At 51.7% G+C, this 57,671-nt stretch carries 52 protein-coding genes, 1 pseudogene and 1 riboswitch; of the genes and pseudogenes, 27 read left to right on the top strand and 26 right to left on the bottom strand.

Annotation, left to right across the window (positions count from 1 at the left end; genetic code table 11):
* Positions 1-163 precede the first annotated feature (163 nt).
* On the top strand, positions 164-904 hold the full coding sequence (nfsA, locus tag PLA01S_RS20070; protein WP_127593730.1) for an oxygen-insensitive NADPH nitroreductase: 741 nt from the start codon (positions 164-166) through the stop codon (positions 902-904).
* A gap of 683 nt (positions 905-1,587) precedes the next feature.
* On the opposite strand, the gene PLA01S_RS20065 is transcribed toward nfsA, so the two are convergent.
* Positions 1,588-3,903 carry a helix-turn-helix domain-containing protein gene (locus tag PLA01S_RS20065; RefSeq protein ID WP_127593729.1) on the bottom strand — a complete coding sequence of 772 codons (2,316 nt, stop codon included), beginning with the start codon at positions 3,901-3,903 and terminating at the stop codon, positions 1,588-1,590.
* A 378-nt stretch (positions 3,904-4,281) separates the two neighbouring features.
* Between PLA01S_RS20065 and PLA01S_RS20060 the strand changes: the two genes are divergently transcribed.
* The 4 genes from PLA01S_RS20060 to PLA01S_RS20045 all read left to right on the top strand — a co-directional run bounded on the left by PLA01S_RS20060 (position 4,282) and on the right by PLA01S_RS20045 (position 8,157).
* Entirely contained in the window at positions 4,282-5,262 is a 981-nt protein-coding gene (locus PLA01S_RS20060) for an ABC transporter permease (protein ID WP_100539970.1), read from the top strand.
* A 30-nt stretch (positions 5,263-5,292) separates the two neighbouring features.
* Positions 5,293-6,177 carry a carbohydrate ABC transporter permease gene (locus PLA01S_RS20055; protein WP_127593728.1) on the top strand — a complete coding sequence of 295 codons (885 nt, stop codon included), beginning with the start codon at positions 5,293-5,295 and terminating at the stop codon, positions 6,175-6,177.
* Positions 6,178-6,246: 69 nt separating this feature from the next.
* Positions 6,247-7,797, top strand: a complete 1,551-nt coding sequence (locus tag PLA01S_RS20050; RefSeq protein WP_127593727.1) for an extracellular solute-binding protein — start codon at positions 6,247-6,249, stop codon at positions 7,795-7,797.
* 183 nt (positions 7,798-7,980) lie between these two features.
* Positions 7,981-8,157, top strand: coding sequence for an aspartyl-phosphate phosphatase Spo0E family protein (locus tag PLA01S_RS20045; protein WP_100539973.1), 177 nt, complete (start codon positions 7,981-7,983; stop codon positions 8,155-8,157).
* A gap of 31 nt (positions 8,158-8,188) precedes the next feature.
* Here the strand turns inward: PLA01S_RS20045 and PLA01S_RS20040 are convergent, their stop codons facing one another.
* The 6 genes from PLA01S_RS20040 to PLA01S_RS20015 form a co-directional block, all read right to left on the bottom strand.
* Positions 8,189-9,004, bottom strand: coding sequence for a TatD family hydrolase (locus PLA01S_RS20040; protein ID WP_127593726.1), 816 nt, complete (start codon positions 9,002-9,004; stop codon positions 8,189-8,191).
* Positions 9,005-9,083: 79 nt separating this feature from the next.
* The gene (locus tag PLA01S_RS20035) at positions 9,084-9,917 is read right to left on the bottom strand and encodes an ABC transporter ATP-binding protein (protein ID WP_127593725.1); all 834 of its coding nucleotides are present in this window, start codon (positions 9,915-9,917) and stop codon (positions 9,084-9,086) included.
* 54 nt (positions 9,918-9,971) lie between these two features.
* Entirely contained in the window at positions 9,972-10,727 is a 756-nt protein-coding gene (locus tag PLA01S_RS20030) for an ABC transporter permease (protein WP_127593724.1), read from the bottom strand.
* A complete protein-coding gene (locus PLA01S_RS20025; RefSeq protein WP_127593723.1) occupies positions 10,724-11,017 on the bottom strand; it encodes an MTH1187 family thiamine-binding protein in 294 nt (97 codons plus the stop codon). The genes PLA01S_RS20030 and PLA01S_RS20025 overlap by 4 nt, the downstream gene beginning before the upstream one ends.
* Positions 11,018-11,106: 89 nt before the next feature.
* Entirely contained in the window at positions 11,107-12,138 is a 1,032-nt protein-coding gene (locus PLA01S_RS20020; protein WP_127593722.1) for an ABC transporter substrate-binding protein, read from the bottom strand.
* Positions 12,139-12,253: 115 nt separating this feature from the next.
* A riboswitch (TPP riboswitch) is annotated at positions 12,254-12,365 on the bottom strand.
* 174 nt (positions 12,366-12,539) lie between these two features.
* Positions 12,540-12,923: a VOC family protein gene (locus PLA01S_RS20015; RefSeq protein ID WP_127593721.1), complete on the bottom strand. Its 384-nt coding sequence runs from the start codon at positions 12,921-12,923 to the stop codon at positions 12,540-12,542.
* Positions 12,924-13,182: 259 nt separating this feature from the next.
* Between PLA01S_RS20015 and PLA01S_RS20010 the strand changes: the two genes are divergently transcribed.
* Entirely contained in the window at positions 13,183-14,718 is a 1,536-nt protein-coding gene (locus PLA01S_RS20010) for a GGDEF domain-containing protein (protein WP_127593720.1), read from the top strand.
* Between the two features lie 209 nt (positions 14,719-14,927).
* Positions 14,928-15,974 (top strand): EAL domain-containing protein, encoded by a 1,047-nt coding sequence (locus PLA01S_RS20005; protein ID WP_127593719.1) that lies wholly within the window; start codon positions 14,928-14,930, stop codon positions 15,972-15,974.
* A gap of 229 nt (positions 15,975-16,203) precedes the next feature.
* Here PLA01S_RS20005 and PLA01S_RS20000 read toward each other — a convergent pair whose 3' ends face one another.
* From PLA01S_RS20000 to PLA01S_RS19990, 3 genes are all read right to left on the bottom strand, one after another.
* The gene (locus PLA01S_RS20000; protein ID WP_127593718.1) at positions 16,204-18,507 is read right to left on the bottom strand and encodes a glycoside hydrolase family 65 protein; all 2,304 of its coding nucleotides are present in this window, start codon (positions 18,505-18,507) and stop codon (positions 16,204-16,206) included.
* 90 nt (positions 18,508-18,597) lie between these two features.
* Entirely contained in the window at positions 18,598-19,248 is a 651-nt protein-coding gene (pgmB, locus tag PLA01S_RS19995; protein ID WP_127593717.1) for a beta-phosphoglucomutase, read from the bottom strand.
* Between the two features lie 121 nt (positions 19,249-19,369).
* Positions 19,370-20,404, bottom strand: a complete 1,035-nt coding sequence (locus tag PLA01S_RS19990; protein ID WP_100539983.1) for a LacI family DNA-binding transcriptional regulator — start codon at positions 20,402-20,404, stop codon at positions 19,370-19,372.
* Between the two features lie 607 nt (positions 20,405-21,011).
* Between PLA01S_RS19990 and PLA01S_RS19985 the strand changes: the two genes are divergently transcribed.
* Entirely contained in the window at positions 21,012-22,709 is a 1,698-nt protein-coding gene (locus tag PLA01S_RS19985; RefSeq protein ID WP_127593716.1) for an alpha-amylase family glycosyl hydrolase, read from the top strand.
* Between the two features lie 114 nt (positions 22,710-22,823).
* Here the strand turns inward: PLA01S_RS19985 and PLA01S_RS19980 are convergent, their stop codons facing one another.
* Positions 22,824-25,088, bottom strand: a complete 2,265-nt coding sequence (locus tag PLA01S_RS19980) for an ATP-binding cassette domain-containing protein (protein ID WP_371860438.1) — start codon at positions 25,086-25,088, stop codon at positions 22,824-22,826.
* A 102-nt stretch (positions 25,089-25,190) separates the two neighbouring features.
* Here PLA01S_RS19980 and PLA01S_RS19975 point away from each other — a divergent pair, with 102 nt between their 5' ends.
* From PLA01S_RS19975 to PLA01S_RS19965, 3 genes are all read left to right on the top strand, one after another.
* A complete protein-coding gene (locus PLA01S_RS19975; protein WP_127593715.1) occupies positions 25,191-26,135 on the top strand; it encodes a helix-turn-helix transcriptional regulator in 945 nt (314 codons plus the stop codon).
* A 249-nt stretch (positions 26,136-26,384) separates the two neighbouring features.
* The gene (locus PLA01S_RS19970; protein WP_127593714.1) at positions 26,385-27,059 is read left to right on the top strand and encodes a response regulator transcription factor; all 675 of its coding nucleotides are present in this window, start codon (positions 26,385-26,387) and stop codon (positions 27,057-27,059) included.
* Positions 27,056-28,444 carry a sensor histidine kinase gene (locus tag PLA01S_RS19965; protein WP_127593713.1) on the top strand — a complete coding sequence of 463 codons (1,389 nt, stop codon included), beginning with the start codon at positions 27,056-27,058 and terminating at the stop codon, positions 28,442-28,444. Before PLA01S_RS19970 ends, PLA01S_RS19965 begins: the two co-directional genes overlap by 4 nt.
* 535 nt (positions 28,445-28,979) lie before the next feature.
* Here PLA01S_RS19965 and PLA01S_RS32055 read toward each other — a convergent pair.
* Positions 28,980-29,135, bottom strand: coding sequence for a hypothetical protein (locus tag PLA01S_RS32055; protein ID WP_164817475.1), 156 nt, complete (start codon positions 29,133-29,135; stop codon positions 28,980-28,982).
* A 191-nt stretch (positions 29,136-29,326) separates the two neighbouring features.
* On the opposite strand from PLA01S_RS32055, the gene PLA01S_RS19960 reads away from it, so the two are divergent.
* The 3 genes from PLA01S_RS19960 to PLA01S_RS19950 are packed head-to-tail and all read left to right on the top strand — an operon-like array spanning position 29,327 to position 31,696.
* Positions 29,327-30,247, top strand: coding sequence for an ABC transporter ATP-binding protein (locus PLA01S_RS19960; RefSeq protein ID WP_371860443.1), 921 nt, complete (start codon positions 29,327-29,329; stop codon positions 30,245-30,247).
* Positions 30,244-30,960: an ABC transporter permease gene (locus tag PLA01S_RS19955; RefSeq protein ID WP_127593712.1), complete on the top strand. Its 717-nt coding sequence runs from the start codon at positions 30,244-30,246 to the stop codon at positions 30,958-30,960. Before PLA01S_RS19960 ends, PLA01S_RS19955 begins: the two co-directional genes overlap by 4 nt.
* A gap of 1 nt (position 30,961) precedes the next feature.
* On the top strand, positions 30,962-31,696 hold the full coding sequence (locus PLA01S_RS19950) for an ABC transporter permease (RefSeq protein ID WP_127593711.1): 735 nt from the start codon (positions 30,962-30,964) through the stop codon (positions 31,694-31,696).
* Positions 31,697-31,814: 118 nt separating this feature from the next.
* Here PLA01S_RS19950 and PLA01S_RS19945 read toward each other — a convergent pair whose 3' ends face one another.
* From PLA01S_RS19945 to PLA01S_RS19920, 6 genes and pseudogenes are all read right to left on the bottom strand, one after another.
* Positions 31,815-32,654, bottom strand: coding sequence for a Gfo/Idh/MocA family protein (locus PLA01S_RS19945; protein ID WP_127593710.1), 840 nt, complete (start codon positions 32,652-32,654; stop codon positions 31,815-31,817).
* A 34-nt stretch (positions 32,655-32,688) separates the two neighbouring features.
* Entirely contained in the window at positions 32,689-33,768 is a 1,080-nt protein-coding gene (locus PLA01S_RS19940) for a Gfo/Idh/MocA family protein (protein WP_127593709.1), read from the bottom strand.
* Positions 33,769-33,918: 150 nt separating this feature from the next.
* Entirely contained in the window at positions 33,919-34,872 is a 954-nt protein-coding gene (locus tag PLA01S_RS19935; protein ID WP_127593708.1) for a helix-turn-helix domain-containing protein, read from the bottom strand.
* Between the two features lie 214 nt (positions 34,873-35,086).
* Positions 35,087-35,671 carry a TetR/AcrR family transcriptional regulator gene (locus PLA01S_RS19930; protein ID WP_127593707.1) on the bottom strand — a complete coding sequence of 195 codons (585 nt, stop codon included), beginning with the start codon at positions 35,669-35,671 and terminating at the stop codon, positions 35,087-35,089.
* Positions 35,672-35,678: 7 nt separating this feature from the next.
* Entirely contained in the window at positions 35,679-36,077 is a 399-nt protein-coding gene (locus PLA01S_RS19925; protein WP_246059700.1) for an alpha/beta fold hydrolase, read from the bottom strand.
* A gap of 247 nt (positions 36,078-36,324) precedes the next feature.
* A pseudogene (locus PLA01S_RS19920) lies at positions 36,325-36,612 on the bottom strand (alpha/beta fold hydrolase); the annotation flags it as partial.
* A 227-nt stretch (positions 36,613-36,839) separates the two neighbouring features.
* Here PLA01S_RS19920 and PLA01S_RS19915 point away from each other — a divergent pair.
* The 3 genes from PLA01S_RS19915 (at position 36,840) to PLA01S_RS19905 (ending at position 41,130) form a co-directional block, all read left to right on the top strand.
* Positions 36,840-38,819, top strand: coding sequence for a peptidase U32 family protein (locus PLA01S_RS19915; protein WP_127593706.1), 1,980 nt, complete (start codon positions 36,840-36,842; stop codon positions 38,817-38,819).
* Positions 38,820-38,937: 118 nt separating this feature from the next.
* A complete protein-coding gene (locus tag PLA01S_RS19910) occupies positions 38,938-40,236 on the top strand; it encodes an aspartate aminotransferase family protein (RefSeq protein WP_127593705.1) in 1,299 nt (432 codons plus the stop codon).
* 18 nt (positions 40,237-40,254) lie between these two features.
* Positions 40,255-41,130 carry a UbiA-like polyprenyltransferase gene (locus PLA01S_RS19905; RefSeq protein WP_127593704.1) on the top strand — a complete coding sequence of 292 codons (876 nt, stop codon included), beginning with the start codon at positions 40,255-40,257 and terminating at the stop codon, positions 41,128-41,130.
* A 65-nt stretch (positions 41,131-41,195) separates the two neighbouring features.
* Here the strand turns inward: PLA01S_RS19905 and PLA01S_RS19900 are convergent, their stop codons facing one another.
* A complete protein-coding gene (locus PLA01S_RS19900) occupies positions 41,196-42,944 on the bottom strand; it encodes an alpha-glycosidase (protein WP_127593703.1) in 1,749 nt (582 codons plus the stop codon).
* 345 nt (positions 42,945-43,289) lie between these two features.
* Here PLA01S_RS19900 and PLA01S_RS19895 point away from each other — a divergent pair, with 345 nt between their 5' ends.
* Both PLA01S_RS19895 and curA read left to right on the top strand, forming a co-directional pair.
* Complete coding sequence (locus PLA01S_RS19895) at positions 43,290-43,550, top strand: metal-sensitive transcriptional regulator (protein WP_012818820.1); 261 nt, start codon at positions 43,290-43,292, stop codon at positions 43,548-43,550.
* Positions 43,551-43,778: 228 nt separating this feature from the next.
* On the top strand, positions 43,779-44,792 hold the full coding sequence (gene curA / locus PLA01S_RS19890; RefSeq protein ID WP_127593702.1) for an NADPH-dependent curcumin/dihydrocurcumin reductase: 1,014 nt from the start codon (positions 43,779-43,781) through the stop codon (positions 44,790-44,792).
* 168 nt (positions 44,793-44,960) lie between these two features.
* Here the strand turns inward: curA and PLA01S_RS19885 are convergent, their stop codons facing one another.
* From PLA01S_RS19885 to PLA01S_RS19875, 3 genes are all read right to left on the bottom strand, one after another.
* The gene (locus PLA01S_RS19885) at positions 44,961-45,452 is read right to left on the bottom strand and encodes a cytochrome c biogenesis protein CcdC (RefSeq protein ID WP_127593701.1); all 492 of its coding nucleotides are present in this window, start codon (positions 45,450-45,452) and stop codon (positions 44,961-44,963) included.
* A gap of 110 nt (positions 45,453-45,562) precedes the next feature.
* Positions 45,563-46,138, bottom strand: coding sequence for a TetR/AcrR family transcriptional regulator (locus tag PLA01S_RS19880; RefSeq protein ID WP_127593700.1), 576 nt, complete (start codon positions 46,136-46,138; stop codon positions 45,563-45,565).
* A complete protein-coding gene (locus PLA01S_RS19875) occupies positions 46,135-46,854 on the bottom strand; it encodes an MBL fold metallo-hydrolase (protein ID WP_127593836.1) in 720 nt (239 codons plus the stop codon). Before PLA01S_RS19875 ends, PLA01S_RS19880 begins: the two co-directional genes overlap by 4 nt.
* Positions 46,855-47,083: 229 nt before the next feature.
* Between PLA01S_RS19875 and PLA01S_RS19870 the strand changes: the two genes are divergently transcribed.
* The 3 genes from PLA01S_RS19870 to PLA01S_RS19860 all read left to right on the top strand — a co-directional run bounded on the left by PLA01S_RS19870 (position 47,084) and on the right by PLA01S_RS19860 (position 49,343).
* Positions 47,084-47,275, top strand: a complete 192-nt coding sequence (locus tag PLA01S_RS19870) for a hypothetical protein (protein WP_071222164.1) — start codon at positions 47,084-47,086, stop codon at positions 47,273-47,275.
* Between the two features lie 144 nt (positions 47,276-47,419).
* A complete protein-coding gene (locus PLA01S_RS19865) occupies positions 47,420-47,947 on the top strand; it encodes a sigma-70 family RNA polymerase sigma factor (protein ID WP_174819231.1) in 528 nt (175 codons plus the stop codon).
* Positions 47,940-49,343 (top strand): DUF4179 domain-containing protein, encoded by a 1,404-nt coding sequence (locus PLA01S_RS19860; protein WP_127593699.1) that lies wholly within the window; start codon positions 47,940-47,942, stop codon positions 49,341-49,343. The genes PLA01S_RS19865 and PLA01S_RS19860 overlap by 8 nt, the downstream gene beginning before the upstream one ends.
* Before the next feature lie 152 nt (positions 49,344-49,495).
* Here PLA01S_RS19860 and PLA01S_RS19855 read toward each other — a convergent pair whose 3' ends face one another.
* The 3 genes from PLA01S_RS19855 to PLA01S_RS19845 all read right to left on the bottom strand — a co-directional run bounded on the left by PLA01S_RS19855 (position 49,496) and on the right by PLA01S_RS19845 (position 51,760).
* The gene (locus PLA01S_RS19855; protein ID WP_127593698.1) at positions 49,496-49,906 is read right to left on the bottom strand and encodes a hypothetical protein; all 411 of its coding nucleotides are present in this window, start codon (positions 49,904-49,906) and stop codon (positions 49,496-49,498) included.
* Between the two features lie 160 nt (positions 49,907-50,066).
* Entirely contained in the window at positions 50,067-50,438 is a 372-nt protein-coding gene (locus PLA01S_RS19850) for a cytochrome-c oxidase (protein WP_127593697.1), read from the bottom strand.
* Between the two features lie 161 nt (positions 50,439-50,599).
* A complete protein-coding gene (locus tag PLA01S_RS19845; protein ID WP_127593696.1) occupies positions 50,600-51,760 on the bottom strand; it encodes a copper amine oxidase N-terminal domain-containing protein in 1,161 nt (386 codons plus the stop codon).
* A 235-nt stretch (positions 51,761-51,995) separates the two neighbouring features.
* Between PLA01S_RS19845 and PLA01S_RS19840 the strand changes: the two genes are divergently transcribed.
* Positions 51,996-53,069, top strand: a complete 1,074-nt coding sequence (locus PLA01S_RS19840) for a lactonase family protein (RefSeq protein WP_127593695.1) — start codon at positions 51,996-51,998, stop codon at positions 53,067-53,069.
* A gap of 178 nt (positions 53,070-53,247) precedes the next feature.
* On the opposite strand, the gene sleB is transcribed toward PLA01S_RS19840, so the two are convergent.
* The gene (gene sleB / locus PLA01S_RS19835) at positions 53,248-53,907 is read right to left on the bottom strand and encodes a spore cortex-lytic enzyme (protein WP_127593694.1); all 660 of its coding nucleotides are present in this window, start codon (positions 53,905-53,907) and stop codon (positions 53,248-53,250) included.
* A 360-nt stretch (positions 53,908-54,267) separates the two neighbouring features.
* Here sleB and PLA01S_RS19830 point away from each other — a divergent pair, with 360 nt between their 5' ends.
* From PLA01S_RS19830 to PLA01S_RS19815, 4 genes are all read left to right on the top strand, one after another.
* Positions 54,268-55,344 carry a sulfate ABC transporter substrate-binding protein gene (locus tag PLA01S_RS19830; RefSeq protein ID WP_127593693.1) on the top strand — a complete coding sequence of 359 codons (1,077 nt, stop codon included), beginning with the start codon at positions 54,268-54,270 and terminating at the stop codon, positions 55,342-55,344.
* Positions 55,345-55,382: 38 nt separating this feature from the next.
* Positions 55,383-56,231: a sulfate ABC transporter permease subunit CysT gene (cysT, locus tag PLA01S_RS19825; protein WP_127593692.1), complete on the top strand. Its 849-nt coding sequence runs from the start codon at positions 55,383-55,385 to the stop codon at positions 56,229-56,231.
* Between the two features lie 12 nt (positions 56,232-56,243).
* Positions 56,244-57,110, top strand: coding sequence for a sulfate ABC transporter permease subunit CysW (cysW, locus tag PLA01S_RS19820; protein ID WP_127593691.1), 867 nt, complete (start codon positions 56,244-56,246; stop codon positions 57,108-57,110).
* A gap of 145 nt (positions 57,111-57,255) precedes the next feature.
* Positions 57,256-57,477, top strand: a complete 222-nt coding sequence (locus PLA01S_RS19815) for a YezD family protein (protein WP_076322260.1) — start codon at positions 57,256-57,258, stop codon at positions 57,475-57,477.
* The last annotated feature ends 194 nt before the right edge of the window (positions 57,478-57,671 follow it).

Genomic DNA, 57,671 nt, shown 5'->3' with positions numbered 1-57,671 from the left:
AGCCGCGAGCTTTGGCTAAAATAGGAGCCGGCTGCTGAAGGCGATCGACAGCAAGCCGGTTTTTTTGCGTTTCGGTCGCTGGCCGCCTTAAACTTGCACTGCCCAAGCCGAAGTTTCATAATAGATGGAACAATTCTTTAAGAGCCTAAGGAGTGGATACCCGATGAATGATACCATATCACTTCTGATGAACCATCGATCGATTCGTAAATATTCGGATCAGCCCGTGTCCGAGGAGCAGCTAAGGACAGTTGTGGCAGCAGGTCAGATGGCATCAACCTCAAGCAACGTCCAGGCATACAGCGTGATTGCCGTTACCAATCCGGAGAAGAAGCAGCGGTTGGCCGCTTTAGCGGGAAATCAGGCGTATATTGTGGAATGCCCGGTATTCCTGGTCTGGTGCGCGGATCTGTATCGTTTGAAAAAAAGCGCAGAGGCGCACGCGGTTGATCAAGAGACGTATGAAGATTCGACCGAGAATTTCATCGTGGCCACGGTGGATGCCGCTTTGGCTGCGCAGAATGCCGCGATCGCCGCGGAATCGCTTGGTCTTGGGATCGTGTATATAGGCGGGGTCCGAAACTCCATTGCCGAGTTCTCCGAGGCTTTGGAACTGCCGGAGCTGGTCTATCCGGTATTTGGCATGTGCCTGGGCTACCCGGATCAGGAACCGGGGCTTCGTCCCCGGCTTCCGGTGGAGGCTGTTTTGCACCGCGACAGCTACGATCCGGCGGCCCTGGAAGAAGTGAAGAGTTACGATCGAATCTCTTCCGATTATTTGTCCAAACGCACCCATGGCAAGAACAGCGCGCCGTGGTCGGCGCTTATGGCTAAACGCCTGGCAGAGCCGGTAAGGCTGCACATGAAGGACTTCTTGAAGGGGAAGGGGTTTATGGGGCGTTAGACATGAATAGAGAAGCGGGTATACGGCTGCTCTCGTAAATCAATAGAGAGAGCGGGTACGGCTGCTCTATGGGGAATACTCCGGAGGGCACGGCTTAGGAACTAAGCCCGGCCGCGTAACCAAGCCCGGCTGGCGTGGGATTGGTGGCGTGGGAGACGCAGTGTTCCGAGAGTTTGACGTAGCTTCCAAGCCGTCAGCCGGAACGAGTTACGGCCCGGCCGCGTAACCAAGCCTGGCTGGCGTGGGATTGGTTACGCGGGAGACGCAGCGCTCCGAAAGTTTGCCGTAGCTTCCAAGCCGCAAGCCGGAACGAGTTCCGGCCCGGCAGCAGCAGTATCGGACCTCAGATCCGTTATTTTCGCTCGAGGCTCGTTTTTCCGGATCTATCGGACACGCGTTCCGTTAATTAGCGTATAATCCGAAAAATAAGGGCCTTATTCGGTAAATAACGGACCTCATGTCCGCCAGCATTCGAGAAATGGTGCTTTTGATCAAAATAAGGTCCGCTGAGTCCGCTAAAATGTGCAACTCGCTAAGTGTGCAGCAAAGTACGACGCTTAAACGTAAGTCATAACACAGAAACGGGGCTGTCCCAAAAGGTCATGAAATACGGACCAAGGGACAGCCCTTTTTTCAGCGGTCCCCTATTATACGGAGATTGCTGATCAGGATGACATGCCGAGTCATTTGCCGATGCCCTGCTGACGGTATTGCCCGGGCGTGATCCCTTCCAGCTTCTTGAACATTCGATTGAAGTAGGGAGGCTGATATCCTGCGGCTTCCGCAATCTCGTGAATACGAAGATCTGTGGTCAGCAGGAGTTCTTTGCAGCGGTTCATGCGCACGGTTGTCAAGTAGTCTATATAATTCGTACCCGTCATCTGCTTAAACGCTTTGCTCAGCTGGGATACACTGACACCGGCTTCCATGGCCATGGTATCCAGGGAAAGGTCTTGCATCCCGTTTTGCTCGATTTGCTCCAGTACGTTTTCGACCAGCGATTTCATGGAGCTGTTGAAGTTCTTGGTTAACTGATCGAGGTAGGGTTCGATGATTTCTTTCTGGAACCAGGTCACGCAGGCCTTCGGATCCCGAAGCAGGGACAGCTGTTCCTGCAGATTGGAGAAATCGTACACCTGGTATGGATTTAAGCCAGCCTGCAGCATAGACCGGTGAACGCTGGTAATTAACCGCATGAGGCCGTGGTGGACATGCCACTCCGAGCCTCCTCCGGCTTGAAGCGCTGTTACGAAGCGGCTTAGGGAGCGCAGCGCATCCCCTTGAAGCCCAAGATTCAAGGTGTGAATGAAATCCTGCTCCAATTCCAGCGGAAAGTCGATCCAGTCGTTTTTCTGGGAAAGCACGGTATCTGCTTCCAGCAGCTGACTGCCCGCGTCAAAGGAGCGGTAATGCAGCGCCCGCTTGGCCTGTTCGAGAATATGGGGAACATCGGTCCAGGTTGAGCTTGGTCCTCCCAATACGATGGTTGCCGACATGCGGAGTGTATCGCGCAAAGCCCGCATGACCTGATCGCACAGCTGCCTCATCATACGCGTCTGTTCATCGGTTTTATGGGAAGCCGGAACGATCAAGATGACGCCGAAGGAGCCGTCGAAGAAATTGATGGGATGCATATATGCGCTTATGTCCTCTGCCAGCTCCTGGATCACGTTCAGAGCGGCATAGGTGAGAAGATGCTGGTCATTTTCCGTCAGCGGCGTCCGATCCTCCCCGTGGGTATGCTGCTGAAGCACGATGGCCGAGAACTGTTTATTGGTAATGTCAAGGTCCATCTCCTGCAGCTTGAGCACGTATTCGGGCTCCGTCAGGTGGGCGGCTTGTCCACTCAAAAATTGATTGATATAAGCCTCCCTGATCGCGGGCAAGGATCGCTTCCACTGGCTTTGCAGCGTATCATGCGAGAACCGATACTGCTTCCACTCGTGTTCAATATAATCCAGCTCATTGTATCGCGAGCTCGGTTTGGCCTGATCGCCGCCAATCATATTCAGCATTTTGCGAATAGGGCGATACATGCTCTTAGAGGCAAACCAGCTCACAGCCAGTGATGCCGCGAGCGCAAAAGCAAAGCAAATCAGAATGATATGGGTATACGGCTTCGTTGGAGCAATGATCTTGGATTGCGGCGTGCCTGAAACATAGGTCCAACTTTGTTGCATTTTTTCGAATTGAACGGTATTCACCAGCAATACATCCTGGTCGACCGGAACCTTCAACCGCAAATTCGCGCTCCGGGCATTCTCGGGAAGCTTCAGCTGTTCCTGAATCGCACTCATCGCCTTCGGCATGCTGCGGCTCATCCCCGACTCCCCGATGACGTGACCATGGTCGTCCAGCAGGAACGAGAGATTCTCGCTATTGCGAATGACGTGCAGCTTCGATGGATCAATATAGATGACGATCGCGCCGTAGGGTGTATGACCGTTGAAGGGAAGTCGCATGACAAGCGCGTGGGAAGATTTGTCCTTGTTAAAAGGCCGCTCCAGGTCATGGACCCAGAACATGTCCGTATCTCCTTCCATGAGCTTGTTGAAGTTTAACGCATCCTGTTCCTGATTCAGTGTCCGCAGCCCGAGATCAGGCTCCATGATTTTATTTTGCTTTTTGATATAGAGATAGACCTGATCCACCAGGGGATCGGCATTCTCTACCAGGTTCAGCGTACTGAACAGCTCGTTTGTCTCCTCGATATTCGATACAAAGTCCATATCGGACAAGGAAGGCTTGAAATGGGGTTTTACCACCATATTGAGGGCGTAGTGGACCAACTGGGTGAATTGCTCGTCTACTTGTCTCGCAGCGTCAACCAAAGCTTCCTCGTTCCGCTGCTGATATTGGTTAATCATATGCTGGTTGCCCACATAAAGGTAAACGGCCGTTATGGCCGAGATGGGGAGGCATGTTAACAACACGGCAAGCGCGATGCTTCTCCAATACATAATACCTTTGAAAACGGATTCAGGATTCTGCTGCCTCATTACTTTAACCCCCTGTTGGCATAAACAAATCAAAGGCTTGATCGAAACGAGCCGGTAAATGATTACATACTATCATAGCGAAAGAGTGGATGAGTTGAAAAGATCATATCTTCCCAATTGAGGTTGGGTCAACGTTATCGATTAACCGAATCCGACGTTCATTCGCCGTGGAAAAAAAGTGCAATGCAAGGAAACGAAAGGTTCCTCAATACCTTAGAGACCCAAGCATTTCCCTGTGTTGTGCAGCGAACGGACAGGGGATTGAGTCGGCGGAAAAAAAGTGGAATTGCAGGGAATGTTGCAACCGTTTACATTAGGACTACATTCCGTGAACGGTATGTTGAACGAGATGACAAGGCTGAAAGTGAGGGAGTATCGATGAAAGCACAAGAAACCGTTCAGTCGGCAAAAGGAAACGGGAGCCCCCCCATAAGCGTGAAGTCCAAAACGAAGTGGGGGCGGATATGGTCGGATGTTGTGCGCGACAAGTATTTGTACGTGCTGGCCTTGCCGGGACTGATCTTTTTTATCATTTTCAAATATATTCCGATTACAAATCTCGTGATTGCCTTCCAGGAGTATTCTCCATACTTTGGGGTGTTCGGAAGCCCCTGGGTTGGGTTCGAGCATTTCACCAGGTTTTTCTCCAACGATGATTTCTGGATGCTGCTGCGCAATACGCTGGCGATCAGCTTTCTAAGCTTGATTTTCTTTTTCCCTGCACCGATCATTTTATCTTTGATGCTGAATGAAGTGCGAAGCTCCTTCTATAAGCGGACCATTCAATCCCTGGTGTATATCCCCCACTTTTTATCCTGGGTATTGATCTACGGCCTGACCTACCTTATGTTTTCGCAATCGGAGGGCTTGTTTAATAAGTGGCTTATCTCCATGGATTGGGAGACGATCGATATTCTCTCCAACCCGAACTACTTCTGGGGTATGCTGACGGGACAATCCATCTGGAAGGAAGTCGGCTGGGGAACCATCATCTTTCTCGCGGCCATCGCCGGAGTGGACCCGCAATTATATGAAGCAGCCGTCATGGACGGTGCGGGCCGTATGAGACGGATGTGGCATATTACCCTGCCCGCGATGCGCAACGTGATCCTGATTCTGTTGATCCTCCGTCTGGGAACGATTCTGGATACGGGATTCGAACAGATTTATCTGATGATGAATGCACCTGTTACCAATGTAGCCGAAGTGTTCGATACCTATGTATACCGGGTAGGGATTCGGCAGGGAGAGTTCAGCTACAGTACGGCCATCGGATTATTCAAATCGATTGTCGGCGTCATTCTGGTGGTCACGGCCAACCGGTTGGCGAGGCGGTACGGTCAAGAAAGCTTGTACTAATGGATGGGCGAAGACAAGGAGGAGTAAAACATGCATGAGAAAGGATGGAAAACCAGGCTGTTCGGGCTTGTGAATAACGGACTGCTGCTGATCATTGGTTTGGCAACGATATTTCCGATTTATTATACCGTTATTTTGTCGTTTACCGATCCGGTGGAGTATTATCAACGAAGCTTGATATTATGGCCGCGGGTTTGGACGCTGGATGCTTATAAGCATTTGCTCTCCAACGGATTGTTTGTCACCTCGATTTCCGTGAGCGTGTTCCTGGCCACGGTCGGCACGCTGCTCAGTCTGCTCGTTACCGGGGGCATGGCTTACGCGGTGTCCCGCAAACGCCTTCGGTTTCGCAAGGGGATCATGATTATGGTGTTAATCACCTTTCTCTTCACACCGGGGCTGGTTCCGCTGTATCTGGTCGTCCGAAATGTGGGACTCATTGACAGCGTCTGGTCGCTGATCCTGCCCAGCTTGACCAGCGCGTGGTATGTGCTGCTCATGAAGGGATTCTTCGACAGCATTCCGGACAGTCTGGAGGAAGCCGCGATGATCGACGGCTCCAATGATATCGGCGTATTCTGGCGAATCATTCTGCCGTTGTCGCTGCCGGCGCTGGTGGCTTTCGGATTGTTCTTTGCGGTCGGCTATTGGAATACGTACTTCAACGCACTGATGTTTATTAACGACCAGAAGATGTGGCCGCTGCAAGTATTGCTGCAAAATATGCTTGTGGATCCAACGACGATGGGATCGGGGAGCGGCGGCGGATTCGCCTTCCAAGTGAACCGTCCCGTTCCAACGGAAACGTTGAAGATGGCGGCGGTCGTTATTGCAACCGTTCCTATCATGTTAGTGTATCCATTCCTGCAGAAGCACTTCGCCAAAGGAGCGATGGTAGGCTCTGTCAAGGAATGAATCGATATACGGTCTATCTGCCATCATGATCAGTCAGGCGAGATGTATCATTATAAGGGAGGTCTAATTATGAGAAAAATGGAAACAAAGCCGGGCAAGTCGTTTTTAAAAATGTCGGGGGTGCTGCTCTTGGCAAGTTCGCTCTTGCTTAGCGCATGCGGCAGCCGAGAAGGAAGTGCACCTGGCGATAACGAAGGCGGAACAGACAGCAGTGAACCTACAAGCATTACGATACAGACCCTGAATTATGCCACCGAATTCATAGACAATACCAATGCACTATGGAAAGAGCTTGAGAAACGCACCAACACCAAGCTGAATATTACGTGGCTGTCGCCGTCCACGGCCGAAGAGAAGATCAATGTCATGCTGGCATCCGGCGATCTTCCAGAGGTTACTTTCGTGGAAACGATGCAGAACCCGCAGCTGCAGAAAATGCTGAAGCAGGGAGTCTTCTGGGATCTGACGCCGTTTCTTAAAGACTACCCGAATTTGAACCGCGAAGAACTGAAGGAAATGTGGGAAATCACCAAGATGGATGGCAAGAACATCGTCATTCCTCGTTATTATCCCAGCTATGGCGGCGGCGTCTTCCCGATGATCCGCAAGGACTGGCTGGATGCCCTTCAGCTGGAAACACCCAAAACGCTGGATGAGTTCCATAACGTGTTAAAGGCTTTTAAAGAACAGGATCCGAATGGTAACGGACAGGCCGATGAGATTCCATATGCCGCAAATCCGGGGGCTCTCGCTTATATTTATAATATATTTAATGAAACGCAAGGGTCTTGGAAGCTTCAACCCGATAATACCCTGACTCCGATTATGACATCGGACGAGTCAAGGGAGGCCATGTTGTGGATTAAAAAGGCTTATGACGAGGGCCTGTTCCCCAAAGACTTCACTATCATGAAGTTCTCGCAGGTGATGGATACGATGCGAAGCGCCAAGGCAGGGGTAGGGGGCATGTCCATGAACCATGCCTGGGTGACCGGCGAATCCGTGAAAGGCGTTGACCCCAAGGCGGATCTGATGCCGCTTGCTTACTTGGAGAATGCTAACGGGGTGAAGTATACGCCTTCAGGATCGCCGTACTATGGCGTGTACCTGATTCCGAAGAAAGTGCCGGAGGCGAAAGTGAAGAAAATCCTCGAGTTTTTCGATTACGGTTATAGTCAAGAAGGCAATGAAATGCTGACCTACGGAATCGAAGGTGTCCATTACAATGTGGAGAACGGGAAGAAGGTTGCAACCCCGCAGGCCGCTGTAGATAAGACGGGTGACGGCAACTTGAACAATATGATTCACCTCGTCAGCGACGATATGGCCATCAGCGCGGTAGGGATGCCGGATGAAGTATATGAACGGAACGTAGAGATCGTCACAGAGCGTAAGACGGTCAAGGTTCCGAATCCTTCGGGAGAGCTGTATTCGGAAGCCTATAACAAATACTATCCCGAGCTTTCCAAGAAAGTGGAGGATATGCGGGTCATGGTCATCACGGGCAAAGAACCGGTTGAATCGTACGATAAACTGATCGAAACGATCAAGAGTGATCCGAAGATGAAGGAAATTACAGACGAGATGTCAAAGGCATATCAGGAGAAGTATGTTAAATAGGTACGTTAAATAAGTACGTTAAATAATGGAATCCAAAACCACAATGCTGCAGCTTGCATTGTGGTTTTTTGGCGTGAATAACAGAAATAGCCCCTCCATGTTATATTTCTGATGTCTAATATTAAACATCCTATAATTTTACATTAAAGCATAAAATATTACATGAGGGGAGGATTTAAAGTCATGGAAACGAAGGAAGGCATAAAGTTTAATATCGAGCAAGAACGGCATAAGCTTCATAAGATGAAGCAGCGGTATCGTGATTTTAATCATCCCAAAGTCCTCAGACAATCAATCGTGCTCGATGAGTTGATTAATCAATATAACCGATTTCTTAAAGAGAACAAGCCGATTGCGTAAACAACCGACTTGAGCTGAATGTAGATTCTTTTTATAGATCGTAAAGTCTCGCGGCGTTCTCATACAAAATCCTGCGGGCCTCGGATATGGACAACCCCTGAAGCTCAGCCCATGCCGCAGCCACAGAAGCCGTCATCCGTGGATGGGTCATCTGTCCGGTGAACGGACCCTCGAACGGCCAAGGACCATCGGTTTCGGTCATGACGAGATGATCCGGATATCTACATGCCATATCACGAATTTCTTCCTCATAGAGGATGTCAGGCGTAAAGGAAATAAAGTATCCGTTACCCGCCATCCGCTGCAAGGTGTCGCGTGAGCCCTTGAACCAATGAAAATGGGCACGAGTAACGCCGTATTTTTCGAGCAAATCACATGCGATATCCGCATCTTCATATACAGCGTGCAGAATGACCGGTTTATGATGCTTTTTAGCAAATGCTATAAATTGTTCCAGCAGATCGGCGTAAGGACGGTTATCCCAGGGACGGCCCTCCGATTCAGCCTCCAGCCTGGCGTAATAGGGGAGACCCACCTCTCCTACGGCAACCATCTTATCGGCATGCTCTGCCATCCAATCCAGCAGTTCTTCGATTTCGTCAGAGGAAGGGAGGGGCTGCTCCGGATGATAACCGAAAGCTGGCCGCACCATCGGTCCGTACTGCCTGGCCAGCTCCAGGTTTCGCTTGCAGGAAGCCAGATGCATGGAGACGGAGATGACGGATTGAACCTCATGATGGCGGATATCCGCGAGAATCGCTTGTTGATCGGATAACGAATAACTATCCAGATGAATATGAGTGTCCATCAGTGGGAAATCCGCTTCACGCTGCATGAATGATTTCATCGTTACATAACCTCGCTTGTAAGCTTCCATGAAGCGTTTTGCTGATCATGGATGTATGTATTCCGCTGGCCTTCATCGGTCAGCGTTTGTGCTGTTCTTCCCGCATGATGGCGGAAATTTCGGTTTTTAATGCAATGAAGGACGGATCCATCAGGATGTTTTCCCGGCGTGGACGGGAAAAAGGGACTTCTACCCTTTTCAAGATGGTTCCGGGCCGTGCCGACAGGATATAGATGCTGTCCGAGAGGAGCAGCGCCTCCTCGATATGATGGGTGATCATCAGCACCGAACGGCGCGTATCCTCCCAGATATCGAGCAGCCAGCGCTGCATATCGCTGCGCGTCAGCGCATCCAATGCGCTGAACGGTTCGTCCAGGCACATGACTTCCTGTGGACTCATCAGTGCGCGCAGAAAAGCCGCCCGCTGCTGCATTCCGCCTGAAAGGGTGTGCGGATACGCTTTTTCGAAGCCGGAGAGACCGGCCCGTTCCATCCATCTGCGGGCATGTTCCCTGGCAGCGGCTTTCGAGGTGCCCCTCAGCTCCTCGGGAAGGAGCACGTTGTCCTCCACCGTACGCCAAGGGAAGAGTGCCGGCTGTTGAGGCATATAGGCGATGCGGCCTTTTTCCCCGGTCACGTCCTGACCATCCATGAGAACGGAGCCCGCATCCGGAGCCGTTAACCCCCCGATGATATGGAAGAGCGTGCTCTTTCCGCTGCCTGAAGGACCGATCAAGGAGACGAATTCCCCGGGCTGCACCTGGAGCGAAAGATCATCCAGCACATGCACTTCGCTGCGCCGTTCACGGAAGGTTTTTCGAAGGCTGCGAACCTCAAGGGCAGGCGCTGGCGGGACCGCTGCAGAGGATCGGCCAAGCCTGTTATGATCCGACAGGGATACTTGATGTGTCATATCGCAAAACAGCCTCCTTTTATTTCTGTTAGAAAATGTCCATTCACAATGGTTTTAACCTTTTCGAGTCCAGCGGATCAGCCGCTTCTCCAGCAGGGTAATCAGCAGCACCATCAGCAGGCTGAGCAGGACGATGACCAGGATGGCAACAAACACCCGGTCCGTGCGGTAGCCGGATTTTTGCAGCATCATGTAGTAGCCGATTCCCTGGTCCGAGCCGATCCATTCCCCGATCACCGCACCCATGACCGAATAGGTGGCCGCAATTCGAATCCCGGAGAAGATGGAGGGAAGGGCATGCGGCAGCTCCAGCTTGGTGAAAATTTGCCACGAGGTAGCCCCCGCCATCTGCATATAATTCATCATGGTGCGGTCAGTACGTGCGAGTCCGTCCAAGGCCGCAACAGCGACAGGGAAGAAGCAGACCAGCGTAATCACGATAACCTTGGGCAGCATCCCGAAGCCGAACCAAATCATGAGAAGCGGGGCAAGGGCGATGGTCGGTACATTCTGGCTAAGAATAAGAAGCGGATAAAGGGCGGTTTTGAGAAAAGGCACCATGTGCAGAGCCAGCGAGATGACAAGACCGATCGCCGTGCCGATCATAAATCCGATCAGGGTTAATTGCAGGGTGGCCGCTGTATGCTGGAAGAGACCGGAAGCTCCGGTAACGGCCTCATGCCCGATGGCCGTCGGCGCAGGCAAAATAAAGGGTTCAATGTCGAATACGGATACTGCGGCCTGCCATACCATCAAAAAGAAGAGGACCGCCACAACGGGCGGCCAAACCGAACTCCACCAGCTTTTCATGGACGGTATTTCTCAGTCAGCTTATCCATGCTGATGCCGGTCGTATGATGCGCGATTTTGACTTGGGATATGATGCTGGGACTTCCCGCATTCACCAGCGCCTCGTGCATGCGCTCAACGATCTTGAGCAGCTCGGAGAGCTCTCCTTCCATGGTCGTTTCGAGTGCATGGACCTCGTATTTTACGCCCGATTCCTGAATGACCTTGATCGCTTCATCAACATAAAGGATGCTGTCGGCCCCGTTTGGCGTTCTCGGTATTACTTGAATGCTTAAGAGTGTATTCGCCATATAAACTCATCCTTTCGTGCAAGCTATATTGTAATGGAAGAGAGGCGGTCTGCTGCAAAGGCCGTCTCTCTTCTTAAATAGAAATAACCTTATGGCTGCTCCGGTAAAAATTCATTGGTAAATGCGCGGTCCGCGTCAAGTTCCTTCTCCAGCAGCTTGCGCTCAAACATCCAGTCGGCATACCCCGACCATACTTCGGCTTTCTGCTCGCCCCAACGGGATGCATCATCCTGATAACGGGGGCTCAGCCATTTCTGGCTGGCGAGAACCAGTTCGGCATCCAAGTCAGGAACAGCCTTCGTAAGCAGGGCTGCCGCATCTTCAGGATGTTGAATCGCATAGTCATATCCTTTTGAAGTCGCCCGCATGAACGCTTTGACAAGCTCGGGGTCCTCCTGGATCTGCTTCTCGTTCGTTACGATCACCGGTGTGTAATAATCAAGCTGCTCCGAGTAGTCCTTCACATAAATCATGTCAAGCGGCTCATTGCGAAGCTCGGCTTCAATCCCCGTCCAAGCATAAAAGATCCAGGCAAAATCAATGTCGCGTTTCACGGCCGTAAAATAATCGGCATCGCCCATATTGACCATATTCACCTTGCTGACATCGGCGCCATCAATCTCCATGATGGATTTCATGACGGCTTCCTCCACAGGCGAGCCCCAGCCTCCATAGGATTTTCCTTCAAAATCGCCTGCCTTCACGATGCCTTTGTCCTTGGGGGCGGCAAAGCCGGATGTATTATGCTGAATGATCGCTGCAATGGAAACGAGCGGCAATCCTTGCGTTCTGGCCAGCGTTACGCCTTCCTGATAGCTGATGCCGAACGGCACGTTTCCGGATGCAACCAGCGTATCCGTTCCGCCTGCTCCCGGCTGGACGATCTGGACATTAAGCCCTTCTTCCTCATAATACCCAAGCTCCTTCGCTGCATACAGGCCGGTGTGATTCGTATTGGCGGACCAATCGAGCATCAGCTGTACGTCACGGAGTTTCCCGGGAGTCTGACTGTCTTCGCCTTCGGCACCTGTCTTCTTGTTCTGTCCGCTTGTGCCGCATCCAGACGCAACCATCAGCAGGACGCAAGCAAGAAGCAGCAGAATCCATTTTCCCTTCTTCATCGTTTCTTCTCTCCTTTGAATTCTCTTTCTATAACCTCGTTAACTCCACAAAAAAAGCGCCCTGATGATATCAGGACGCATGACGGCGTAAGTGTATACCACGGCAAATAAACAGCTGCCGCAAACATGGGCTTCCTACGCTGGCATTACCCAGATCAGGTGTAAGGGTCAGTATCATATCGGATACACTCTCAGCCGGCCAAATTCCAGCTCCCCCGGTATTTATGAAGTTTCGATCATTACATCCGCTATTATAGTCCTAATACACCAGACCTGTCTAGTTCGAAGGGGCACGAACGAGGCAGGTCCTGGTTTAGAACACGTATGCAATTGGAAGAATGAATGGAGCTATGAACCTTTCACATAAAGGATTTGAATAAAGCTTCTACCGTACGTAGAGGTTAGCGCTGGAAGAACTCAATCCATTCCCCTTCGGGACCGTGCACGAAGAAATAGCGATACCCATTCGGGAGCGTCACGATTTCCTCATCCAAGTGAGGCACGTCCAGTCCCTGAACGCGAGTATATTCCTCTTCGATGTTATCCGTGCTGACGGCAAAATGATGAACGGTGCCTTCTGCGGGCAGCGTGTCGCTGTAACCCTGAATAAGCTCGACCTCCGTTTCGTCGCTGCCGTTAAATCCGAGGAATGCCAGCTGGATGACGCCATTGGTATGGGTAAGGCGATCCTTCAGTTCAAGTCCGACAACGGCGGTGTAAAAGGCGATCGTGGTTTCAAGGTCCCGGACGACAATGCCGACATGATCCAATCGTTTCTGTGACAAGGCTAAACACCCTTTCCGATTCATATGAGATATGAATGAAATATTATCACATAATTCCTATACGTCAAGTGGGTCTTGAGGACGGCAGCTTTTCGGAGCGTTATGGGTTTAATAGAGTAGAATCCATGGTTTTTCTTTCATTTCCTCATCTTTACTTTTGGGTGGGTAAAAAGTATCATGAGAACTAGAAGTATTAATTCGAAAGACCTAACAAACAAGTGTTGAAAAAAGCTTACCTTTTGGCCGAGGAGGAATGCTTATGAGTCCAACTCCAGCAGATCATCTGTGGATTCGACTCGCCATGATGTATGCATTCATTCAGATAATGATCGCTCTGTGGATGCCTGACGCTTTATCGCTTCAGCGTGTTCTAGTCATTATTCCTCCTGCAGCCGCCTCCGTTTATTTAATGCGGATTAGTCGGCGCTATGAGGTGCATCTTCGCAGGTTTTGGTTTATTGTGAGTCTCGGATTGATGGGGGATGCAGCGGCCCGAATCATTCACGCATGTCATGTTTGGTTTGGAAAAGACAGCGCTTTCTCTACGGTTCTAACCCATTTGTTCTGGGGGCTCGAACTCATCCTGTTCGCAAGTTCTCTCATTTATTTATTCCGGCATGTTCAGGGTTCGTTTCGGGGGCTCCGGTTTATGCTGGACATCGTGATTGTTGGCATAACGGTTATGACGGTAGGACGGGAGTATTTCATCAAACCTGAGCTTGAGGATCTGGCCCATGAGGCAGTATGGGGAAACATTTGGGTGGACATGCTGTATCCGCTGTGCGCAATGGTACTTATTTTTTTTACGCTGGTGTTGTATTTTAATACCGGACAGTTAAGGAAATGGTCGGCCATTCTGTTATGTCTTGGCGGAAGTACTTATATTGCCGGAGATGTTCTGTACATCTATCTTGTTGATCTTATGGGTATCGAGGCACGTCCCTACCTGTATCCACTCTATTCATTATCGGTATTTTTCATTAGTTTCGCAGGTGGGCAGTCTGCCCCTGATTCCCGTAAGCCATCTGTTGGCGAGCGGGAGCCGCGTTCGGTCGGAAACCTGATCGTAAGATACCTGCTTCCCTACAGCGTGCTTGGCGGGATGTTTGCCCTTATGGTGCAGCGTTTCGGAGGGTGGAATGGACTGTTTACCGGCCTATCTCTGTGCGTTATCCTGATTTTGTTCAGGCAGATTTTGATTCAGTTCGAGAACGGCCGTTTGTTTGACCGACTGCATGAAAGTCTGATGCAGAGTGAATCCCTGGCACATCGCGATGATCTTACGGGGCTGTATAATCGCCGTTATTTTAATGCAAGGCTGTCGAGTTCGCTGAAGGAGGCGGACCGCACAGGTTCCCGCGTAGGCTTGCTGTATATGGATATGAACCGTTTCAAACGAGTCAATGACCGATACGGCCACCGTGCCGGTGATTTGTTGATACGAAAGGTTGCAGACCGGCTTCAATCTCTCGAATCCAAGGGAGTCTTGGTTTCCCGTTTAGGAGGAGACGAATTCACCGTCATGATCCATCCAGCCGGCGAAGATCAGGAGCTAATCTGGATGGCGGAGGAGATTTGGACGATGCTTAGCGAGCCGTACGAGCTGGAAGGGCATGAGGTTCGAACCACGCCGAGTATCGGCATTGCGGTTTACCCGGATCATGCCAGAAATGACCAGGAGCTGATTGGCCGCGCGGATGCAGCGATGTATGCGGCGAAGGAACGGAACGCCCCTTGGCATTTTGATGTGGAGCGGACGATGCTGCTGCAGCTTTTAGATCAAAAGGTTGAGTAGAAGAATGTATGAAGATAGTATCGACAACAGGTAGTTAAAAGCAATATAAGTCGATTTTTGTAGAATTTGGCGCAATCATTGCACGAATCTTGCGCATTTCTCCTAAAACAGGTCATAACTTCGATATAAAATCCATAAAATGCAAAGAAATCATATTCAAAATGCCGATAAGAAGCATAGTGAGAGCTAGCTTGCCAAGGAGGACGAACATGATTTGCGACAATTGCAGCACCTTTGAACCGATTGAGGACCAGGGGACCATTCATATGAAGCCTGCAAGTGGCGAGCTTATTCAGTTGCTGGCAGTGAACGGCTACACGGTACATGAAAACAATGAGGGTTGTGCTGTGAACTACAAGGTACGTGCGGACCTGATCTCCATGATGAAGTGTCTGCAGCCCCTTCCGCTGAAGATTCGTCAAGAGCTGTTCTTCTGTGTTACCCGTGGAGAAACTCCGCAAATCCGGCATTCGTGGACCCCTATGCAAAAGTTCGAACTGCAGATGGAGCATTACGATATGGTAAGTATCATTTTACATAAGCAGTTTACGAGCTACATGCAGCCCATCGTGGATTCATCCGAGCAGATCGTTGCCTACGAATTTCTCATTCGTCCGGTAGAGTGGGGAGCCAGCTTCCAGCCGTATGAGCTGTTTGAGACAGCCCGTAAAACCGGATTGCATGCTTTCCTGGACCGGGCAGCACGGACCAGCGCCATTGAGACCAGTGCCGAGTGGCTTCCTATCGGCGTGAAGCGATTCGTGAACTTCCTGCCATCCTCCATATATGATGCGCAGATGTGTCTAAGCCACACGTTTAATACCATTGACAGGCTCCATCTGGATCCGAGGGATTTCGTATTTGAGGTCGTGGAAACCGAGAAAATTGATGATGTTAAGCATTTGCAATCGATTTTCGAGGTTTATCGCAGTCATGGAATCTCGGTAGCCATGGATGATGTCGGCGCAGGTTATTCCACATTGGAGCAGATGATTAAGCTTAAGCCGGATTATGTAAAGATCGACCGGAGTCTGATCGACCATTGCGATCGTAATCCCGCCCAGCAGAAGCAGCTTGAAATGATCACGAACATGGCTCATGATTTTGGGGCGATGGTGCTGGCTGAAGGCATTGAGAGACGGGAGGAGTTTCATTTTTGCCGAGATATCGGGATCGAGCTCGCACAGGGGTATTTGTTTGGGAAGCCATCTGAACGACCTCCGCGTGATCCCCATTCTCAACTCATCTATTCATAGCATACATAATCGGTATTTCCCCGCCATCTTGATGCGGAGCTTTCACATCTGATTGCCGCAGCCTTCGGCTGAGTTCGGACAATACAGATGCTAGGCATGGTGAAGACAGGTCCTTCTGAATGAGTAATGATGCCTGAAGGAGCCCATTTTCTGTAAAAACAAGAGCCCTGGAATGTTCTCCAGGGCTCTTGTTTTTATATAGGTTGGTGCATTTGAAGACGCATGCCTGTTATCTTGCGGCTTTTACCTCTCCAAATCCGTCGATGCTGTATTCCTTGCCATTCACGTTCAGGACAGCCGGCGTATCCGTTTCGTTCACGATGATGGTTTCCTTTCCTTTTACGTTGACCTTCAGGCGGGATCCGCGGAACATCACCTTAAAGGAGAAGGAAGACCAGTGACCTGGAATGAATGGATTCAAATGCAATACGCCGTCCTTCACGCGCAAGCCGCCGAACCCATGCACAACGGACATCCAGGTCCCCGCCATACTGGTTGTATGACAGCCGTCCTCGGTATCGTTGTTGTAGTTGTCCAGATCCAGGCGAGCTGTACGGAGGTACATCTCGTACGCCTTCTCCTGGTACCCAAGCTCGCAGGCGAGAATGGAGTGTACGCATGGCGAAAGGGAGGACTCGTGTACCGTGAACGGTTCATAAAAGTCGAAGTTGCGTTTTTTCGTAGCCAAGTCGTACTGGTCGCCAAGGAAGAACAATCCTTGCAGCACGTCAGCCTGCTTAATGTATACCGAACGCAGAATGCGGTCCCAGGACCAGTTCTGATTCAGGGGAAGGTGGGCTGGGTCCAATTCCTTCACCGGAACAAGCTCCTTGTTGAGGAACCCGTCCTGCTGCAGGAACACGCCGAGCTCTTCATCTACCGGGTAGTACATTTTGCTGATGATATCCTGCCATTTGGACGTTTCGACATCCTGCAGCGCAAGCTTCGCCGTAAGCTCGGCATAGCGGGAATTCTCGTTCTCTTTCAAATATTCGAGCACGTCGAGTGTGTATTCCATCGTCCAGCTGGCAATACGGTTGGTGTACCAGTTGTTGTTCACGTTGTTCTCGTACTCGTTCGGACCGGTAACGCCCAGCATCATATACTGATCCTTCGCCGGTACGTAATTCACGCGCTCTTCCCAGAAACGGGAGATTTCCACGAGCACTTCCAGACCGTATTGACCGAGGTAAGAGAAGTCGCCGGTATAATTTACATAGTTATAAATGGCATAGGCAATCGCGCCGTTACGGTGAATTTCCTCAAAGGTAATCTCCCACTCGTTATGGCACTCCTCGCCGTTCATTGTCACCATAGGATAGAGGGCGCCTTTGGTAAAGCCGAGCTTCTTGGCGTTTTCCTTCGCTTTTTCCAAGTGCTTATAACGATAAATCAGCAAGTTGCGCGAGATGCTGGCATCCGCGGTGCTCAGGTAGAACGGAAGGCAATAAGCCTCGGTATCCCAGTAGGTGCTGCCGCCGTATTTCTCCCCGGTGAAGCCCTTCGGCCCGATATTCAGACGGTCGTCTTCGCCGCTGTAGGTTTGGTTCAGCTGGAAGATGTTAAAGCGGATCGCCTGCTGGGCCGCTACATCGCCTTCAATGACGATATCGCTTTCCTTCCATTTATCGCCCCATGCATCGGCCTGCTCCTTCAGCAGCTGCTCGAATCCGGTCCGGGCCGCCGGCTCCAGCACAGCACGTGCAGCATCCACCAATTCGCCGAATCCATAATTGCGGGAAGTAACGTTAGCCACATATTTATAGATGGTGATGGCTTCGCCTTCAGATACCGGCACGCTTACGCGGTTCCCCGCATATTTCTCTTTCTCCACCAGTTCGGCTTGAAGTTCCAGCTTCTCGCCGTTCTTTAAAATGGTATAAGACATGACAGAGGTTACGTGGAAATCGAGTTTTTTGGTCTTCACGGTCAATGCAGCCGAACCTTGCGCCGCTTCCTTGAATACCTCTAGCCAGAATTTCTCGTCATAGTTGGAGTCCTTGTTCTTCACATCGCCATCGAGATATGGCGTTATCGTAAGCTCTCCAGCGAAATTGAGCGGAGTTACGGCATATCGAATGGCGCCGATCTCGTGGCGTACAATGCTGACAAAACGGACAGCTTCAACCTTGAGTTCTTTGCCGTCTTCCATGACAGCAGTGAAGCTGCGGGAGAGGAAGCCTTCCTTCATATTCAGCTCGCGCACAAAATCCTTCACCGTGCATTGGGCCAGATCAAGCGGCGCGCCGTCGATTTCAATGCCGATGCCAATCCAATTGGTGCTGTTCAGCACTTTGGCAAAATATTCAGGATAACCGTTCTTCCACCAGCCTACACGGGTTTTATCCGGATAATACACACCGGCCATATAACTGCCTTGCAGGGAGGAGCCGCTGTAGGATTCCTCGAAGTTGGCGCGCTGGCCCATAAATCCGTTCCCGATACTGAAGATACTCTCCGAGATCTCATGCGTGTGAGGATCAAAGCCCTCCTCAATAATTGACCATTCATCAAGCTTTAAATATTGTTTCACAATCATCGGCTCCTTTGTTTTTAGGAAAAATGGTTGCAGATCTATATGGGATGAAACTACTGGATGCCGTAAGCATGCGTGCTCATTCGCTTACAACTCCAGCAGACGGTCCACCGTGAACTCTTCCAAGGAGGGAAGGACGATGCTGGCCCGCCCCAAGGTTTCAGGCGAACCGATGCCGACGCTGCGCATGCCCGCACGGATGGCGGCTTCGATGCCGGCCTCGGCATCCTCGAATACGACGCAGGCGTCAGGCCGGGCGCCAAGCTCGCGAGCTCCCATCGTAAATACCTCGGGATCCGGCTTCGCTTGGGCAGTCTTCGTGCCATCAATAATGGCGTCGAAGTAAGGAGTGAGGCCGGTATTGTTCAGGATCAGCATCGCGTTCTTGCTGGCAGAGCCCAGCGCAACCTTGATGCCGCGGTCCTTCAGTGCTTGGATAAATTCGAGGGCGCCAGGCAAAATCTCGGATTCGTCCATGTTGGAAATATACTCGACATACCAAGCATTCTTCTTCTCGGCTAGCGCCAGCTTTGCGTTTTCATCGAGCGTGATTCCGCCAACCTCAAGCAGAATATCGAGGGAAGCCATGCGGCTTACACCCTTCAGGCGTTCATTGTCCTGCTCCGTAAATTCAAAGCCAAGCTCTCCGGCAAGACGCTTCCAGGCAATGTAGTGATACTTGGCGGTATCCACCAGCACGCCGTCAAGATCAAATAAACAAGCGGATAGGGTTGACATGATTATCCTCCTTAATGAATTAGTGCAAACGTTTGAACCAAGCTGCAAAAATAAAGGAAGCACCATGATGCTTCTTTATTTTGAAAATGCTTCGTGTATCTTCCGCGACTCGATCCGGCCCTTAAGGCTTCGGCAGCGAAAACATCGAGGATTCGCGGATCATCAACCGGTGCGGAATGATATAGCGGTGCGGCAGTATCGTATTGTCATCGTTACGAATGGTCTGGATCAGCGCTTGAGAAGCGGTATAACCCAGGTTATAAATCCCGATGTCCACACTGCTCAGCGGCGGGGTCGATAGTTCGGTCAATGAGATGTTGTTGAAACTGATAATAGACACATCCTCGGGAACCTTATACCCTAGCTCATGCAGTCCCCGCAGCACGCCGAAAGAGACAATATCGTCAACAATGACAAGCGCCGTCGGACGTTCAGGCAGGTTCATGAAAAAGGACATGGCGCGATAGCCGCTCTCCTGGAGGAACTCGCCTTCGACAATCCATTCTTTTCTCATCTCCAGACCCGCATCGGCAAGCGCTTTACCATAGCCTTTCATCCGGTCCTGAGATACGATCAGGTTTGGCGGGCCGCTGACAAAGCCGATTCGTTGATGTCCAAGAGAGATCAGATGCTTGGTTGCATCATAGGCAGCCTGCACATTATCCGTATCGACGGATAACAGATCTGGGTATTTCTCGCTCCGGCCGACAAGCACGAACGGATAGTTGTTGGACTTGAGAAAATCGACCACCTTATCGTCCTGCCTGGAGTACAGCAAAATGGCGCCATCGACGCGGCGACCGTTAAGCAGCCGGGATACGGCTTCGACTTCTTCCTTCTCGTTGCCGCCCGAACTGAGAACGACGTCGTATCCGGAGCGGTTCGCTTGGGTGACGATACCGCGGATCAGTTCCATGAAGAATAAGTTGAGGAACAATTCTTCCGCAGGTTTCGGCAGAATGACGCATATGCTTTCCGTCGTTTTGGAAACAAGGCTCTTGGCCATAATATTGGGATGGTAGCCCATTTCCTCCATGATCTCTTTCACCTTACGCGAGGTTTCGCGACTGATTCTAGGATGATTGGATAGCACCCGTGAGACGGTGGAGGGGGATACGCCCGCTCGTTTTGCAACATCTTTAATCGTTACAGACATAATAGGACCTCCAGTGGAACCGTTTGCGTTTTTTTTGAAAATAAGAAAGCGACTACTGGAGTTCTCTCTTAATTCAGAAGAGTAACTTCCGCTAATCGCGGACCGTTCTTCTTTATTTAATTGTGGGTCTGTCAGGCCCTGAGTATACATGATACCTATTGATCTAAAGCCATATTGATCCGGTATGTTAAACGGTTTCACACTGCTATATTAACGTTAATCGATAGGCTTGTAAATACGTATCCAAGTCAGTCCAGCGCAATTATTTCACAAATGCATCAAAAAGGAAGCAAGGGTTAGAAAACGGGAGAAAGGCCGTTATTATGGCTAGAAAAGCCCGAAAAACAACTCAAAACGGCATTGTGCAAACGATTTAACAAATCGAAAAAGTGAGTTATGATATGAATGGATAAAAACGGGCTGTCAACGACGGAGGAAGATGGAATTCAAGTGGAATCATAAAATGTAACCGTTTTACTGGAAAACACTAGTGATTTTTAATACAAACGTTTGCGCTATTCTGAGAGTGCTGTAGAGATACTATTGAATACATAAGTGCAGTAATCGGATGAACTTCAGCTGCTGCAACGAACAGGAGGTAAACAACATGATACGTTCTACATGGGGAAAACGCAGGGTTCTGCCTCTTTGGCTTGCCGCCATTGCGCTTTCGGGAAGTCTGCTGGCAGGCTGCAGCGGCACAGCGTCTCCACCGCAAGAGGAGGCTAAGCCGCCAGCGGCACCGGAAACGAAACAGCCGGATCCGAAAGCGCCCGCAACAATGGAAACAGCGGAGGTGGACGAGCAGCCCTCCGATGTCTATTATGAAATTTTTGTACGCTCATTCTATGATTCCGATGGGGATGGGATCGGTGATTTACAAGGCGTCATTGAGAAGCTGGATTATCTGAATGACGGAAATCCGGAAACTTCAGAGGATCTTGGCGTGACGGGGATTTGGCTGATGCCGATCAATCCTTCGCCGAGCTATCACGGCTATGATGTGACCGACTATCGTTCCATCCACCCGGACTACGGAACGCTTGATGACTTTAAGACGCTGCTTGCCGAAGCGGATAAGCGCGGAATCAAGGTGATCATGGATCTAGTGGTCAATCATACAAGCACGGAGCATGCCTGGTTTCAGCAGGCTGCGAAAGACAAGGCTTCGGGTACCCGCGATTGGTACATCTGGGCCGAGGATCAAGGGAAGACCCCTTCGGGAGCCAGCGCCGCAGGCAGCGATTCGCCTTGGCATGAGATGAACGGGGCTCATTACATGGGGACGTTCTGGGGCGGAATGCCGGATCTGAACTTCGACAATCCGAAGGTCCGCGAGGAGATGAAGGAGATCGGGAGGTTCTGGCTGGAGCTCGGTGTTGATGGGTTCCGGATCGATGCAGCCAAACATATTTATGAGGATCTGATGTCCGATAAAGGCGAGGCGACAACGGCCAAGAATACAGCATGGTGGCAGGAATTCCGCGCCAGCATGAGTGAGGTGAATCCGGACGCGTATATTGTCGGGGAGATTTGGGATAATTCCGCTGCGGTCATAGCGCCGTATCTGGATAACGCGTTTGATTCCGGGTTCAACTTCGGTTTGGGTGAGAGCATCATCGGTGCTGTAGTGAACGAGAAGGATAACAACCTGGCCTTTACCTTGGAGCGGACTTATGGTTTGTTCAGCCAGGTATCGGGCGGCAAGTTTTCGGATGCCGCATTCTTGACGAATCATGACATGAACCGTGTCATGTCGCAGCTCAAGGACAATGAGAATCATGCCAAGATGGCCGCGGGCATTCTACTGACCATGCCGGGCAATCCGTTTATCTATTACGGAGAAGAGATCGGGATGAAGGGAGCGAAGCCGGACGAACAAATCCGCGAGCCGATGGTCTGGTCCAATACGGGCAGCGATAAGGGACAGACGACCTGGGAGCCGCTTAAGCATAACCGGGGCGATCAGGTGCAGGGCGTGGAGCAGCAGACGGGAGACCCGGATTCTTTGTTATCCCGTTACCGCACGTTGATCCGTTGGCGGAATGATATGCCTGCGCTGAACAGCGGCACGATTGAATCCTTTGCTTCCGGCAATGGGCAGGTGATGGCTTATATCCGCCGTACAAACGATAGCGGTGCCCTAGTGGTTCATAACCTATCGGGTACGGAGCAGACGGTGGACATGGCATCGAAGAACGGATCTGCGGTATTCCAGTCATTGGCGAGAACAACCGACGACAGCGCGGCATTGGATGGTAACAGCTTAACTCTGCCGCCCTATACGACCGTCATATTGGAGTAGGCCGCTTTCCTGACTAATACAGCGAAATATGGCAAGACCCCGAGCCCCTAAGGGGGTGCTCGGGGTCTTTTTGACCTTTAGGGTCTTCCGCATGAGTCTGGAAACGTTAGATATCTAGGGCTGAAACTGCCGTAAATATCTGGCCGTTAGGGAATGCGGGTGCTTCAGCAGATCGGCCGGTTTACCGGAGAACAGGACATTCCCGCCGTCTTGCCCCGCGCCGGGTCCCATGTCGATAATCCAATCGGCCTGGCTAATGATGTCCAGATTATGCTCGATCACAATGACCGTGCTGTTCTGACGGACAAGGCGGTTGATGATGGACATTAGCCGCTCGCAATCGGACAGATGGAGCCCGGTTGAGGGTTCGTCCAGCACGTAAATCTCACCTGAATTATCGAGCTCCGCTGCCAGTTTCACCCGCTGCCGTTCCCCTCCCGACAGCGTGCTTAAGGGCTGACCGAGCGTCAAATAACCCAGTCCAACATGCTGAATACGCTGAAGCGCGGATACGATGCCCTTTTCCGCAAAATAATCCAGCGCTTCGTCGGTGGTCATGGCGAGCACGTCGCTGATGGTTTTACCGCGAAGTTGATAGCGCAGAACGTCATCATGAAAGCGGCGGCCCCGGCAGGCTTCGCAAACGGTGACCAGGCTGTCCATAAAAGCCAGATCCATCGTAATCGTGCCGGAGCCGTTACACACCGGACAAGCCCCCTTGGCATTAAAGCTGAAAAGGGATGGACTTACCTGATTCTCGTCGGCGAACAGCTTGCGGATGGCATCAAAAATGCCCGTAAACGTCGCGATATTGGAGCGGTTGGACGCCTGAATCATGTCCTGGTTAATAATGTTGGCCTCCGGATAAACGTTTGGCAGCACCTGGTTAATGAGCGTGCTTTTACCTGAGCCGGCAACGCCTGTTACCACCGTGAGCACTCCGGCCGGAATGCTCACGGACACCTGCTTCAGATTGTGAAGGGAGGCGTCTTTGATGTGCAGCCATCCGGCCGGCTCCCGGACCGCGGACTTTAACCGGGCGCGTTGACTGAGATATTTTCCTGTCAGGGTGTTGGCGTGCCGCAACCCTTCCGGGTCTCCCTCATATACAATCGTACCGCCAGCGGTGCCGGCTCGCGGCCCCATATCGACAATATGATCCGCAATCCGGATGACGTCGGGATCATGCTCCACGATGATAACCGTGTTTCCCTTATCCCGAAGCTGTCGCAGCAGGCGGTTCATGTTATGCACATCGTGCGGATGCAGGCCGATGCTGGGCTCGTCAAAAATATACGTCAAATCCGTCAAGCTGCTCCCCAGCTGGCGCACCATTTTGATGCGCTGGGACTCGCCGCCGGACAGGGTCGAGGTTTCCCGGTCCATCGTCAGGTAGCCGATCCCGACCATAAGCAGCTGCTCCAGCCGAGTTATGCAGGTTTCCACGATGGTTGCTGCCGCCGGCTCCCGGATTGTCTGCAAAAAGGCGATCAGCTCATTGACCTGCATCCGTGCACAGTCGGCGATGGAGGTTCCGTTGATTTTGCAGGATAACACCTCTTGATTCAGTCTTCCGCCGTGGCATAACGGGCAGGCGGTCTCGGCCACCACTTGATCGATGGCTTCCATATAAGTCCTCGCATCCCGTGAATCCTTGCTCAGGAATGTCCGCTCGAATCGGGGGATAATGCCTTCATAATACGAGGTGGGCGGCCATTCCTCCGTCGGGTTCGGTGGTTTAAAGCCGGTTTTGTACAGCAGCGTGTCCCATTCTTCCTCGCTGTAATCCTTCAGTTTCTTATCATTGTCAAACAGGCCTGTGGCAACATAACGCTTCCAGCGGAACTCCCCCGGGCGGAATGTCGGGAACCGGATGGGGCCTTCGTTCAGCGATTTCTCCTTGTCGATCAAGTTCTCGATCCGAAAGCTGTTCACTTTGCCCAGTCCCTCGCAATGAGGGCACATGCCTTGCGGGTTGTTAAAGGAAAATACATCCGAATATCCGACAAAGGGCCGGCCTATCCGGGAGAATAACAAGCGCAGCAAGGAATGGATATCGGTGATGGTTCCTACGGTTGAACGGGCATTGCCGCCGATTCTTTTCTGATTGACTACGATCGCGACCGACAGGTTCTCAACCGAATCGACCTCCGGCTGCCCGTAATGCGGGAGACGATGACGGATAAAGCTGGAATACGTCTCATTCAGCTGACGCTGGGATTCCGCGGCAATCGTATCAAAGACCATGGCGGATTTGCCGGAACCGGACACACCGGTGAATACCGTGATTTGTTTTTTGGGAATAGACAGGCTTACGTTACGCAGGTTTTTGTTTCGGGCACCGTTTACCTTGATGGCCTGTTCCATGTGGTTGCTCATCATGAGGGCTCCTTTCTTGTATCGTTTTGACCTTGACACAGCAATAGCATATCTTATAAACATGACAATTATTGTCTAGTTATTGTGTGTAAGGAGGGTATTATGTCAAAAGCGAAGCAGCTTATGGATGTCATTATGTATGTCAATGCCAAAAGGAGCTTTACCGCTCAGGAAGTGGCCGATGAGTTCGGCGTTTCCGTTCGCACGGCGCACCGGTATTTAACCGAGATCAGCGATATGGGCGTTCCTTTATATACCGAGCAAGGGCGGCATGGGGGATACCGTACGTTAAAGAGTCGCGTTCTTCCGCCGATCCTGTTCGATGAAGATGAAGTGTTTGCCATATTTTTTGCCTTCCAAGCCTTGAAGCGTTATACCTCGTTACCGTTTGAGCTGAATATCGGCTCTGCCTCACGTAAGCTGCTGGCCGGATTTCCGGAGGATACCAAAAGGATGATCAGCCGTCTGGAATCGGTGCTGACATTCTGGAGTCCAAGCAGAACGGCAGGCTCCCCCTATCTAAAAGACGTCATTGAAGCCGCTCTTCATCAGCGGGCTGTACGGATCAGCTATCGTTCCAAATCGGGCACGAGCGACCGGGAAGTGCTGCCGATCGGCGTTTATGCCCAGGATGGTTTATGGTATATGCCCGCCGTGGAGCACGAGAAAGAGGGGGTGCGCCTGTTCCGCATGGACCGGATGGAATCCTTAGCCCTAACCGATAACATCTGTGTGGCGGACATTAGCATGCAAGAATGGCTTGAGGACTATCCCATTCGGGAGCCTGTTCGATTATACGCCGAGCTGACTAGGGAAGGGGCAAGACAGTGCGAGAGCATTCCGTGGCTGGAGGACGAGGTGGCCATGCAAGATGAGCACCGGGGCATTGTGGATACCGTCGTCGATCGCAATGATTTTGAATATGTCGCTCAGGTCTTCCTGCGTCTGGGTATGGAGGCGAAAGTCATTGAACCTCCGGAGATCGCTGATATGCTGAGGGAGAAGGCAAGGCAGCTGAGCCTGCATTACGGAGTATTGGATACATAGGGTGCCCGGATCACGTAAGGGCCGTAAGACAAAGTGGCGTGGAGTGCATGGAGTTAGATTCAGAGAAGGGCGATGGAGGATCAGGGCAGGTTACGAATCAGATGCCTGCACGCTTGGTATCCCATGATACAATGACAAATGATGGAACCATGTATAGCTAAATAGATACGGGAGTTTTTTTGTCTTAAAGGATCTAGGGAACCCCTTCTCAGGGGAGATGAATATTAGCACGAGAAAGGAAGATGGATCATGAGCGCATGCATTCTATATATCGAGGACGACCGGGAGATCGGCGGATGGGTCAGTGAGTTTCTCAAGGACAAGGGGTATGAGGTGCGGTGGCTGCTGAGCGGAGAGAAGGCCGTGGAGGAAGCGGCTCCGTGTGCGGTCGTTGTTCTGGACGTCATGCTCCCGGGGCTTGACGGTTTTACGGTCGGGCAGCGTCTCAAAAAGGCCTATCCCGGACTGCCTATCCTGATGCTGTCGGCCCGAACCTCCATTGACGATAAGCTGCAGGGGCTCGAGTTTGCCGATGATTACTTGACAAAGCCTTTCCATCCGGACGAGCTGGCTGCCCGTCTGGAGGTGCTTCTGCGCCGGTCTGTCGTGAAGTCCGCGGAGCCCATGAGAGTAAAGCACTTATCCGTATATGAAGCCGAGAATCGGATCGTGAACGAAGATACCGGCGAGGAGACGCTGCTCACAGGCAAGCAGCATCAAATCTTTATGTACTTGCTCCAGCACCAGGGGCGTGTCATGACCAAGGAGCAAATCTACGAATCGGTTTGGGGAGAGTCTTATATCGAAGGAGACAAGACGCTCATGGTCCACATCCGGTACCTTCGGGAGAAGCTCGAGCGGGATCCTGCCACCCCGGAGATTATTGAGACCGTTCGCGGGCTTGGTTACCGGGTGAGAGCATGAGATGGAAAAGGAAGCAGGGAAGGTTCCGCAATTCGCTGACCAACCGGTATTTGCTGTTAATTTCGATGGCCATGATCTTCATGCCGATCATGTTTCCGTTAGCATCGATTTTCTACTGGGTCGTGAACGATACGTTCTCGGATCGGCCGCCGGCCCCTGTCGGGAAGTATACCAGCGGTGCCGCGTTAGAGAAAATGTGGCACGAGAAAGCAGCCGGATTAAGCGGAGCTTCGCCGGAAGCCATTGAACAGAAGCTGAATTCAATACGGCAGGAGTATCCGGAAATCTCCATGTTCTGGGTGGATGGAGGCAATGAGACCAGGCTGCAGCTGCCGGTGCAGCCTAACGTTCCGGAGGTATGGAGCGCGCTCTACACCGTGCAATTTATGAAAAGCTCCCTGGATGGCGATCCGTTCACCTCCGTGGCTTTTATTGGAGGAGAGGGATCGGGAGAAGGATTCATGGTCATGCAGCTGCCAAGAAAATACCTCAATGTCCAGCAGCCTATTGCGAGCGAAACGGCCCTGTACGGTCTGTTTATGGCCTCGATGTCGGGACTGTTCATTCTGGTCTCCTGGCTGTTCTTCGTGCGCATCCGCAAGCGGCTGCTGCGACTTCGCTTCGCCATGACGTCACCTCATACGGTGACGGGCATACCGCAGCCGGTTACGTTGACCAAGCATGACGAGATTGGACAGCTGGAAGAGGGCTATAACGATATGGTCATCCAATTAGTGGAGGGGCAGCGCCGCCAGCGCGAGGAAGAAGAGCTGCGCAAGTCACTGATCGCCAATCTGTCCCATGATCTCAGAACCCCCCTGACGGTGATTCGAAGCCATATTTTCTCCATGGAGCGGGAGTCGCTGAGCGAGAAGGGGAAAGAATCGTTGTCCCTCATCGAATCGAAAATCGCGGATTTAAGCGGCCTGATCGACAACTTGTTGTCCTACAACTTGCTCACCAGCGGCAGGGTTCAGCTGAGCATGGAGCCGACCGACGTTCTGCGAATCGTCAAGGAAAGCGCAGCGGCCTGGTATCCCGTATGGGAGAAGGCGGGGATCGAGCCCGATATCCAGGTGCGTGACGAGCCGCTGAGCTGGAACGTGGACGTGCTGTGGTTCCGAAGGCTCCTTGATAATCTGTTCCAAAATGTCGTCCGCCACGCCCAATCCGGGCAGTACATCGGAATTCATACCGAGGAGAGAGAAGGGCTTGAGGGCATGCTTGTCATTTCGGATTACGGACCAGGAATCGAAAGCGACTCCGGCAACAAAGGCACAGGCATCGGCCTGGCCATCGTGGAGCACCTGACAAGGGAAATGGGACTTGGATGCCATGTGGAGAGCTCGGATGAGGGGACGAGGATCCGCATCTGGAAGCGGTGAGTAAACAAGCACTGGCTATCAAGCATTCTATCTAGGATGGTGAGGGCTAGGTCGAATATATAAAAAGAGGAGCCGGCATGATTGCCGGTTCCTCTTTTTTGCTGTCAATAACAGAAAAAGACGTCTTATAAGGTGTCTTCGTACGTACCATTGCTTTTCGCTCGAGTTTCACGAGCTCGTCAGTGAACTGGGTTCATAAGCAAGGCAGGCTACAGCGGCTAGACTAAGAGAGAGATCCGTTCTGATATCCAAATGAACGAGAACATTTATATTCATGGTTAACCACGCTCCAATCGTAACGGTGAATCGATCGATGAGAGAGAAGAGTGATCGGCATGCCATCATCAGCGTCAGGTAGCCCCCCTGTACGGACGCAATAAGCGTTTCGGCAAAGTTATTATATCATATTCGGACACTTGTTAAAACGGTGGATAGGTGCAATCGATGCGATTTCTCTAGCTTAGCCAGTCGACAGAAGCAAATGCAAATGCAGGCTTTTTCATGCGTATTAGCTTATGTGAAGAAACCTCTTGAACTAATGCAAATGCACCAGCGGAGGGGACGGAATCGTTGCTGGAGAAGCGAAGCGTTCGCCTTTAAAACCGGGAAACCACCGCTGGGCAAATTCCAAGTTTTCCGGTTTTAACAGCGATCGGAAGAACGATCCGGCACCGGAGCGACTTTGCTGCACGTTATCACTCCTAGCTGCATGATGCCGCACATATCAGCACAAGGCTAACAGCGACCCAGATCTGTAAAACTCCCTCGATGATCAATACGTTTCGAAGAGACTTCGATAGCCGCATAGCTTTTTTAAAGTAAATTTAAACTTGGGGTCGACCGGCATTTAACCTTGGACATGTAGGATGTATACCTGAGGTGATGAACGTGACGGAACTCGTCATTCAAACGAAAGGCTTATATAAAATATACAAAAAACGCGCAGCAGTCGTGGATTTGAACCTGGAGATCGCCCGCGGCGATATTTACGGCTTCCTGGGACCGAACGGTGCCGGGAAAACAACCACCATCCGCATGCTGCTTGGACTCATTCAACCAACGCGTGGCGCGATTCATTTGTTCGGCAAGGATTTGAAGAGTGAAAAAATGGACATTTTGCGCCGGACCGGATCGCTCGTGGAGTACCCATCTTATTACGGCCACTTGACGGCCGTAGAGAATCTGGAAGCGATTCGCCGGATTACCGGCGGGCCGAAGTCCCGCATCGCGGAAGTGCTGGAGATTGTCTCCTTGACGAAGGAAGCCAAGCGCCCGGTCAAGGGCTACTCACTTGGGATGAAGCAGCGTCTAGGCATTGCAGCCGCCCTGCTGAACAATCCGGAGCTGCTCATTCTGGACGAGCCGACCAACGGCCTGGATCCGTCCGGGATACATGAAATCCGGGAGCTGATCAAGAATATGCCGCGCCAATACGGCATTACCGTGCTGGTATCCAGTCACCTGCTGGGCGAGGTCGAGCAGATGGCGGACAAAGTCGGTATTATCCGTGAAGGAAGGATGGTGTTCCAGGATACGATTGACAATCTGGTATCCACGGCTTCCAGCGGTTTCCGCTTATCGGTATCCGAGCCGGAGGCAGCGCTCGGATTAGCGCTGGACCTGGGCTGTGAAGGGGTTCTTCGTAATCAGATGCTGGAACTGGAGAGCATGCAGGATGCCAAGATCGCGCTGCTCGTGAAGCGCCTAGTGGAGAACCAGCATGCGGTATACCGGGTGGAAGAGCAGCGGAGGTCGCTCGAGGATATCTTCATGCAGATCGTAGGGGAGGGAAGCCGGGTATGATGTTCCGTGCGCTTTCCGCCGATTGGCTGAAAATCCGGGGCAAAGGCATCTGGTTTCTCGCTGCGCTCGGTCCCATCGGACTGGCAGCAATGCAAGGGCTGAACTTCGGACTTCGCTATGATTACCTGATGAAATCCTACGCGGCCGATCCCTGGGGCGGGCTGCTGGAGAACGTGCTGTTCTTCGTGCCCATTGCCCTTTTTCTCGGGATTACGCTGGTCTGCTCGCTGATGGCCAACGTGGAGCATCAGCTGAGCTCATGGAAACAGCTTCTGGCATTGCCTATTTCCAGAACGGCGGTATTTAGTGCCAAGTTCCTGCAGGCCTTCCTGATTCTCTGCGTATCCTGTCTCCTTCTGTCGATCAGTACCGCCGTGCTTGGCATCATACTGGGGATGGACGCAGATCAAATGCCGTATCTGGATCTGCTGCGCATCGGTTTTGTGCAATTATTTGCTGCGCTTCCCATGCTGGCCTTTCAGCTGTGGATGTCATTGACGCTCAAGAACCAGGGAATCGCGGTTGGAATCGGGATTACCGCCTCCGTTGTATCGATGTTTGCCATGCAATTCCCTGATTGGATGCCGTTAAAGTGGCCGCTGCTGGCTTACATGGGGCCGGGAGAAGCCAAGGTCATCGGAGCGGGCTTGCTGCTGGGTGCAGTGATAACGTGCGCGGGCCTGATTCATTTTAACCGAAAGGATGTGGATTAAGATGACATCCTATATAAGAGCGGTGTCTGCCGAGTGGCTTAAGCTGTCCAAATCCAAATTGTGGCCGCAGATTTTCCTGTGCGCAATCCTGGTCATGATGCTGGGCATATTGAATGGGAAGCCTGAGGAGCTTGCGCCATGGGAGTATCTGATCAGCATTATGATCATTCTGCATGCGATGCTGCTGCTCCCGATTCTAACAGGCATCTTTAGTGCCATGGTGTGCCGGTATGAGCATTCGGGCGGGGGATGGAAGCAGCTGCTTGTCCTGCCGGTTTCACGCGGCGCCGTCTATTTTGCGAAGTTCTCGGTGGTGGCCATGCTGCTTGCCGTGGTGCAGTTACTGTTCATGGGAGCCGTGCTGGGAGCCGGTTTGATCCACAAGGTGGATGCTCCGATTCCGTGGGAAATGCTGCTGCGCTGCGTGCTTGGTGGCTGGATTGCCTGCTTGCCGCTGGCCGCCCTGCAGCTTGGAGTCTCCACGGCATGGAGCAGCTTTGCCGCTCCGCTGGCATTGAACGTTGTCTTTACCATACCGAACATGCTGGTGGCCAACTCGCAGACGTATGCTCCATACTATCCGTGGACACAGCCGTTTCTTGCGATGATGCCCGTGGGTCAAGCCGATTTCGGCGCCTTCAACCTGCCGTTTCAGAGTCTCATGACCGTGGTGGTGGGCGGGTTTCTACTATTCTTTCTCGCGGGCTTCGTCTATTTTCAGCGGAAAGAAGTGTAACCTTCAGAACTGAATTTCCGGCTTGCTTGGTTTCATGAAAAAGAGCTGCCCCTGGCCTTTACGGCCTGTTGGAGCAGCTCTTTTTTATATTCCTATGTGTAACGAACCCTTGGTTTCGCTATTGAGGCAATTCTACCCACACATAAGGGGTATTCGCCGCCTTTAATCCGTACTCGATAATCGTGATGACAGCAATGGTTTCCGCCGAGTTGACGGCAGGCTCGCCCGTTTCGAAGAAATTCACCAGATTCTCAATGAACAGGGCGAAGAAATTCGAATTCGCGGTGACCTGCTTGAAGCCCCCGTCGCCATTCTTAATGCCCAAGGTAAATGGACAATTATCGCCAAGATGATTCACGGTGGCTTGCCGTCCGTCCCCGAAATCGATCAGCAGGGCAGGGGAGTCAGGCGTTCCGATAAACATCACCCGCTTCGGGCTGGCTCCCATCAGACTAACGATCGGCTCGATCTGATGGATCGAGTAATTGGCGAAGGCACCCGGTCCCCAGCTGCTGATCGTTTGGATATCACTTCGGTCCAGCTCCGTGTATTCGCTGGCAAAACGCAGGGCGGACGTCGAATACATCGGCGTTCCGTGCTTTGCCGCCAGGTCGAACAGGCGGGTGGCCGTTTCGCGGTCAGGCGCGAACGTTTTATCGATATAAGTCGGCTTGCCCGATTGCAGCGGCAGCTGGGACAGCTCCTCATGGAATTCCGGGTTATCCGGCGACAGCACGATCAGGTAATCGCTGCGCTCCACCACCTCTTCGATCGTGGACAGCAGCTCAATGCCATGCTCCTTGCTCCAGGCAGCGTTAGTGAGCCCGTTCTCTTTGTCTCTTTTGCCGTAGGCGTACACGACCTTCATGGCATTTTCCGATGCCTGCTCAATCCACCCGGGATATTTATTCGCATGGAATTGGTCCAGATGCAGGTCGATGAATCCGATTTTTTTCATGATAAAAGGGCCTCCCTGGCGTTCGAACTATAAGTTAACGGTTCTGGGCAACAGGCTGCAGCGAAACCTCCGCACCTTGATCGGACGAGTCGTAAATCGCCTGGATGATCTGGGAGGAGAGGATGACCGTATCGATATGCGAAGGCTGCTTCTCCCCGGTTTGAATGCAGCGGATGAACCCGTCGATTTCATTCTGGAACATGCTGCCGAGATTGAATTTCGGCGTGGTTTCGATCAATGCGCCGTCTTCCGTGGTGTAGAAGGTGAAGTCAGCACCGTATTTCAGCCGGATGCCGCCTTTGTCGCCGAGGAAGTCGATGAACATCTCTTCGGCGCCGATATTTTGCGCCCATGCGCCGTTCAGGGAAATGGTCGGGCCTTCCGTGCGGACGAGAGCCGTGACAAAATCGTCGACGTCATACGTGCCGTCATATTTCGGCGGACCTGCCCACATCTTGAGGAAGGTGTAATTCTCCATGTCTTTACCCAGCTTGCAGTAGGCCTGGCCGGAGACGGTCTTCGGCTTCGGATCGCCCGTACAGTACATCACCACATCGAGGAAGTGGACGCCCCAATCGATCAGCGCGCCGCCGCCGGCAATGGCTTTAGTCGTGAAGGCGCCGCCGAGACCCGGGATCGAGCGGTGGGAACGGAAGCTGGCATATACATGATACAGCTCGCCGAGATCGCCGTTTTGGATCATTTTTCTGATTCTGTTTACGCTTTCATTGTAACGGTTGACCACCCCGATATTGAGCGTCTTGCCCGTCTCGTGCTGAACCTTCTGCATTTCCAGCGCTTCCGCGTAGGTGCGGGCTGCCGGCTTTTCGCATAATACATGCTTTCCTGCCCGCAAGCAATCGATGGCGATGGAAGCATGGACGTCATTCGGCGTACAGATCGATACCGCGTCGACCTCAGGGTCGTTCAGGATCTGGTTGTAATCTTCGATGGCTTGGCCGCATTCGTATTTGGCGACGGCGGCATCGGCCCGATCCTTCACGATATCGCAGAAATATTTGATCTCAGCGTCTTCGTTGGCCATGTAGGCCGGAATATGGGCGCTGTTCGCAATCGTGCCGCAGCCAATCACGGCAATTGTAATTTTGTTCATCGGTTCTCCTCCAAAATCGTGGATTGATGATGCAGTGATGACATGAGCCTGTCAGTTGATTCTTCGTTATTGCTTGCCCCGAGTATAGCATGTGAGCGATCGCTTCGATTTCACTATCGTGTTTATTTATTGGATTATCGTACCGAGGCGCTAGTCTACGGTTTTAAAAGCGTTCTTTTTATAGTAAGCAGGGGTCGTTCCCGTGTATTTCTTGAAAATACGACAGAAGTAGGGGAGCTCGTTAAACCCGACCTTGAAGCACACATCGGTTACCGTGAGTTCAGGCTCCGTGAGCAGCCGCATGGCCATCCGTATGCGGTAGTTAGCCAAGTACTGGCTGAAGGTCCGACCTGTAACCTCCTTGAATCGGCGGCAAAAATTAGTCCGGGACATCATTGTCCGTGCACACAGATCCTCCAGCCACAGGGGCTGGTCATAATGGTCATGAATATACTGAACCGATTCCAGGATGGGCTCCCGGTACTGGTACTGGTCGCTGCCTCCAGTTCTTGATGGAAGCTTGCGTTGGTCGGCATGCTCGCGGTTCACGATTGCCAGCAGCTTCAGCAGATTGGCTTTTAGCAGAATATCGAAGAATGGCCCCCGGCTTCCGTATTCGGCCAGCATTTCGGCCAAGAGCTCCTTTACGGCGAGGTCGCTGCCTCCGGTCAAGGTGATTTTGAGCGGGACGCGGTCTTCGGTCGTAATAAAAGGCTTGATGAAGGAAAGGTCGAACAGCTGCGGCTCGGCCGGCATTCCCTCCAATCGTTCGTTAATGAAGGCCGGCATGAATTCGCACCCCAGCACCTCCATTTCTTTCCCGGGGATCATCTCCACGCGATGGACGCTATAAGGAGGGAGCACGAATATATTGCCCTGGATCATTCGGTATTTTTGACCATAGAGCGTATGGATGAATTCGCCTTTGCTGACATACCAGATTTGAAGATAGTCGTGCATATGATCGGATAAACTCCCGAACTTTTCGGTAATGCGGTACATTTTGCAGGGCAGGCCGTTCGCCATCTCCAGCTCCGACGTAAAGTAGGCGATTCCTCTTCGGGTGCACTCGGCGATATCCGGTTCCAGCCAGTGAATAGCCATCGTTCATTTCCTCCTCACGCTCGTGTCGATCCTGTTATTAACAGCATAACTGATTAAGGACATGAAGGAAGAGAAAAAGTTGAAAAAGTTAATCGAATTCCGCGTTCAAGGAGAGGAACGATATCATAAGGAGATTTAATTGGAGGGAGTCAGTATGTGCAGCAAAGAGCCGAGGAGTCCTGATAAATACAGGTAAAACCTCGGCTCTTTTTCGTTACGGGCAAAACTCCTTCAGCATCTGCTCCTTCACTTCTTCAATGGGGAAGTGCTGGGGATAAGTGGATATCATCAGCATGATGCCCTGCAGGGTAGAAGAAAAATACAAGGAGCGTTTGTGCGGCTCGGGAACTCCGAGGTCTTCGAATATGCGGCATTGAATCTCAAACTGTCGTGCAGCCTCTTCCACAAGACGCTTGCTGTAGGGAAATAACTCTTGATCCGCTTCGGGCTGGGTTTGAAGATGCAAGTAAAAACGGAATACTTCCGGCTGCCGATACACGTTGTCGATGGCTTGCTCCAGAATGAATTTCAGCTGATCTGCAGGTGCTTGGAGTGAAGCGGCATTCTCTATGACTTCGGCCACGCCTGCGATTCGCTCATCGACCATGGCGGCCAGCAGTCCTTCCTTGCCTGAAAAGTAGTTATAGAGCAGCCCTTTGGATATTCCGGCTTGCTTGGCTACATCGCTAATGGAAGTGGCGTGGTAGCCCTGATGGATAAACAAATTCATGGCGGCTTCTAAAATTTTGTCTTTCGCCATCTGGCGTATGCGTTCATTTTCGCTGGGTGTACGTGGCATGAAATCTTCATTCCTTCACGAATGGGGTGATAAGGCGGGATAACTCCTCCGGATGCGTTAATGTGACCATGTGATCCGCTCCCGCGATGGTGGTAAAGTGAACGTTCGGAACTCTCCGAAATTGTTCCCCTACCTGATGGTTATCGGGCAGTTCATGATCTCCTATGATAAAGAGCGTGTTGGCCGAGATATCCTGTAATCGCTCCATCGCCGGCGGCTCCGGCCAAACCGAGTCAAAGGTAGACCAGGTAAATGTCCGCTCAAAATGGTGACGAAGCATGTGGATCATGAGCTCCCGCTCGGCTCGGTTCCTTGTAATTTCATAAGAAGGCGGCTCTATGCACAGCTCGATCATTTTCTCGATGTCAGGGGCAGCAGCGCTTACCCGGAGCATATAAGCTTGCATTTCCTCAGAATAAGGAAAACCGGACAGGGCTGGTGCAATGACAATCAGTTCCGATACTCTTTCAGAGGTTGTTCAAAAAGTCCGCTTTTGATCACGAAGCGAATCAGGAAGCAGCTCGGCATCGAATCTTGAATTCAGCCGGGCCTTCCGGTGCTCACGTACCCAAAACGTACGCTCCGCTCCTCAGTCCCTAGTTTCATCCAACCTTCTCGGTGCTGAAAACCGACCTTTTTGAACACGCATTTTCAGGATAATGGATTGCGAACTCCGTGGCAATCCGGCCGCCCATAGAATGTCCAATAACCGCAGCTTGCGAAATATTCAGATGATCAAGAAGAGACAACAGATCTTCAACATAGTTTGGCGGCTGAACGGGAGAGGGAGAGCGTCCGGCTCCGCGGCCATCAAAGGCTATCACGTAAAAGTTCTCAGATAAGAGAGGAACAAGATAGCTCCAATCCCGCATATCGGCTCCACCGCTGTGAACAAGGACAACAGGCTTACCACTACCGTGCACTTCATAATGCAAATCCAATAGAATACCCTCCAATCGATAATCGATTTCCAATGATTGCAGCCCTTGATAAGCTTTATTTTATTATTGGATGAACGTTTGGTCAATGCAAAACAGGAACGGTTGTTGAAATGCTATCGGCATTGGAATCTTACTGTAAATACCACTGTGAATTAATTCACTAATGTTATTTGTGAATTATGTTACAATCGAAAAAAATAAACTTGGCGGATGAGGAGGAACGGACGATGGCTCGTTATTTTAACGGTAAAGAAGTGGAACTACTGGCTCCTGCCGGAACATTCGAGATATTCAAAACCGTCATTGACGCAAACTGCGATGCCGTATATTTCGGGGGACCATCCTTGAACATGCGCATGATGCGCAAGGGCTATAACTTAAGTTATGAGGAAGTCAGAGAAGCCGTCCAATTGGCCCATGAGCGCGGTAAACGTGCCTACATTACAGTGAACAACCTGATGAATGAAGAGGACCTGGAGGAAGCGAAGCGTTATTTCGCCTTTTTGAACGAGATTGGTCCGGATGCCATTATCGCGCAGGATCTGGCCGTGTTTCCTCTGATTCAAGAGATGAACTATACGAATATACCGGTTCACTCCTCGGTCATGATGAACGTGCACAATCTGGAGATGATTGAAGCCGTCAAAGCATTGGGCGTTTCCCGTGTCGTGGCCTCGCGGGAGATGGACTTGAAGACAGCGGAGGTGCTCCAGGCTAGGAGCGGAATGGAGTTCGAGTACTTCGTGCACGGCGATATGTGCACCGTTCACGGCGCTAACTGCCTGTACAGCTCCATGCTGTTCGGCAACAGCTCCAACCGGGGGCGATGCATGAAACCTTGCCGCTGGGATTATCGGGTGAAAAAAGACGGCTACCTCTATCCTACCGAGTACCCGCTTGCGGCGAAAGATATGTATATGTACGAGTTTATTCCGGAGCTGATCAAGTCCGGCATTACCAGCTTCAAAATTGAAGGACGCATGAGAGACATCGAATTTTTGCTGATGATCGTTAACTCTTACGGGGATGCCATCGATCGTTACATTGCGGATCCGCTGGGCTATAACCGCGAGGACGGGGCGGATACGCTGCATAAAAACCGGAAGCGCGATTTCACGACAGCTTATGCCTTTGGCAAGCCGGGACTGGAGTTCATCAATCGCCGTTATGAAGGAACAGGCAAGTTTTACAGTACGGGGAAGGTGTTCAGCACGCCTACCGCGGAACGCGAGATGAAGGAGGAACGGGTGCTCCAGGTGAAGGAATCGCTTCTTCATGCGAAACGGGAGCAGCCGGGCACGTCGATTCCGCAAATTACGGTGCATGTCAACACGGTGGAGCAGGCCCGTGCGGCATTAGAAGAAGGGGCGGATGTCATCTACCTGACCGGCGACGTGTTCCAGCCGGATCGTCCGTTTGGACGTGAAGATATCGAAGCCTTGACGGCGGATAAAGGAAACGCGCAGATCATCCTTGGCATGCCCCGCATGATGAATGAGCTTCAGATGGAGCAGTATCATCAGTTCCTCAGGGCAGGCAAGGAGTATAACCATTATGGCCTGGACGGCCTGCTTGCGACCAACATCGGTGCCATGCACAAGTTCCAATCCCTAGGGCTGCCGCTGATTGCCGATTTCAGCCTGAACATATACAACTATATGGCGGCCTCGTTTTATAAGGACCATTTTGGCATATCCCGAATCAATCCGTCCCTTGAGCTTCAGCTCCATGATTTGACGAAATTGCTGCGTCATCCGGAGATTCCCGTCGAGGTCATCGTTCACGGATCGCCCATCGTCATGTATCTGGAGCATGATTTATACGCCAATGCCGCAGAGTTCGAGCCCATAGCGGAAGAGGACAACCGGTTCGTGGATAACCGTCATCTCGTGCTGATTACGGATAAAGGGGAGAACCCCGTATACCGGGATGCCGCAGGGCGTAACCACTTGGCGCTGGCGAAGGAGCTGTGCTGCATGCCGTTCTTGAAGGAGCTGCACGAAGCGGGCGTGAATCACTTCCGCATTGAAGGGAAGACGTATACGACGGAGCAGCTTCGCGGCCTGGTGCGGACATATCGTCAAGCTGCGCTGAACCTGGATGCATGCGGCAGGCTGTATCAAGGGATGGCACCCGTTTACGCCGGGTTCACGCTCGGTTCGCTCCAATTTGGCCATTCCCTGGAACTGGAGCTGACTGAAGTATAAGATCCGCTTTGAGACGGAGTATCAAGATGAACCCGATGTGAGGTGCCATTTTCCTTGGTCTATTTTCATGAAACAGAACATGGGAGAAACGAAAATAATTCAAAAGAGGTGAATATCCATGACGCATGCAGAACTGACGTATATCGGTCCGGAAGCCATCGTGGCAAAGCGTCGGGAGTACGGTTACCCTTGCACAGCCAATTTCTATAAAGAACCGCCCCAGATCGTCAGCGGCAAGATGCATAAGCTTTACGGCCATGATGGCAAAGCGTATGTCGACTTCTTCACGGGGGTGTCGGTTGTCGCCTGCGGTCACTGCAATGAAGCGATTACGGCAAGAACGATCGAACAGCTGCAGACGCTGCAGCATACGTCAACCATTTACCTTACCCAGCCGATGGCAGATCTGGCGGAGCGGTTGGCAAACGGCATTTTGCCTGGCATCCTAAAGCGAACGTTCTTTGTGAACAGCGGCTCCGAAGCGAATGAAGGCGCGCTGCTTGTCGCACGTCTGCACACAAAACGCCGCAATTTTCTGGCGCTGGAATACGGCCTTCATGGTCGGACCTTCCTGACCATGAATGTGACCGGCATCCCGATGTGGCGTACGGATGATTTCCTGGACCAGGAGGTGACTACGTTTATTCCGCGTCCCTATGATCCTGCCATGGATCAAGATGCTGCCGCTCGCCGCTCCCTGGATGCCTTGGCGAGTGTGCTCGCTGAGAAGGGAGACACCTTCGCCGCGATGATCGTGGAGCCGATCCAAGGCAACGGGGGAATGATCGTGCCGCCGGATTGGTATTTCCGTGAGCTGAAGGCGATGCTGGAGCGGTACGGCATCCTTCTGATTGCCGATGAAATCCAGACAGGCTGCGGCCGCACGGGACGCATGTTCGCGATCGAGCATTACGGCATTGTACCGGACATTCTTACCATGGCGAAGGCACTAGGCAATGGCGTGCCCATCGGTGCTTTCTCCACGACGGATGCGATTGCCGCCAGTCTAAACCGACCATCCGCCTCCACTTTCGGCGGCAACCCGGTGTCATCCGCTACGGCGCTTGCCGTATTGGATTACATCGAGCAGGAAGGCTTGGTCGAACGTTCTCTGCGTGTCGGCGGGCAGCTCATCGAAGGATTGAGGGAGCTGCAGGGCCGATACAGGCTTATCGCCGATGTCCGAGGCAAGGGTTTTATGGCCGGGGCCGAAATCCGTGGAGCGACCGACGAGGAAAGCGCTGCATGGACGGATATCATTCTGGAGCGCATGAAGGAAGAAGGATTCATCATCGGCAAAAATGGCATCGGCCGAAACGTGCTGGCTTTCCAGCCGGCCATGATGATTCCGGAGGAAGATATTGAAGCGATGCTCCGCGCCTTGGATAAGGTGCTGGCAGGGTTATCCCAAACGTAAACGAATGAGGTTGGATCCATGCAGATGATTTATAAAGTCGTTCATAAGACCAAAATGTTCGGAGAACTGGTGATGTTCTCCCACACGCTGTTCTCGCTGCCCTTTGCGATCATTTCCATGATTTGGGCCGCGGGCGGCGTGCCGTCATGGCATGTCATGCTGTGGTCGTTGATTGCGCTGGTTGCCGCGCGCAATGGGGCCAATGCCTTCAACCGCATCGCCGATTTGAAGTTCGATGCTGCGAACCCGCGAACCGCAAATCGCCATATGCCGAGAAAGCTCCTGCTGCCTCGCGAAGTATACGTATTTGTGGTCGTTAACTTTGCCATCTTTATTCTCGCGGCAGGGATGCTGAACCGGCTCTGCTTGTGGCTCTCACCGGCAGCGATTATACTGATCTGCTCGTACTCGTACACCAAGCGCTTCACCTGGCTGTGCCACCTGTACCTGGGCTTCACGATTGCTTCGGCTCCGATCGGGGCATGGTTTGCCGTAACGGGGCAATTTGCCTTCATTCCGTTTATCATCGGTACCGTCGTGATGCTGTGGATTGCTGGATTTGATATCATTTACGCCACGCAGGATATCGAATTCGATCGCAGCACCGGCTTATGGAGCATTCCCCGCGCGTTTGGGTTAGAGGGCGGACTGCTCATTTCCAGAACGCTGCACGGAATTATGGTCATCCTGCTGGTTTCCCTTTACTTTATCCAAGGCTTGGGCTGGCTCTACTTGACGGGGATTGCCGTCTCGGTGATACTGCTTGCCGTGGAGCATCGCATCATCAAGCCTTCGAGCCGCAGGCGGATGCATCTCGCATCGTACAACCTGAATCAGGTGATTAGTTTGACGATTCTGCTGTTTACTTTGGCGGATCAGTTTTTGCTCGGATAAAAAAACTCCCTTCGACTGCCGGCCCGCATACACGGGCCATATGGCATTCAAAGGGAGTTTATTGTTTATTGCCCGGCTTTCAAGATCGCAAAGCCGTAAGCAGGCAGCTTCACGGTCAGCTGGCCGTGCTTCGCGCTAAGGCTCTCGCCGTTCCACAGGTTCGTCCACTGGCTGTCCAGCACAGGGAGGGTCATCGTGTTGCCTGCCTTGTCGTTGTTGACGGCAATGAGGATCGTTTCATTGTCGTCCTCGCGCAGGTAAGCGATCTTGCCGCCGTTCTTCTCGGCCTTCAAAAATTTGAAGGTTCCCGTGCGAAGAGCGGAATGCTCTTTGCGGAGCTTAATGAGCGTTTGGTAGAAATGGAACAGGTCCTTGTCATGCTTGGACTCATCCCATTCCATGCATTTGCGGCAGCCCGGATCGTGCCCGCCATCCATGCCGATTTCGTCGCCATAATAGATGCAAGGCGTACCGAAATACGTGAACTGGAACATTGCCGCGAGTTTCATCAGGCGCTTGTCGCCGTTCGCCTGCGTTAACAGTCTTGCGGTGTCATGGCTGTCCAGCAGATTGAACATCACTTCGCTGGCTTGTCTTGGGTAACCGGCAAGCTGTTTGCCGAGCATGAAGGAGAATTTCTCGGCATCGGCGGTACGGTTGATGAAGAAATCCAGTACGGCATTCGTGAACGGGTAGTTCATGACGGCGTCAAACTGGTCGCCTTCCAGCCAGATGGAGGATTCATGCCACACTTCGCCAAGGATATAAGCATCCGGGTTGGCTTTTTTCACCACTTGGCGGAATTCGCGCCAGAAGCTGTGCCCCACCTCGTTGGCTACATCCAGGCGCCAGCCGTCAATGCCCGTTTCCTTGATCCAGTACTCGGCGGCCTTGAGCAGATAAGCCCGTACTTCCGGATTCTCCGTGTTCAGCTTCGGCATCAGCGGCTCGAATGCAAAGGTATCGTAAGTCGGAATGCCATCCACCACTTCCAGCGGCAGGGAGCGAACGTAGAACCAATCCTTATATTTGGAGTTCAAACCGTTCTTCTGCACGTCAACAAACGGCGCAAACGTTCTGCCGGAATGATTGAAGACCGCATCCAGCAAGACGCGGATTCCGCGCGCATGGCACAGATCGACCAGTTTCTTCAGCGTGTCCTTGTCGCCGAATTGCGGATCGATTTCCATATAGTCTTCGGTATCGTATTTATGGTTTGTCGTTGCCGTGAACAGCGGCGTGAAATAAATCGCGTTGACGCCGAGCTCACTTAGATGATCGAGATGGTCGATAACCCCCTGAAGGTCACCGCCGAAGAAGTTCTTCGGCGTCGGTTCGGCACTGCCCCAAGGCAAGGCGCCTTCCGGGTCATTGCTTGTGTCCCCATTCGCGAAGCGTTCCGGGAAGATTTGATAGAAGATCGCGTCTTTGACCCATGCAGGCGGGTGGAACACGTCATCCGGATTGATGAACGGGTATTCGAACAGGCGGTCCGGATTGGCCGGCGGCTCCGTCAGGAAATCATATTCGGTCATCCAGCGTTTCTCGTCGCCCTGCTGGAGAAGGAAGCCGTATTTCAAGCGGCGATAGGGAGGGGTTGCCTCGCACTCCCAATAATCGAACATTTCATCCGAGGACAGCTTGGTCATCGGAATATATTCCATCGTTTGATCCCACAGGTACTTGTCGCCTGCAAGGGCGTACACTTCGGTAAGGTCGTCTTTTTTAGTGCGGATTCTGAGGTGGATGGTCGTGCCGTTATAAGCATAGGACCAGTTTTTGCGCGGACGGTGATAGATGGCTTCCAAGAACATCGATAATTCCTCCTTAAGTAGTAAAATTAAAAAAAGGCACAGCCAGGACTATGAATAGCCGAGGTTGTACCTTTGTAAGATAACATTGCCTTTAAATTATGAGGTTTGGATCTGGGTGACTATGATTTCATTCGTTATTTAAAAATATACCATGGGCTCTTAGCGTATACAAGTCCTATATCGAAGTCGCTGATCCTGTGCGGCAACGAGGCAGCAGGGTGCGGATTTTCAAGCGGGATTCTGCCGGGCGGGGCAGGTCGTAAGGAAATAGCGGGCGTTTGTTGTATAATATAGGGACAAGGACAAGCCTGACAGTGCAGATACGTAGTATAGGAGGACAGTCACATGCAATACGACGATCAGATGAAAAACCGGATCAAGCGGATTGAAGGACAGCTTCGCGGCATCCTGAAAATGATGGAGGAGAACAAGGACTGCAGGGAGGTCATCACGCAATTATCCGCTTCGCGTACGGCAATCGACCGGACTATTGGCGTTGTCGTCAGCTCCAATCTGGTGGATTGTGTACGGAAGGCCGAAGCGAATGGTGAGGATACGGAGAAGCTTGTGCAGGATGCCGTTAATTTGCTCGTAAAGAGCAGATGAAGGTTAGGATAGCAGGCAGGGTAAAAATCCTGAATGAACCAATCCCCTCAGGTATTCAACCCATGGCGGAAGCACTTGGACTTTGAGTGGAACTTCTGGAATTGAAAATGCATCCAAAAGTGAAGGATGCTGGTCGTTAACGTGTCTGGCGTTCGGGCTAGGAAATTTGTAAACGGACAAAATGGGTAAAGATAAAGATGACGGTTTTACTAAAAGGAGGGTACTCAGATGTCTGTGAACGAACAAATTATACTAGCCAAAAGGCCGCAAGGCATGCCGGATGAGTCGGATTTTACATTTGAGGAGCAGCCTTTGCCCGTTCCGCAAGCTGGAGAAGTCTTGGTACGGACCGTATACTTGTCGGTGGATCCGTATATGCGGGGCAGAATGAGCGATGCCAAAAGTTATGCGAAACCTTACGAGGTAGGAGAGGTTATCGCTGGAGGCGCAGTAGGGCAGGTGATGGAATCGACGGATCCGACCTATCGGGAAGGCGATTATGTTGCAGGAACATGGGGCTGGCAGCGCTTTGCCGCCGTGCGGACCGGGACGCTGCGTAAGGTCAACCCGGATCTGGCGCCTGTATCGACCGCCCTGGGCGTACTGGGAATGACCGGTTTGACTGCCTATTTCGGACTGCTGGATATCGGTCAGCCGAAGGAAGGCGAGACGGTGGTGATATCGGGTGCCGCAGGCGCTGTTGGCATGATTGTCGGGCAGATTGCCAAGATCAAAGGGACCCGGGTGATCGGTATTGCCGGTTCTGACGAGAAAACCAAGTACCTGACGGAAAAGCTGGGGTTTGATGCAGCGATCAATTACCAGACCGAAGATCTGGCCTCGGCTTTAGCGGAAGCTTGCCCGAATGGGGTGGACGTCTATTTCGATAATGTCGGCGGTGAGGTTTCCGATGCGGTGCTGCGTCTTATCAACAAAAATGCACGGATCCCGATTTGCGGCCAGATCGCACTCTATAACCTGGAAAAACCCGATACGGGTCCGAGAATTCAGAGCCTGCTGCTGACCAATACGGCACTGATGAAGGGCTTCCTGGTCGGCGACTACGCCAATCGGTACAATGAGGCATTGCATGAACTGGCCGAATGGCTGAGGGATGGTAACATTCAGTACGCCGAACATATCGTCGACGGTTTCGAGAAGACCATTGAGGCGTTTCTGGGGCTCTTCTCCGGGGAGAATCTCGGGAAACAGCTGGTGAAGGTAAGCGAGGAGCAAAGTTAGTCTTTTGACAGACAAAAAATAAAAGAGTGTCGAATTCACACGCTTCGCAAAGCTCCTCATACGGGAGCTTCGCGGCCGGACGGGTACAGCCGTCTGGTTTGCGTGAACATCGGCACTCTTTTTTGCGCTTGCTAAGTTTCATGACTAGTTAACGATGGAACATGTCCGCTATATAGCCGTTCCTGGTGTCGTAAATTGCTGATACTGGCGATACATCGAGATGCGCCAGTGGACAATCATGCCGTAAGCCAGCATGAAGAACAACGCCGCGGTCTGCGGGATGGAAATATGCTGCTCAATGTATCCGTGGAGCAGGAGCCGGACAGCCAGCAGGCCGAGCAGAATGTAAACAAAGCTTTTCGATTTCTGCATGAAGATCTGGCCATCGACCTTCTCGAATTTGGTGCTGCGAATCAGTGGATAGGAGAAGATGAACCAGCCTACCAGAAAGGCAATTCCCGCCCACCATATCGGGATGCGTACCTGCGGCTCAACGAACATCAGAAACCCGGTGCTCATCGCTAGCGGAGGGATGATGATCTTCTTGACGGTGACGGGGCGGTGACTCGCTTTCATTCGAATGAAAATAACGGTCAGTGCCATAACCAGCATCGCAATCGTAGAGCCTATTTGAAGAATTGGGGAATCGAAATTAACCACAATTCAGAACCTCTTTCCATAGATAAAGTGACATGAAATGTGCTGCCTTTTGATTATAGCACATTCTGATGCCAGGCAAAATCAGGCAGGTGCGGGAGGTATAGCGCTTTTTAACGCCGTCTGTCTTGAAGCTGGAGCCCAGCGACGAAACTGCGGATCATGAAATCCAGACTTTCATCTACATTCAAATCCATGGCGAATTGGCCTGCACGTTCCAGGGATGAGAAGCCGTGGCATAGGCTGCGAAAGGTCCGTACGGCATGCAATGCATCCGCCTCGCTGAACGGGTACGGAGCTAAAATTTGAAGCAGAAGCTCGACAATCTGATTGCCTACTTGCTGCGCCTCCTCCTGTTCCGGACGGAGAGGCTGCAATGCGGCTTCGTACAATCCGGGGTGAGATCGGGCAAAGTCGACATAGGTAAGGCATACATAACGCAGGGCATCCTCGCCTGACCGGCCGGCGACAGCCTTCAGCAGCCGATCATGCAATGTCTGGAGGCCATACAGCATCAGGGCGGCATGCAGACCCGGTAGTCCGTCTACGTGGTTATACAGGGAAGGCGACCGAACGCCCAGCTTACCTGCAAGTGCAGCCAAGGTCACGGCATGAAGTCCATCCTGATCCGCCAGTTCGGCAGCGGTTTGAAGCAGTTGAAGCCGGTCGATTCCGGGTCTCGGACTCATTTTGCATTCCTCCTGATCGTAGATTCCGCATGTGCAACGGCCTGCTGCATGGCAGCTGCCGGATTCTTGAGCATCCGTCCGTGTCCGACGGCCAGTACGGCGGGCTTCAGAGCGGTTAGCGTTCTGGCGCTTTCCAGGGCGAGCTCCTTGCTCCAGGTCGCCATGGCAGGGAAGGGAAACCAGGGCTTGAGCACACCGGATACGGCTAATCCGCCCCGTGTCTGCCAAGCATCGCCGGCAATCAGAATACCGCTGCGCTCATCGAGAAATGCCATATGTCCCGGCGTGTGCCCGGGAGTGGCGATGGCCTTAAGCGAACCAATGGAATCCCCGTCACTCAGAAGCACATCCGGAACGGTGGTTATGTTCTTGGGAATATCTCCGCGAATCGGAGTTTGCAGTTCTCCAGGCTGGAGCTCGGCATTTCCCTTAAGCAGCAGCGCATCACGCCGCGAGATATAGACCGACGCATTCGGAAGCTCTTTCTTTAACCCGTCGAGGGCCCCGACATGGTCGCCGTGGGCATGGGTCAGGACGATTCGGGTGATGGGTTTGCCCATAGCGGCTGCCGCTTGAAGGATTCCCTTTTGGGAAAATGACATACCTGTATCAATCAGCGTAACCCCGTCGCTTTCTTCTACAAGATAGACATTTACCGGGAAAAGACGAGGAAGAAAAGAAATTTGAGTTACGTGCTCAATCGTCGTTTTTAACATCATAACATTCCCCTCTCACTTAAAACTAATTATGTTAGCATAATAACTAATAATATTAGTTTTATCAAGCTCAAATTTTAACATTTTCATGAATCTGCCCTTCTAACCACTAAAATTTTTATATATTTACCAAATTTTGAGTGCAATTTTCATCATTTTACGTTACCATAAAGATAGATATACGGAAAAAAATGTAGATTATTGAGATGAAGGGTGAGGGGCGGACGACATGGATATTTTCAAACGCATCGTACTTCTGATGGTGATGTATGCCTTCTCCGCAGTACTGCTGTATGTAGCCAGTCAGCACACGCCATATCTGCTTCCTGTCATCTGGATTTCTGCGCTTATGCTGCTGTTATGCGGCATCGGCTATCTGGGATACCATTACTTCTTTAAAGGACGCAGAAAACGAAGTTAATCGAGAAATACGTTACAAGTCTGCCTAACCGGGCGGGCTTTTTTTGTGCGAAAAATAAAAAAACCGTTTGAATCGCTTCGCAGTCTTATATACAGTGATGTAAATAAGCGAGGCAGGTCGGATAAGGGGAAGGGTAATCGGATAATGGATAATAAAGAGCTTGCGGCGGCTGCCTGCAGAGGGGACGAGGAAGCGTTCTATGCACTCGTTACGGAGCACCGGAGGCGCCTATACGGAATTGCATATAGTTATTTGCATAACGAGAGTGACGCACTGGAGGTATTGCAGGAGACGGTATGCCGGGCGTGGATGAAGTGCCGGAAGCTGAAGCATCCGGAGGCCTTTGTTCCTTGGCTCATTCGGATCCTGATTAACTGCTGCGTGGATGAGCAGAAACGGAAAAAACGCATGGTTCCGGTTGAAGAAATTCGCAGCCAGGAGACGGCTGCCGAGATGGTCAGTGACAGCAAGCTGGATCTGGAGCGTGCGCTCAGCCGCATGAAACCCAAATACCGCCATGTGCTGATTTTGAAATACTATCAGGACATGACAATCAGCGATATCGCCAATATTCTTGAGGTTCCGGAAGGGACGGTCAAAACCCGTCTGCATCAAGGATTAAAGCTGCTGCGGCAAAAAATCGAGCCAGGAGGTGCCCTATTCCATGTTTGAGAAGGAAGAGCGAATGCTGAACGAGATGAATAAAAATACGGAGATCAGCACAGCGGTTGTATCCGATGAAGCATTGGACGCGGCGGTTCGAAGCGGGATGCGAAGAGGACGGCGCACGCAGCGGAGCCGGGCACGAAGGGCTACCGTCTCTGCCGTGGTTGTAACCGTAGCGGCTGCGCTGCTGTTCGTGGTATGGGGCGGGAGCGAAGAGCTGGTGAATCCCAAAAAGCAAATGGCGGCTCAAGGGCCGTATCCGCCATTGACCGGGTTTGATTTCGGAGAAGATATTACCCTGAATACAGCCAACAAATACGGCATGATTCAGCCGGTGAATCAATCGGTAACCAAGGGGGATTATACGGTAACGGTGAACGGGATACTTGTAGGCTCCCAGCAGATGGAGGTATTCTATACGGTCCAAAACCATGCGGAGAATCCCGCAGACTTAAAGAGCGTGGAGATGAAGCGCCGGGGATCCAGCGAACCGCTGCCTTACAGTATGGGGTCGTCGGGTGGAAACGAGATTAAGCCCGGCGCCGACAAGCTGTTCCATTCCCGATCGTACATTCATATGGGCGAGAATCACCCCATACCTGAGGAACTGACGTTATCTTTTAAAATCGCCCCCTATTCGACGAATACGGCTTATGAGTCCTCTACAGAGAACGAGCAGGTGCTCGATATTAACGTATCCGTTGATAAGGAGACAGTCCGGAAGTATATTAGCACGATTCCGCTCAACAAAATGCTGCAGATTGAGAGCCAGAGGTTCTATTTGCAAGAAGCCGTGTTGTCTCCTGCCGGAATTGTCTTGAAAGCAAACATCCCTTCCAGCAATACGATGAAGGTATCCGGTTTATGGGATGTGTATTTGGAAGCCGTGGTTAACGGAGAAAAGATCAGATTGAACAGTGATTCCGCGTTTTTGCCCGGTGCAGGCGGTGGAGCGATGACCTACTTCTTCGACAGCAATATTTTGGAGAAGCCGGAATCCATCACGCTGAAAGCGAGCGGTTTCCAAGCTGTGGATCCCTCCAAGATGAAACTGGTGGTGGATACGGATAAAAAGGAGATCATCTATTCACCGGACGGCGACCTCCGGTTCGGAGAGTACACGGGGCATACGCTCACATTTGAATATGAAGAGCAGGCTAACCGGCATATGGGCAGCGTATCGATTGAGCCGGAATTCGTGGATGGGGAGGGAAAAAAGCATAAAATTAATGAGGATGCGGGCGGGCTCAGTTCCTCGTCCCGTTCTTCATCGGATACCGAGGTAAGCCTCATCACGCAGTATATCCACCTTAAACCCGGGGATTACCCGCAGCCGCTTACGTTCACGTTAAGCAGCTACCCTGGTGTCATGGAGCAGGCATTCGAGGTGCCGATTCAATAAAGTTAGAGATGCTGAAGGCTCATCAGGATAACCACAAGGCTGAATGTTATAGTTGTTTTGCCGGCGCGAAAAAGGAATCGCCCCCGACCATGATGGCCGGAGGACGGTTCCTTTTTTCATTTATCATATCTTGAATCATGGGCTTGATTATGCTATCCCTTATGTTCAGTAGGGGAGCTGCCTTTGGGTCCCTTGGCATCCAGGAGCTCAATTAGAGCTTTGGGCACCCCGTTGAGCAGCAGCCACTCACGAAGCGTTTCGATGGCGCGGATATGGCCATTCCCCTCATCCCGCCAGGTCAGCAGCTCGACGACCTTAATGACGAGGAGCATGAGCTCCATTTTGTCATGCTCGGTTTGGTCCGCACGGATTTTTTGGAATACGGCTTCTTTCTCCCAATCCAGCAGGATTTCTTCACCAATGGTTGGTCTCATGAGTGAATAGCTGTAATCGCACTGCGGGCAGAGTACGGTGGTGAACTGTTCTGATCTGAACGTAACCCCGATATCCGCTTGACACTGACGGCAGTGAAATTGGACTTCAATTGCTGAGTTCGTTTCCATATCTATGATGCCTCCTTCGAAGAGAAAGGTATCTACTAATACCCAATAGTCGGTAACTATGACCCATCATCCGATGAAAGAGGCGCATGAAACCTGAAAAAAGAACCGCCTATTAAGGGCGATTCTTTAAGGACTGGAGCATATGAATCAGTGTTAACGTCTACCGCGTGCTTTTAACATGGGTTAGCACATTATAGAGGAAAGCCAGAATGCCCAGCGTTACCAGAACGCCTCCAACGGCAATGACCGGCTCTACCGATTCCATGCCGCTTACCAGCAGTGCGAGACCAATCATCATGACAGGCAGTCCGATATTGTGCAGCCAGAAATGCACTTTGCCTGCGGTGGATTCCCCGGCTGCGGGGAACTGAACATAAATAACACCTGCTAGAGCCAGGGATGCCCAGCCCAGAAGGTTGACGTGTGCATGAACTGAGGTGTAATCGTAGCTGTGGGATATCGACATGTACATGCCGAGCAATATCCCGAGCACGAAGTAAACAGCGGCGATCTTAATTAATTTGACACCCATAAAACCCCTCCTTATGGATTACTACTATGATATATGTCAGCTATGGTGAAGTAGACCAAGAGGGAAGAAGATTTAATAAAGAACATGCAAAAAAAGAAACCGTGAAATCCCTGGCCAGGGATTCACGGTTAATCGTTATATGCACTCATTGTGCCAATGACCTATTCAAGCTCCAGCACATCATAGATCAGCCATTTGCCTTCGGTTTTCTTGAGCCAGTACAGGGAGGTCGAATGGATGATTTCACCGTCTGCATCATCGCTTTCTTCGGCATAGACGACGGCGTCTTCCCCTTGGAAAAAGACCGTCCGGAGCTCCTCTGACTTGAGGTTGAAATTCACCTCATCGAAGATGCCTTCCGCAATGCTGGTTCGGAACATCTCGTGGAAGTCCGATTCCGGATGAATAACCGACGTGAGCAGCGGGCCATTCTCCTCATTGAAGCCCTTGGACTGGGTGTCAAGGGTTGCCACGATGGCTTTTTGTTCCGCTTCCGGCACTTCCGGACGAGCTTCGAGCAATTCATCTCCGACCAGATATTCCGTCTCGTAATGGCCCAGATCATAGATTTTCCATGCTCCCGAAGCATCCTTCTTCAAGAGATTCTCGTAATGTAGTGTAACATCCCAAGCAAAAGGTCCGCCGGTGCGGTCGAGGGTCACGCTGGTGTAGGCATGGATCGACGTTCCGGCTACCGTTACTTCCCATACGTCAGCGGATACCTGCTGATCGTTCTTGAATTGGTTCTGATAATTTTCTTGGATTTCCGCAAAAAAAGGAGACTTCGGATGGATGGCGCTCATGACAGCATCCAGTTTCTTGGCACTTCCAGCCTCTTCAATCGTACGGTAAAGCTTCTTCACCTCGTCGGTGGCTTTATCGACTGCACCCTCACGGTCGATCTTGATGGTACGTGCCTTGGAATCCCACTTCACGGGCAGTCCGGTGGCTTCAGCTACGAAACGAAGGGGAACCAGTGTGTTGCCGCCATCGGTGAATGGGGCAATCTGAAGCGCGGTTTTTGCACCATTGACATAAGCGGTCTTCTGTCCGATGGTCATCTGCAGCTTCTGATCGAGGTATGTACCCGTCACTTGTTTATTTCCGCTGTTCCAATTGACTTTATAATCCAAGGCCTGGAACAGAGGGCGGAATTGCACGAAGGTAACTCCATTTTTCATAACAGGCGCTGCCTGAAATTTGATTTCCTGGTTATCGAGGTAGACTCGGATATTCCCTTGATTCTTTGCCGGAGCAGCTTGCGCCGCACTTGCAAACAGGAGCAGGAAAGCGAACGTGAGTAGGCTGATTTTTTTCTTCAATTGGCTGTCATCTCCTTCAACGAATGATAGAATAGAGAGGTAATTGTGGTAATCGTATATGATAAAACCAATGCTAGCAATAGATTTCTTAATGAGTAATAATTGGTAGGCAACACGGGGACGGCTTGCCGGATCGAATTGAAAAAAAGCGGTAAGCACGAAGCCCTGATGGGTAATACATAATAAGAATCAGGCCGGGTCACCGGAGCATTCATTAGACAAAGGAGTGGATCACATGACAGCAGGACAGGAACTGATATTTTACATAGGAACCTATGGTTCGGAGGAAGAAAATCGAATTCATTGGGGGACGATGGATCGGGGTACGGGCGAGTTGCGTCTCTTAGGCGGTACGGCTGGTATAGAAAACCCTACCTATTTGGATTTCGATGATTCGATCTCCGTATTGTATGCAGCCAGCGAGAAGGGCGAAAGCGATGTGTCGGCGTATTCGGCCAATCTGGTAACCGGTGAATTAACGCTCCTGAATGTTCAGTCTACCGGCTCGTCCGGTGCATGTCATGTATCCCGTACATCGGACGGGAAGTATCTGCTTACGACAGGGTACAGCGATGGACATATATCGGTGCTGGCATTAGAACAAGATGGCCGGGTTGGAGAACTGACCTCCAAGATTAAGCACAGCGGACGCGGTCTTCGCGATGACCGTCAATCGGAAGCGCATCCGCATTCGATATTTGAAGACCCTGTCAACAAGTATATCGTGGTCAGTGACCTGGGCATGGATGATGTCAACCTGTATCGGCTGGAGGAAGGCAAGCTGGTGACCCACCGCGAGATCAATCTTCCGCCGGGCTCGGGCCCGAGGCATGTGACCTTTCATCCATCAGGCAAGTGGGTGTATGGCACGAACGAGCTGAACAGCACGGTAACGGCTTACGCAAACGATGGAACATTTGGGGATTTGAAAATATTGCAGCATATATCGACGCTGCCGGAGGACGTCGTGATGGATAACAACACATCCTCCCATCTGCTGGTATCTCCTTGCGGCCGTTATCTGTACGCTTCCAACCGGGGACATGACAGCATCGTTCAATATGTGATCGATCAGGAGACCGGTACGCTCCGCGCAGTCAACTGGGTGTCTTCCGGCGGTAAAACGCCGCGCCATTTCAATATCATGCCGGACGGCTTCCTGCTGACGGCGAATCAGGACAATGGTTTGATCGCAAGTTATCGGATCGATCCGGACACGGGCAACCTGGTCTCTACGGGTTATACACTAGAAGTCACGCGCCCGGTATGCATCTGTCCCGTAGAGAAGGCAAAGGCGAATAAACGTTAACTTATATAAAGAAGAAGCAGCCCGAAGACCCGGAAATGGGGCTTGGGCTGCTTCTTTTTTAGTGTCTCTCGCCCGTGGTAATGGACAAGGAAAACGGTGTTCAACCTCCGCTAAAGCGAGGAAGCAGGTTGGCAAGGTCATAGGAATTCATTGGTTTAAAGATTCATTCGATGAATAATTAATGCGCAAAGATATGATTGCCGATCTGCAGCACTTGCGGTCTGGACCAGATCCATTGGCTGGTTGCTGTTTTGGGATTGAAATAATAAAGGGATTCATATGTCGGATCCCAGCCGCGAACGGCATCCAATGCGGCAAGATAGGCGGTCCGGTTCGGGGGCAGCCAGTATTGTCCATCATCTACGGCTGTAAAGGCGCCTTTTTGAAAGACGACGCCCCGAATATCATTCGGAAATTCGCTGGATTGGATGCGGTTCATGACAACAGCCCCGACGGCAACTTGTCCTTTGTAAGGCTCACCGCGGGCTTCGCTGTAAATGACTCTGGCCATGACATCCATTTCGGATTGATTTAACGTATATTTTTTCAGCTGTCTCCAGGTTTGTGCGCCGGTAACTCCATCGGCTGGCACACCGTATTCTTTTTGGAAACGGATAACGGCTGTTTTTGTGTTTGCGCCATATTTGCCATCCAGCGGCTGCGTGTAGAAGTCCAGCGTTTTCAGGCGATATTGAAGCTCCCAGACATCCCCGTTTTCACTGCCCGGCTTTAACAGCGGAGCTGCCTCCGTTGTCTGGGCGAATGCAGGCATGAACAGAAGAATACTCAGGAAAAGTGCAAAAATTATTTTCCATGCGGGCTTTCTTATGGTGATCATCTCCTTTGGGGTTGAATTATAAGGATGGAAGCGGGTTCATACAACCCACAGTAAATGGAAAACCGCGCTGTGACTGCGTTCGCCGTACCAAAAATGGTTCTATGGACCGAGTGGTCCCAAACTTGTAATTATTTGAAAAAAAGGTTTGACAGCAGGAGATGGGCTTATTACAATAGCTACATAACATACTAAACAGGTAGGAATTATAATATTTTTGTTCTCACCGTATCGACGGAGGAACGCTCAAGGATCAAGAGCAGGCACGGTAGCAAACCGGCTTGACTCTGTTCTGATGAGCCTTCCTCCGTCTTTTTTTGCCATACGGCCTGTTTAGTAGAGAATCTAGGGGGAGTGATCCATATGAAAAAGGTGTTGAAGCAAGGGGTTCTCATCGGATTAACCGTGATGCTGACGGCGGCGCTTACGGCTTGCGGTACAGACAAAACAGAGACAGTCGCAACCGCCAATGGAGAAGCGCCTGCTTCGGGCTCAAGCAAGCCGAGCTTGGAACTTCTCAATGTTTCTTACGATCCGACCCGGGAGTTATATGACCAGTACAACAAAGCATTCGCGGCGCATTGGGAGAAGGAAGAAGGCCAGAAGGTAACGTTTAAGCAATCGCACGGGGGTTCAGGCAAGCAAAGCCGTTCGGTTATCGACGGTTTGGAGGCGGATGTGGTGACACTGGCCCTCGGATACGATATCGATGCGATCCGCCAGGCCGGATTGATCAATGAAGGCTGGGAGAGCAAGTTTGAGCATAACAGTGCGCCGTACACCTCAACGATCGTTTTCCTCGTCCGTAAAGGCAACCCGAAAGGCATCAAGGATTGGCCGGACCTGATCAAGGAGGGCGTGGAGGTCATCACGCCGAATCCTCAAACCTCCGGCGGTGCACGGTGGAACTACCTGGCGGCATGGGGCTACGCGCTTAAAGTTAACAATAATGATGAAGCGAAGGCACAGGAGTTCGTGAAAGAGCTGTTCACTCACGTACCGGTGCTGGACAGCGGTGCACGCGGTGCAACAACCACTTTTGTAGAACGTGGAATCGGGGACGTGCTGCTGGCTTGGGAGAATGAAGCCTATCTCTCGATTAACGAGCTGGGGCCGGACAAATTCGAAATCGTCAACCCGTCCGTCAGCATTTTGGCGGAGCCGCCGGTTGCCGTCGTGGATAAGAACGTCGACAAGCGGGGGACCCGCGAGGTAGCGGAAGCTTATCTGGAATATCTATACAGCGAAGAGGGGCAGACGATTGCGGCGGAGAATTACTACCGTCCGACGCTTGCCAGCGTGGCTGACAAGTACAAGGAGAAGTTCCCGGCTATCGAATTGTTTACGCTCAAGGATGTGTTTGGAACTTGGGAAGAGACGCAAACGAAGCATTTCAATGACGGCGGCATTTTTAATCAGATTTACGTGCCAGGCAGCTGATCGGCAGAACCGCCGAAGGCAGGAAAGGATGAGTGGATATGGCAGTACTCCCCGTACAGAAGCAAGGCAGAAATCATCGCAGCGTGCTCCCGGGTTTTGGAATCGGCATGGGACTGACCGTCCTTTATATGAGTTTGGTTGTGCTCGTGCCGCTGTCGGCGCTGCTCCTCAATCAAACCGGACTAACCTGGGAGAAGTTCTGGTCGGTTGCAACCGATCCAAGGGTGCTGGCCTCCTATCGGGTTAGTCTGACGACAGCGGCGCTGGCCGCATTCGCGGATACGATACTAGGGCTGCTGCTGGCTTGGGTGCTGGTGCGGTATGATTTCCCCGGCAAAAAGTTGTGGGATGCCCTGATCGATTTGCCCTTCGCCCTGCCAACGGCCGTGGCGGGGGTGGCTTTAACCGCGATCTATTCGGCCAATGGCTGGATCGGATCGCTGCTGGAGCCGCTGGGGATCAAGGCGGCATTCTCTCCCTTAGGCATCACGCTGGCCCTCATGTTCATCGGCATACCGTTTGTTGTGCGGACGGTACAGCCGGTGCTGGAGGACGCGGAGCGGGATACGGAAGAGGCGGCTGCCACGCTTGGGGCAGGCCGATGGCGAACGTTTTGCACCATCATTCTGCCGACCCTGATTCCGCCGCTGTTGACCGGATTTGCGCTCGCTTTTGCCCGGGGGATCGGAGAATACGGCTCCGTCGTCTTCATATCGGGGAATATGCCGATGAAGACGGAGATTGCGCCGCTGCTGATCATGACAAAGCTGGAGCAGTTTGATTATGCCGGCGCGACGGCGGTTGCCCTGATCTTGCTGCTCATCTCTTTCGCACTGCTGCTCGGCATCAATATTTTACAACATTGGACGCGGAAAACCGCGCGTTAAGGAGGGGATACCATGGCTGGAACTGTACCCGCTGCCGTCCCTGCAGCGAAACGAAACACGCCGTCCTCTCCGGCTGCAGCGGAGAAGCCGTGGGTGAAATGGACATTCATTAGTTTGGCTGGGCTTGTGCTGCTGTGGCTTATTGTGCTGCCTCTGATTACGGTGATGTCCGAAGCGCTTAAGAAGGGATGGGACGTCTATCTAGCAGCCTTATCCGATCCTGATGCTCTATCTGCGCTACAGCTGACTTTACTGGTGGCGGCCATTGCGGTACCGCTGAATTCGATATTCGGCGTCATCGCGGCATGGACCATAACGAAGTTCCGCTTCAAAGGCAAAAATCTGCTGATTACGCTGCTGGATTTACCGTTCGCGGTATCGCCGGTCATCGGAGGTTTAATCTTCGTGCTGATCTTCGGTCGGCAGGGATGGTTCGGCCCTTGGCTTGAAAGCCATGATATCAAGATTATTTTTGCCGTACCCGGCATTGTTCTGGCTACGTTATTCGTCACGTTTCCCTTTGTGGCCAAGGAATTGATCCCGCTGATGGAAGACCAAGGGACGAAGGAAGAGGAGGCGGCAGTAACATTGGGCGCCAAGGGCTGGCAAATCTTCTGGAGGGTCACCCTGCCCAATATCAAGTGGGGGCTATTGTACGGCATCATTCTGTGCAACGCCAGAGCCATGGGCGAGTTTGGGGCGGTGTCCGTCGTATCCGGCCATATCCGCGGCGAGACCAATACGCTGCCCCTTCATGTCGAAATTTTGTACAATGAGTATCAGTTTTCGGCATCGTTCGCAGTGGCCTCATTATTGCTGTTATTAGCCGTCGTAACACTGCTTCTGAAAAATTGGTTTACGCGAAAAAATGCCCATTGACAGTCGTTTCCAACCCATGCTAATGTTAATTCATACTATATAGGTTGGAAAAGAATGAATAGTGCACGCGTGCAGGTAAAATGTCACTTCGACTTGTGGGGATGAGTAAATATATTTGGGCTTTGCCCGGTGAGGAGGCGTATCCATGGCTAAACCTTTAAAAGTGGATGAAATGTGGCTCGAACGCATAGCAAGCCTGCTGAACGACATGGAATTCGGTTCGCTGCAAATTGTAGTGCATGAGGGTCAGATCGTTCAGATGGAACGAACGGAGCGCAAGCGTTTCGAGAATACGGCCTCCGGAGCGGTCAAGACGTCAGGACCGTCCCGGGCATCCGGCCAACAGCGAAGAACGAATGCAAGATGATCCCAAAGGGTTATCGAGCACCAAGAAAAGAATTTCCTTAGATGCCATAAGTACACCTTACCCAGTAGACTTTGGAGAAACACCCTGGAGTGTGAACCGATTTAGACTGAGGGAGTGCGCTTCAGCATTCATGCGGGAGTTCTTTTTTTTGTATGAACACAGGGATCCAGGATTGTGGTCAAGACCCCATTTTG

This window comes from Paenibacillus lautus NBRC 15380 (assembly GCF_004000945.1).
GTDB lineage: Bacteria > Bacillota > Bacilli > Paenibacillales > Paenibacillaceae > Paenibacillus_AQ > Paenibacillus_AQ lautus.
Note: the sequence above shows the minus strand (reverse complement) of the source record. Positions and strands in the feature narration are given on the sequence as shown.

Excerpts from the sequence above, each read along its gene's own strand:
- PLA01S_RS19850 (WP_127593697.1), bottom strand. The coding sequence starts at position 50,438 with ATGGGTGTCAAATTAATTAAGATCGCCGCTGTTTACTTCGTGCTCGGG.
- sleB (WP_127593694.1), bottom strand. The coding sequence starts at position 53,907 with ATGATCACCATAAGAAAGCCCGCATGGAAAATAATTTTTGCACTTTTC.
- pgmB (WP_127593717.1), bottom strand. The coding sequence starts at position 19,248 with ATGTCAACCCTATCCGCTTGTTTATTTGATCTTGACGGCGTGCTGGTG.
- PLA01S_RS19965 (WP_127593713.1), top strand. The coding sequence starts at position 27,056 with ATGAGATGGAAAAGGAAGCAGGGAAGGTTCCGCAATTCGCTGACCAAC.
- PLA01S_RS20040 (WP_127593726.1), bottom strand. The coding sequence starts at position 9,004 with ATGAAATCATTCATGCAGCGTGAAGCGGATTTCCCACTGATGGACACT.
- PLA01S_RS19955 (WP_127593712.1), top strand. The coding sequence starts at position 30,244 with ATGATGTTCCGTGCGCTTTCCGCCGATTGGCTGAAAATCCGGGGCAAA.
- PLA01S_RS19905 (WP_127593704.1), top strand. The coding sequence starts at position 40,255 with ATGCAGATGATTTATAAAGTCGTTCATAAGACCAAAATGTTCGGAGAA.
- PLA01S_RS19985 (WP_127593716.1), top strand. The coding sequence starts at position 21,012 with ATGATACGTTCTACATGGGGAAAACGCAGGGTTCTGCCTCTTTGGCTT.
- PLA01S_RS19950 (WP_127593711.1), top strand. The coding sequence starts at position 30,962 with ATGACATCCTATATAAGAGCGGTGTCTGCCGAGTGGCTTAAGCTGTCC.
- PLA01S_RS20025 (WP_127593723.1), bottom strand. The coding sequence starts at position 11,017 with ATGGCGAATACACTCTTAAGCATTCAAGTAATACCGAGAACGCCAAAC.
- PLA01S_RS19865 (WP_174819231.1), top strand. The coding sequence starts at position 47,420 with ATGGATAATAAAGAGCTTGCGGCGGCTGCCTGCAGAGGGGACGAGGAA.
- cysT (WP_127593692.1), top strand. The coding sequence starts at position 55,383 with ATGGCAGTACTCCCCGTACAGAAGCAAGGCAGAAATCATCGCAGCGTG.
- PLA01S_RS20005 (WP_127593719.1), top strand. The coding sequence starts at position 14,928 with ATGATTTGCGACAATTGCAGCACCTTTGAACCGATTGAGGACCAGGGG.
- PLA01S_RS19945 (WP_127593710.1), bottom strand. The coding sequence starts at position 32,654 with ATGAAAAAAATCGGATTCATCGACCTGCATCTGGACCAATTCCATGCG.
- PLA01S_RS19970 (WP_127593714.1), top strand. The coding sequence starts at position 26,385 with ATGAGCGCATGCATTCTATATATCGAGGACGACCGGGAGATCGGCGGA.
- PLA01S_RS19915 (WP_127593706.1), top strand. The coding sequence starts at position 36,840 with ATGGCTCGTTATTTTAACGGTAAAGAAGTGGAACTACTGGCTCCTGCC.
- PLA01S_RS20050 (WP_127593727.1), top strand. The coding sequence starts at position 6,247 with ATGAGAAAAATGGAAACAAAGCCGGGCAAGTCGTTTTTAAAAATGTCG.
- PLA01S_RS19855 (WP_127593698.1), bottom strand. The coding sequence starts at position 49,906 with ATGGAAACGAACTCAGCAATTGAAGTCCAATTTCACTGCCGTCAGTGT.
- PLA01S_RS20055 (WP_127593728.1), top strand. The coding sequence starts at position 5,293 with ATGCATGAGAAAGGATGGAAAACCAGGCTGTTCGGGCTTGTGAATAAC.
- PLA01S_RS19860 (WP_127593699.1), top strand. The coding sequence starts at position 47,940 with ATGTTTGAGAAGGAAGAGCGAATGCTGAACGAGATGAATAAAAATACG.
- PLA01S_RS19930 (WP_127593707.1), bottom strand. The coding sequence starts at position 35,671 with ATGCCACGTACACCCAGCGAAAATGAACGCATACGCCAGATGGCGAAA.
- PLA01S_RS19880 (WP_127593700.1), bottom strand. The coding sequence starts at position 46,138 with ATGAGTCCGAGACCCGGAATCGACCGGCTTCAACTGCTTCAAACCGCT.
- PLA01S_RS20060 (WP_100539970.1), top strand. The coding sequence starts at position 4,282 with ATGAAAGCACAAGAAACCGTTCAGTCGGCAAAAGGAAACGGGAGCCCC.
- PLA01S_RS20045 (WP_100539973.1), top strand. The coding sequence starts at position 7,981 with ATGGAAACGAAGGAAGGCATAAAGTTTAATATCGAGCAAGAACGGCAT.
- PLA01S_RS20010 (WP_127593720.1), top strand. The coding sequence starts at position 13,183 with ATGAGTCCAACTCCAGCAGATCATCTGTGGATTCGACTCGCCATGATG.
- PLA01S_RS20020 (WP_127593722.1), bottom strand. The coding sequence starts at position 12,138 with ATGAAGAAGGGAAAATGGATTCTGCTGCTTCTTGCTTGCGTCCTGCTG.
- PLA01S_RS20035 (WP_127593725.1), bottom strand. The coding sequence starts at position 9,917 with ATGACACATCAAGTATCCCTGTCGGATCATAACAGGCTTGGCCGATCC.
- PLA01S_RS19910 (WP_127593705.1), top strand. The coding sequence starts at position 38,938 with ATGACGCATGCAGAACTGACGTATATCGGTCCGGAAGCCATCGTGGCA.
- cysW (WP_127593691.1), top strand. The coding sequence starts at position 56,244 with ATGGCTGGAACTGTACCCGCTGCCGTCCCTGCAGCGAAACGAAACACG.
- PLA01S_RS19870 (WP_071222164.1), top strand. The coding sequence starts at position 47,084 with ATGGATATTTTCAAACGCATCGTACTTCTGATGGTGATGTATGCCTTC.
- PLA01S_RS19895 (WP_012818820.1), top strand. The coding sequence starts at position 43,290 with ATGCAATACGACGATCAGATGAAAAACCGGATCAAGCGGATTGAAGGA.
- PLA01S_RS20065 (WP_127593729.1), bottom strand. The coding sequence starts at position 3,903 with ATGAGGCAGCAGAATCCTGAATCCGTTTTCAAAGGTATTATGTATTGG.
- PLA01S_RS20030 (WP_127593724.1), bottom strand. The coding sequence starts at position 10,727 with ATGAAAAGCTGGTGGAGTTCGGTTTGGCCGCCCGTTGTGGCGGTCCTC.
- PLA01S_RS19990 (WP_100539983.1), bottom strand. The coding sequence starts at position 20,404 with ATGTCTGTAACGATTAAAGATGTTGCAAAACGAGCGGGCGTATCCCCC.
- PLA01S_RS19815 (WP_076322260.1), top strand. The coding sequence starts at position 57,256 with ATGGCTAAACCTTTAAAAGTGGATGAAATGTGGCTCGAACGCATAGCA.
- PLA01S_RS19875 (WP_127593836.1), bottom strand. The coding sequence starts at position 46,854 with ATGTTAAAAACGACGATTGAGCACGTAACTCAAATTTCTTTTCTTCCT.
- PLA01S_RS19960 (WP_371860443.1), top strand. The coding sequence starts at position 29,327 with ATGAACGTGACGGAACTCGTCATTCAAACGAAAGGCTTATATAAAATA.
- PLA01S_RS19980 (WP_371860438.1), bottom strand. The coding sequence starts at position 25,088 with ATGAGCAACCACATGGAACAGGCCATCAAGGTAAACGGTGCCCGAAAC.
- PLA01S_RS19935 (WP_127593708.1), bottom strand. The coding sequence starts at position 34,872 with ATGGCTATTCACTGGCTGGAACCGGATATCGCCGAGTGCACCCGAAGA.
- PLA01S_RS19840 (WP_127593695.1), top strand. The coding sequence starts at position 51,996 with ATGACAGCAGGACAGGAACTGATATTTTACATAGGAACCTATGGTTCG.
- nfsA (WP_127593730.1), top strand. The coding sequence starts at position 164 with ATGAATGATACCATATCACTTCTGATGAACCATCGATCGATTCGTAAA.
- PLA01S_RS19830 (WP_127593693.1), top strand. The coding sequence starts at position 54,268 with ATGAAAAAGGTGTTGAAGCAAGGGGTTCTCATCGGATTAACCGTGATG.
- PLA01S_RS19940 (WP_127593709.1), bottom strand. The coding sequence starts at position 33,768 with ATGAACAAAATTACAATTGCCGTGATTGGCTGCGGCACGATTGCGAAC.
- PLA01S_RS19975 (WP_127593715.1), top strand. The coding sequence starts at position 25,191 with ATGTCAAAAGCGAAGCAGCTTATGGATGTCATTATGTATGTCAATGCC.
- PLA01S_RS19925 (WP_246059700.1), bottom strand. The coding sequence starts at position 36,077 with ATGCAAGCTTATATGCTCCGGGTAAGCGCTGCTGCCCCTGACATCGAG.
- PLA01S_RS19900 (WP_127593703.1), bottom strand. The coding sequence starts at position 42,944 with ATGTTCTTGGAAGCCATCTATCACCGTCCGCGCAAAAACTGGTCCTAT.
- curA (WP_127593702.1), top strand. The coding sequence starts at position 43,779 with ATGTCTGTGAACGAACAAATTATACTAGCCAAAAGGCCGCAAGGCATG.